This window comes from Zeaxanthinibacter enoshimensis (assembly GCF_004362865.1).
GTDB lineage: Bacteria > Bacteroidota > Bacteroidia > Flavobacteriales > Flavobacteriaceae > Zeaxanthinibacter > Zeaxanthinibacter enoshimensis.
Genome location: NZ_SNYI01000003.1, coordinates 1 through 57,671, shown reverse-complemented (window position 1 = coordinate 57,671; position 57,671 = coordinate 1). Strand labels below are relative to the sequence as shown.

At 46.0% G+C, this 57,671-nt stretch carries 47 protein-coding genes and 2 tRNA genes (1 of these 49 running past the window's edge); 21 read left to right on the top strand and 28 right to left on the bottom strand.

Translation table 11 applies throughout. The features are described from left to right. From CLV82_RS11910 to CLV82_RS11900, 3 genes are all read right to left on the bottom strand, one after another. Positions 1-357: the start of a polysaccharide deacetylase family protein gene (locus CLV82_RS11910; RefSeq protein ID WP_317128289.1), read on the bottom strand. 891 nt of this gene lie to the left of the window's left edge; only the first 357 of its 1,248 coding nucleotides appear in the window; its start codon is at positions 355-357; its stop codon lies off the left edge, out of view. A gap of 50 nt (positions 358-407) precedes the next feature. Then, positions 408-1,106, bottom strand: coding sequence for a RadC family protein (gene radC / locus CLV82_RS11905; protein WP_133644580.1), 699 nt, complete (start codon positions 1,104-1,106; stop codon positions 408-410). A gap of 89 nt (positions 1,107-1,195) precedes the next feature. Next, positions 1,196-2,557: a UDP-N-acetylmuramate--L-alanine ligase gene (locus CLV82_RS11900; RefSeq protein WP_133644579.1), complete on the bottom strand. Its 1,362-nt coding sequence runs from the start codon at positions 2,555-2,557 to the stop codon at positions 1,196-1,198. A gap of 96 nt (positions 2,558-2,653) precedes the next feature. On the opposite strand from CLV82_RS11900, the gene CLV82_RS11895 reads away from it, so the two are divergent. Together CLV82_RS11895 and CLV82_RS11890 are read left to right on the top strand one after the other, a co-directional pair. After that, positions 2,654-2,971 carry a cupin domain-containing protein gene (locus CLV82_RS11895; protein ID WP_133645063.1) on the top strand — a complete coding sequence of 106 codons (318 nt, stop codon included), beginning with the start codon at positions 2,654-2,656 and terminating at the stop codon, positions 2,969-2,971. 25 nt (positions 2,972-2,996) lie between these two features. After that, complete coding sequence (locus CLV82_RS11890; protein WP_133644578.1) at positions 2,997-3,782, top strand: SDR family oxidoreductase; 786 nt, start codon at positions 2,997-2,999, stop codon at positions 3,780-3,782. Here CLV82_RS11890 and CLV82_RS11885 read toward each other — a convergent pair whose 3' ends face one another. The 3 genes from CLV82_RS11885 to CLV82_RS11875 form a co-directional block, all read right to left on the bottom strand. Then, complete coding sequence (locus CLV82_RS11885; protein ID WP_133644577.1) at positions 3,783-4,325, bottom strand: DUF4136 domain-containing protein; 543 nt, start codon at positions 4,323-4,325, stop codon at positions 3,783-3,785. 74 nt (positions 4,326-4,399) lie between these two features. Next, complete coding sequence (obgE, locus tag CLV82_RS11880) at positions 4,400-5,401, bottom strand: GTPase ObgE (RefSeq protein WP_133644576.1); 1,002 nt, start codon at positions 5,399-5,401, stop codon at positions 4,400-4,402. A gap of 56 nt (positions 5,402-5,457) precedes the next feature. After that, the gene (locus CLV82_RS11875) at positions 5,458-6,573 is read right to left on the bottom strand and encodes an adenylate kinase (protein ID WP_133644575.1); all 1,116 of its coding nucleotides are present in this window, start codon (positions 6,571-6,573) and stop codon (positions 5,458-5,460) included. A 97-nt stretch (positions 6,574-6,670) separates the two neighbouring features. On the opposite strand from CLV82_RS11875, the gene CLV82_RS11870 reads away from it, so the two are divergent. Genes CLV82_RS11870 through CLV82_RS11860 form a run of 3 tightly spaced genes read left to right on the top strand, consistent with a single transcriptional unit; the run spans position 6,671 to position 10,435 of the window. Beyond that, positions 6,671-7,870: a 5-(carboxyamino)imidazole ribonucleotide synthase gene (locus tag CLV82_RS11870; protein ID WP_243744211.1), complete on the top strand. Its 1,200-nt coding sequence runs from the start codon at positions 6,671-6,673 to the stop codon at positions 7,868-7,870. 2 nt (positions 7,871-7,872) lie between these two features. After that, positions 7,873-8,364 (top strand): 5-(carboxyamino)imidazole ribonucleotide mutase, encoded by a 492-nt coding sequence (purE, locus tag CLV82_RS11865; RefSeq protein ID WP_133644574.1) that lies wholly within the window; start codon positions 7,873-7,875, stop codon positions 8,362-8,364. 37 nt (positions 8,365-8,401) lie between these two features. Beyond that, positions 8,402-10,435, top strand: a complete 2,034-nt coding sequence (locus CLV82_RS11860; protein ID WP_133644573.1) for a M3 family metallopeptidase — start codon at positions 8,402-8,404, stop codon at positions 10,433-10,435. On the opposite strand, the gene CLV82_RS11855 is transcribed toward CLV82_RS11860, so the two are convergent. Further along, on the bottom strand, positions 10,436-10,783 hold the full coding sequence (locus CLV82_RS11855; protein WP_133644572.1) for a rhodanese-like domain-containing protein: 348 nt from the start codon (positions 10,781-10,783) through the stop codon (positions 10,436-10,438). Between the two features lie 75 nt (positions 10,784-10,858). On the opposite strand from CLV82_RS11855, the gene CLV82_RS11850 reads away from it, so the two are divergent. Together CLV82_RS11850 and CLV82_RS11845 are read left to right on the top strand one after the other, a co-directional pair. Next, the gene (locus CLV82_RS11850; protein ID WP_133644571.1) at positions 10,859-11,419 is read left to right on the top strand and encodes a sigma-70 family RNA polymerase sigma factor; all 561 of its coding nucleotides are present in this window, start codon (positions 10,859-10,861) and stop codon (positions 11,417-11,419) included. Further along, complete coding sequence (locus CLV82_RS11845; protein WP_133644570.1) at positions 11,416-11,643, top strand: hypothetical protein; 228 nt, start codon at positions 11,416-11,418, stop codon at positions 11,641-11,643. The genes CLV82_RS11850 and CLV82_RS11845 overlap by 4 nt, the downstream gene beginning before the upstream one ends. Here CLV82_RS11845 and CLV82_RS11840 read toward each other — a convergent pair. Further along, a complete protein-coding gene (locus CLV82_RS11840; RefSeq protein WP_133644569.1) occupies positions 11,640-12,464 on the bottom strand; it encodes a UbiA prenyltransferase family protein in 825 nt (274 codons plus the stop codon). The two genes, CLV82_RS11845 and CLV82_RS11840, sit on opposite strands and share 4 nt — an antisense overlap. Before the next feature lie 135 nt (positions 12,465-12,599). Here CLV82_RS11840 and gcvP point away from each other — a divergent pair, with 135 nt between their 5' ends. The 4 genes from gcvP to CLV82_RS11820 all read left to right on the top strand — a co-directional run bounded on the left by gcvP (position 12,600) and on the right by CLV82_RS11820 (position 18,079). Then, positions 12,600-15,449, top strand: a complete 2,850-nt coding sequence (gene gcvP / locus CLV82_RS11835) for an aminomethyl-transferring glycine dehydrogenase (protein ID WP_133644568.1) — start codon at positions 12,600-12,602, stop codon at positions 15,447-15,449. A 148-nt stretch (positions 15,450-15,597) separates the two neighbouring features. Further along, the gene (locus tag CLV82_RS11830; protein WP_133644567.1) at positions 15,598-16,656 is read left to right on the top strand and encodes a 3-oxoacyl-ACP synthase III family protein; all 1,059 of its coding nucleotides are present in this window, start codon (positions 15,598-15,600) and stop codon (positions 16,654-16,656) included. A 1-nt stretch (position 16,657) separates the two neighbouring features. Further along, positions 16,658-17,188: a methyltransferase domain-containing protein gene (locus CLV82_RS11825; protein WP_133644566.1), complete on the top strand. Its 531-nt coding sequence runs from the start codon at positions 16,658-16,660 to the stop codon at positions 17,186-17,188. Between the two features lie 39 nt (positions 17,189-17,227). Next, a complete protein-coding gene (locus CLV82_RS11820) occupies positions 17,228-18,079 on the top strand; it encodes a glycosyltransferase (protein WP_133644565.1) in 852 nt (283 codons plus the stop codon). On the opposite strand, the gene pafA is transcribed toward CLV82_RS11820, so the two are convergent. Beyond that, the gene (pafA, locus tag CLV82_RS11815; protein WP_133644564.1) at positions 18,071-19,735 is read right to left on the bottom strand and encodes an alkaline phosphatase PafA; all 1,665 of its coding nucleotides are present in this window, start codon (positions 19,733-19,735) and stop codon (positions 18,071-18,073) included. The genes CLV82_RS11820 and pafA overlap by 9 nt on opposite strands. Positions 19,736-19,845: 110 nt before the next feature. On the opposite strand from pafA, the gene CLV82_RS11810 reads away from it, so the two are divergent. Together CLV82_RS11810 and CLV82_RS11805 are read left to right on the top strand one after the other, a co-directional pair. Continuing rightward, positions 19,846-20,583: an MlaE family ABC transporter permease gene (locus tag CLV82_RS11810; protein WP_133644563.1), complete on the top strand. Its 738-nt coding sequence runs from the start codon at positions 19,846-19,848 to the stop codon at positions 20,581-20,583. Further along, positions 20,583-21,350 carry an ABC transporter ATP-binding protein gene (locus tag CLV82_RS11805; protein ID WP_133644562.1) on the top strand — a complete coding sequence of 256 codons (768 nt, stop codon included), beginning with the start codon at positions 20,583-20,585 and terminating at the stop codon, positions 21,348-21,350. Before CLV82_RS11810 ends, CLV82_RS11805 begins: the two co-directional genes overlap by 1 nt. Here the strand turns inward: CLV82_RS11805 and CLV82_RS11800 are convergent, their stop codons facing one another. The 9 genes from CLV82_RS11800 to porV all read right to left on the bottom strand — a co-directional run bounded on the left by CLV82_RS11800 (position 21,351) and on the right by porV (position 30,912). Beyond that, a complete protein-coding gene (locus CLV82_RS11800) occupies positions 21,351-22,820 on the bottom strand; it encodes a DUF389 domain-containing protein (protein ID WP_133644561.1) in 1,470 nt (489 codons plus the stop codon). A gap of 2 nt (positions 22,821-22,822) precedes the next feature. Next, on the bottom strand, positions 22,823-23,911 hold the full coding sequence (locus tag CLV82_RS11795) for a mannose-1-phosphate guanylyltransferase (RefSeq protein ID WP_133644560.1): 1,089 nt from the start codon (positions 23,909-23,911) through the stop codon (positions 22,823-22,825). 75 nt (positions 23,912-23,986) lie between these two features. Next, on the bottom strand, positions 23,987-24,589 hold the full coding sequence (locus CLV82_RS11790) for a SprT-like domain-containing protein (protein WP_133644559.1): 603 nt from the start codon (positions 24,587-24,589) through the stop codon (positions 23,987-23,989). 80 nt (positions 24,590-24,669) lie between these two features. Further along, the gene (locus CLV82_RS11785; RefSeq protein WP_133644558.1) at positions 24,670-25,350 is read right to left on the bottom strand and encodes an SDR family NAD(P)-dependent oxidoreductase; all 681 of its coding nucleotides are present in this window, start codon (positions 25,348-25,350) and stop codon (positions 24,670-24,672) included. Continuing rightward, positions 25,350-26,348, bottom strand: a complete 999-nt coding sequence (locus tag CLV82_RS11780; RefSeq protein WP_243744210.1) for a M28 family metallopeptidase — start codon at positions 26,346-26,348, stop codon at positions 25,350-25,352. The genes CLV82_RS11785 and CLV82_RS11780 overlap by 1 nt, the downstream gene beginning before the upstream one ends. 11 nt (positions 26,349-26,359) lie before the next feature. Continuing rightward, positions 26,360-28,006 (bottom strand): pyruvate dehydrogenase complex dihydrolipoamide acetyltransferase, encoded by a 1,647-nt coding sequence (locus tag CLV82_RS11775; RefSeq protein ID WP_133644557.1) that lies wholly within the window; start codon positions 28,004-28,006, stop codon positions 26,360-26,362. Between the two features lie 3 nt (positions 28,007-28,009). After that, positions 28,010-29,008 carry a pyruvate dehydrogenase (acetyl-transferring) E1 component subunit alpha gene (gene pdhA / locus CLV82_RS11770; protein WP_133644556.1) on the bottom strand — a complete coding sequence of 333 codons (999 nt, stop codon included), beginning with the start codon at positions 29,006-29,008 and terminating at the stop codon, positions 28,010-28,012. Between the two features lie 184 nt (positions 29,009-29,192). Continuing rightward, positions 29,193-29,678, bottom strand: coding sequence for a cytidine deaminase (gene cdd / locus CLV82_RS11765; protein ID WP_133644555.1), 486 nt, complete (start codon positions 29,676-29,678; stop codon positions 29,193-29,195). Between the two features lie 88 nt (positions 29,679-29,766). Next, entirely contained in the window at positions 29,767-30,912 is a 1,146-nt protein-coding gene (gene porV, locus CLV82_RS11760) for a type IX secretion system outer membrane channel protein PorV (RefSeq protein WP_133644554.1), read from the bottom strand. A 505-nt stretch (positions 30,913-31,417) separates the two neighbouring features. On the opposite strand from porV, the gene gldJ reads away from it, so the two are divergent. Both gldJ and CLV82_RS11750 read left to right on the top strand, forming a co-directional pair. Beyond that, complete coding sequence (gene gldJ / locus CLV82_RS11755; protein WP_133644553.1) at positions 31,418-33,088, top strand: gliding motility lipoprotein GldJ; 1,671 nt, start codon at positions 31,418-31,420, stop codon at positions 33,086-33,088. A gap of 67 nt (positions 33,089-33,155) precedes the next feature. After that, complete coding sequence (locus tag CLV82_RS11750) at positions 33,156-34,433, top strand: UDP-N-acetylmuramoyl-tripeptide--D-alanyl-D-alanine ligase (protein WP_133644552.1); 1,278 nt, start codon at positions 33,156-33,158, stop codon at positions 34,431-34,433. 372 nt (positions 34,434-34,805) lie between these two features. On the opposite strand, the gene CLV82_RS11745 is transcribed toward CLV82_RS11750, so the two are convergent. After that, a tRNA-Val gene (locus CLV82_RS11745) sits at positions 34,806-34,880 on the bottom strand. Positions 34,881-35,112: 232 nt separating this feature from the next. Between CLV82_RS11745 and CLV82_RS11740 the strand changes: the two genes are divergently transcribed. Both CLV82_RS11740 and CLV82_RS11735 read left to right on the top strand, forming a co-directional pair. Beyond that, complete coding sequence (locus tag CLV82_RS11740; RefSeq protein ID WP_133644551.1) at positions 35,113-35,571, top strand: hypothetical protein; 459 nt, start codon at positions 35,113-35,115, stop codon at positions 35,569-35,571. 12 nt (positions 35,572-35,583) lie between these two features. Next, positions 35,584-36,105, top strand: coding sequence for a DUF421 domain-containing protein (locus CLV82_RS11735; RefSeq protein WP_133644550.1), 522 nt, complete (start codon positions 35,584-35,586; stop codon positions 36,103-36,105). Positions 36,106-36,165: 60 nt separating this feature from the next. Here the strand turns inward: CLV82_RS11735 and CLV82_RS11730 are convergent, their stop codons facing one another. Further along, positions 36,166-37,014, bottom strand: coding sequence for an SDR family oxidoreductase (locus tag CLV82_RS11730; protein ID WP_133644549.1), 849 nt, complete (start codon positions 37,012-37,014; stop codon positions 36,166-36,168). 340 nt (positions 37,015-37,354) lie between these two features. On the opposite strand from CLV82_RS11730, the gene CLV82_RS11725 reads away from it, so the two are divergent. Then, positions 37,355-39,013, top strand: a complete 1,659-nt coding sequence (locus tag CLV82_RS11725) for a PAS domain-containing sensor histidine kinase (protein ID WP_243744209.1) — start codon at positions 37,355-37,357, stop codon at positions 39,011-39,013. Between the two features lie 212 nt (positions 39,014-39,225). Here the strand turns inward: CLV82_RS11725 and CLV82_RS11720 are convergent, their stop codons facing one another. From CLV82_RS11720 to CLV82_RS11685, 8 genes are all read right to left on the bottom strand, one after another. Further along, positions 39,226-41,454 carry a TonB-dependent receptor gene (locus tag CLV82_RS11720; RefSeq protein WP_133644548.1) on the bottom strand — a complete coding sequence of 743 codons (2,229 nt, stop codon included), beginning with the start codon at positions 41,452-41,454 and terminating at the stop codon, positions 39,226-39,228. A gap of 1,224 nt (positions 41,455-42,678) precedes the next feature. Beyond that, positions 42,679-42,753 (bottom strand) — tRNA-Val (locus CLV82_RS11715). 62 nt (positions 42,754-42,815) lie between these two features. Beyond that, positions 42,816-44,027, bottom strand: a complete 1,212-nt coding sequence (locus tag CLV82_RS11710) for a bifunctional folylpolyglutamate synthase/dihydrofolate synthase (RefSeq protein WP_133644547.1) — start codon at positions 44,025-44,027, stop codon at positions 42,816-42,818. A 66-nt stretch (positions 44,028-44,093) separates the two neighbouring features. Continuing rightward, entirely contained in the window at positions 44,094-44,981 is an 888-nt protein-coding gene (locus tag CLV82_RS11705; RefSeq protein ID WP_133644546.1) for an energy transducer TonB, read from the bottom strand. Further along, positions 44,981-45,367: an ExbD/TolR family protein gene (locus tag CLV82_RS11700; protein ID WP_133644545.1), complete on the bottom strand. Its 387-nt coding sequence runs from the start codon at positions 45,365-45,367 to the stop codon at positions 44,981-44,983. Before CLV82_RS11700 ends, CLV82_RS11705 begins: the two co-directional genes overlap by 1 nt. Before the next feature lie 9 nt (positions 45,368-45,376). Then, complete coding sequence (locus CLV82_RS11695) at positions 45,377-46,069, bottom strand: MotA/TolQ/ExbB proton channel family protein (protein WP_133644544.1); 693 nt, start codon at positions 46,067-46,069, stop codon at positions 45,377-45,379. Between the two features lie 47 nt (positions 46,070-46,116). Continuing rightward, positions 46,117-47,451 carry a sodium:proton antiporter NhaD gene (nhaD, locus tag CLV82_RS11690; protein WP_133644543.1) on the bottom strand — a complete coding sequence of 445 codons (1,335 nt, stop codon included), beginning with the start codon at positions 47,449-47,451 and terminating at the stop codon, positions 46,117-46,119. A gap of 11 nt (positions 47,452-47,462) precedes the next feature. After that, positions 47,463-48,695 (bottom strand): Glu/Leu/Phe/Val dehydrogenase dimerization domain-containing protein, encoded by a 1,233-nt coding sequence (locus CLV82_RS11685; RefSeq protein WP_133644542.1) that lies wholly within the window; start codon positions 48,693-48,695, stop codon positions 47,463-47,465. A gap of 271 nt (positions 48,696-48,966) precedes the next feature. On the opposite strand from CLV82_RS11685, the gene CLV82_RS11680 reads away from it, so the two are divergent. The 3 genes from CLV82_RS11680 (at position 48,967) to CLV82_RS11670 (ending at position 56,411) form a co-directional block, all read left to right on the top strand. Beyond that, entirely contained in the window at positions 48,967-50,109 is a 1,143-nt protein-coding gene (locus tag CLV82_RS11680; RefSeq protein ID WP_133644541.1) for an acyl-CoA dehydrogenase, read from the top strand. A 321-nt stretch (positions 50,110-50,430) separates the two neighbouring features. Further along, on the top strand, positions 50,431-54,936 hold the full coding sequence (gltB, locus tag CLV82_RS11675) for a glutamate synthase large subunit (RefSeq protein ID WP_133644540.1): 4,506 nt from the start codon (positions 50,431-50,433) through the stop codon (positions 54,934-54,936). A gap of 8 nt (positions 54,937-54,944) precedes the next feature. Further along, positions 54,945-56,411, top strand: coding sequence for a glutamate synthase subunit beta (locus CLV82_RS11670; protein ID WP_133644539.1), 1,467 nt, complete (start codon positions 54,945-54,947; stop codon positions 56,409-56,411). Positions 56,412-57,671 lie beyond the last annotated feature (1,260 nt).

Here is a 57,671-nt window from a genome sequence, read left to right as displayed (position 1 = left end):
ATTATGCTGGAAAGAGACGCTCTCACTCGGAGGGAAACGTCCGTGTATATCTTTAAGGTGAGGCAGGTATTCCTCATACCTGCTCAGCAGGAAGAAGCTTGCGGAAAAAACGTCGTAAGGGAGGTTGCTGCGTTCCCCTGCCTTAAAAAAGCAGGGTACCCCATCCCAGTCCTCGGGCTTTATCTGGAAATCATTTATACCCTGTTCAAACAGCAGGTCGTTACTGCGCACAAAGAATTCGTTCTGCAGCGGCTTTTTTGTATAGGTGATCTTGGGCCCTGCATGCTTGATAAAATCTTCTACCTTGGTAGTAAAGCTTACTTCTATACCCAGGATACGAGTGAATACCTGCTTCATCGTATAACTGAATCTCGGCGTGATTTTATGGGTGTAGATCAGCAACATACCTATAAGATGTTTTCATCTGCGAAACTAAAGAAATTCGTTTCAGTTATAATAAGGTGGTCCAGGACTTTTATATCCAGAGCCACTGCTGCTTTTTTTAATTTCTCTGTCAGTTGTTTATCCGCAGCACTTGGTTTTAATGTTCCTGAAGGATGATTATGTGCCAGTATCAGGGCCACCGCTCCCAGTTCCAGGGCCTTCTTCAAGACTAACCGCACATCGACAAGGGTCCCGGTAATACCTCCCCTGCTAAGCTGCGAATGAAAGATCACCTTGTTGGCATTGTTCAGGTATACGATCCAGAATTCCTCGTGCGGAAGCTCCCCGAGTACGGGTTGTAGCAATTCAAAGACATCCCTGCTGCATTTGACAGCACTTTTAATTCCGGTATCGGCCATTTGGCGGCGTCTTCCCATCTCCATTGCTGCCGAGACCAGAACGGCCTTTGCCTGCCCTACCCCCTTGTAAGACATTAACTGGTGTATGGATAAACGTCCCAGTTTTCCCAGGTTGTGATCATTATCCCCCAGGATTCTCCGGGCCAGGTCCAGGGCACTTTCATGCCTACTCCCCGAACCTAAAAGGATTGCGAGCAATTCCGTATCTGAAAGAACTGTTTTTCCATGCCTGACCAATTTCTCCCGGGGCCTGTCAGCCTCAGACCAGTTTTTTATAGACAAGGAAGCAGTTGGTTGTCTCATGAATTAAAGATAGTCAACAATCAAAATTAAAACCCTTTTATCGGTATTATTCAGTTACCTCTGAAACTACCCACTGGGATCGTATATTCTCAGTGGTTCTCAACTGCTGTCTTCACTTCCTCCAGCGACAGGCCACCGTAATTCCCGGAACTCATAAGCAACAGGGCAGAGCGGTGTAATTCTTGTGCCATCAGGAATTCCCTGAAAGCTGCGGGTTCCGTAAACACGTGCAGGTTATCCCTTCCAAAGGCTGCTGCTATATCCGCTTCGGATACAGCTTCCAGTCGTTTAATGGCTACTGATTCCGGCGCATAAAAAACAGCAGCGGTATCGGCACTATCCAGGGCACCGCGATACTGCTCCAGGAATTCTTTATTCAGGCTGCTGTAGGTATGCAGTTCAAGGCACGCGATCAAAGGTAAGTCCGGAAACTGCGATTTCACTGCAGTGACAGCAGCATTTACCTTACTGGGCGAATGTGCAAAATCCTTATAAGCAACCCCATTGCCGGTTTCAGCTATTTTCTCCAGTCTTTTGGAAGCGCCTTTAAAGGTGGCAATAGCTTCATAAAAGGCGTCTTCGTCTACACCCATATGCTGACAGATCCATTTTGCCCCGGCCAGGTTACTCAGGTTATGTCTTCCGAAAACCTCTATCGGCATCGGACCTTCCGGGGTCTCAAGCAAAGTGACCCCGTTTTCGACGGTATATTCCGGTGTGCTGTATCCCAGTTTACGGATAGGATTCTCTGAAGCCATGACAACTTTCTTTACTTCCTCGTCTTCTTCATTGTAGTTGATGCTGCCCCCTTCCACAATGCTATCGACAAATATCCTGAACTGTTCCACGTAAGATTCGTAGGTAGGAAATACATTGATGTGGTCCCATGCAATACCGCTGAGCAAGGCTATATTGGGTTTGTACAGATGGAACTTGGGTCTCCTGTCGATGGGAGAAGATAAGTATTCATCACCCTCCAGCACTATAAAATCGTTCTCCTCGCTCAGGTGTACCATCCGGTCAAAACCTTCCAGCTGGGCGCCTACCATGTAATCGACAGCCTGGTCGTGGTATTTTAATACGTGGAGGATCATGGACGTGATAGTGGTCTTCCCGTGACTCCCGCCGATAACCACCCGGGTCTTGTCTTTTGATTGTTCAAAGAGGAATTCCGGGTAAGAGTAGATTCGGATTCCCAGTTCCTGAGCCCTGGCCAGTTCGGGGTTATCCGGTTTGGCATGCATTCCAAGAATGACCGCATCCAGATCAGATTGAATTTTTTCAGGAAACCAGCCGAATTCTGCCGGCAACAGGCCTGCCTGTTCCAGCCTGGTCCTGGAAGGTTCAAAGATCACATCATCACTTCCACTGACCGTATAACCTTTGTGTTGTAACGCAAGGGCCAGATTGTGCATTGCACTCCCCCCTATCGCTATAAAATGTACTTGCATGCTCTTGTGGTATTAGCGCGTAAAGATAAGGATTGGCGGCAGGTCCGCAAACTGGTCTCCTGCCTGCTTTTCTATTATCTTAGCGGGAAAAATATTATGGATATAAAACTTTCAGAGGTTCCAAGTAAGGAGATCATGCCGGGCTTTCACGGGAAATTGATCCATACAGAGAAGATGACCCTGGCCTATTGGGAGGTAGAAGAGGGCGCGGAAGTACCCGAACATTCGCATATGCATGAGCAAATTATGCAGGTGCTCGAAGGAAGATTCGAATTCACCCTGGACGGCCAGACCAAAGTATATGAACCGGGGCAGATAGTACCCATCCCATCGCATATACCCCATAGCGGTAAAGCCCTGACCCGTTGCAGGCTGATGGATATTTTCAGCCCGGCCAGGGAGGAATATAAATAGAGCGAAACCAAATACTGGCAAAATTATGAAAATTGATCTGACAGGGAAGAATGCCCTTATAGGTGGCAGCAGTCGCGGAATAGGAAGGGCGATCGCCGTACAGATGGCCCTGAGTGGTGCCAATGTTACCGTTGTGGCCAGGAGTGAGGGTCTGTTACAGAACCTGGTTCATGAGCTGGATACCTCAAAAGGCCAGCATCACCAATATATAGTTACCGACTACAGCGACTTCGAAAAGTACAAGAAACAAGTAGATACATATTTCCAGAACAACCGGGTAGATATCCTTGTCAATAACACCCAGGGACCATCGGCAGGGTCCAGCCTTGAAAAGGCTACTGAAGATTACCAGCAGGCCTTTGATCTTTTATTCAAGACGGTGCAATATACTACACAGGCTGCGCTGGAGCAGATGATGAAAAAAAAATGGGGTCGTATTATCAACGTGGCTTCCATTTCGGTAAAGCAGCCTTTGTCTTACCTCGCCTTGTCTAATACCATCCGTGCCGCAGTCGTCACATGGGGCAAGACCCTTGCAACAGATGTTGGCCCTTCAGGGATAACAGTGAACAGTGTTTTGACCGGGTATTTTGATACCGAGCGGATAGAGCAGCTGAATCAGAAGAAAGCAGAACAACTCGGGATAGCAGAGAAAGAGGTTCGCCGCGATATGGAACAACAGGTTCCGGTGAAAAGGATAGGACTACCCGAGGAATACGGTTTCCTGGCAACCTTCCTTGCCTCTGACCAGGCAGCCTATATAACAGGCACTGCCATACCTATAGACGGCGGACTGTTAAAATCTATATGATCAGGATCCCGCAGCTCTTTTTGGAGGATATTTCGCAAATACTTTCTGAACCATGGCGTGGAAAGCTTCCTCCCGTTCCCGGGGGGTGGCTTTCTCCCTGAATTTATCAGTAGCCACAGCCTGCCAGAAGAGGGTATTATTATGAAAGTCTACAAAATCGAAGCTGATCTCCCGCTCTATAAAGTTACGACCAATGGGTAAGCCAACATTGACACCTCCCCCGACATTACGACCGGTTCCCCCGACGCCAACCCCTATTGTATTGCGCGGAGCGGGCTGGTAATCCCTGCTGTAAATATGCACCAGGAAATCAGGTTCTTCGGCAAACTGGAATCCTTTGGCCTGCATGGCCGAATCAACGGCTCTCAGCAACCGGTTTTCATCCAGTTCACTCAGGCCGGTGGTCATGACCTCCGGGTAATTATAAGTGGTATAATTAGAAAAATCGGCTGTCTTATCGTAATCGTGCCGCACCCTGATCACGGAACAGGAAGAAGATACAGACAACGCGATCCCTAATATCACAATGAACAGTAATCTCATGATGAAGCATCTAAAATGGTCCTTACATATTCTAATGTAACGAAAATTATGGGGCTGTTCCAGCCTCGGGGGTATTAATCGTTAAGTTGCTTCCAGAGGCGGTCTTTCAGTTCCTGAAGACCGGTCTGGGCCACGGAAGAGATAAAGAGGTAATCTGTCTCTTTAAAATAGGCATCCAGCTCCTCCTTCATTTCAGATCTTAATTCTTCATCCAGCAGGTCACTTTTGGAAATAGCCACGATGCGTTCTTTATCCAGTAGTTCAGGATTATATTTCCGAAGTTCGTTCAAAAGTATCTCGTATTCCTCCACGATATCCTTAGCATCTGCTGGGATCATGAATAAGAGCGAAGAATTCCGTTCTATATGGCGCAAAAAGTAATGCCCCAGTCCTTTGCCTTCTGCCGCTCCTTCTATTATCCCGGGAATATCGGCGATGACGAAACTTTTAAATTCCCTGTACTGGACGATCCCCAGATTCGGTTTCAACGTTGTAAATGGGTAATCGGCGATCTTTGGTTTAGCCGCTGTAACTGCAGACAGCAAGGTAGATTTTCCTGCATTGGGAAAACCGACCAGGCCTACATCAGCCAGCACCTTCAGCTCCAGCGTCACATCTTTTTCCTGTCCCGGGATCCCCGGTTGTGCATATCGCGGAGTCTGGTTGGTTGAAGTTTTAAAATGCCAGTTACCCCGGCCACCCAATCCTCCTTCAACAACGATCTTTTCCTCCCCGTCTTCAGTGATCTCGAAGAGGACTTCGTTTGTTTCGGAATCACGCACCACTGTTCCCAACGGTACGTCCAGGTAAATGTCTTCCCCATCGGCCCCGGTACTCCGCTGCTTGGCACCGTGTTCGCCGTGCCCGGCCTTAAAGTGACGTTTGAATTTGAAGCTCAGCAGGGTCCAGAGGTTCTTATTCCCCCTCAGGATGATATGACCACCCCGGCCTCCATCACCCCCGTCAGGACCTCCTTTAGCCACATACTTCTCCCGTCTCAGGTGAGTTGAGCCTTTCCCGCCGTTCCCGGAACTGAGATGTACTTTTACATAATCGACAAAATTTCCTTCGGTCATCTAGGGAATAAATTTATAGTGAATAGTAATACCGGTTAAACCGGGCTGTTTTCAGCTCAGGCTTCCTGCAGGCCTTTGACAACCTGGTGCAGTCTGTCGGTGATCTCCTCGATATCACCTATCCCGTTAACGACGTGCAGTTTTCCCTGGGCTTTGTAATAGTCTCGTAAGGGCGCTGTCTTCTTAGTGTATTCCGCAAAACGGTTCCTGATCTTTTCTTCGTCCTGGTCGTCAGGACGCCCACTGATCTCTCCTCGCTTTAACAAACGCTGAAGTAATTCCTGGTCATCTGCTTCCAGGGCAATGGTTGCATCGATCTGCATATCCTTCGATTCCAGGAAATGGTCCAGCGCTTCAGCCTGCATTGCCGTCCGCGGGAAACCATCAAAGATAAATCCATTGGCTTCCGGGTGCTTTTCCACTTCTTCCTGCAGCATTTTAATAGTCACCTCATCAGGTACGAGGTCTCCTTTATCCATATAGGATTGGGCCAGCTTACCTAATGCTGTTTCATTTTTAATATTATATCGGAAAACATCCCCGGTAGAGATATGGATCAGGTTATAGGCTTTTTTCAGGAATGCAGCCTGGGTCCCTTTACCGGCACCAGGTTTTCCAAATAATACAAGATTGATCATCTTAGGTTTTTTTAGTTCGTAAACTTCTCTCAAATTTCTCCCCAGCTCCAGGTAATCCAGACCATAACCCACTATGAACTTATTAGGAATTTCCATTCCAAAATAATCGATGGAATATTCCCCGTTATAGATCTCTGATTTATAGAAGAGGCTGGCGATCTTGAAATCCTTAACATTCGTTTCCGAGAAAAGGTGAACCAGTTCCTGTAACGTACGCCCGGTATCTATAATATCCTCCAGGATTATAACACTTCTGCCTTCGATATTATCAGGGAGGTCTAGCAGTGTTTCCACGATTCCTGTAGAGGTCAGGCCCTGGTAGGAACTCAATTTTACAAAGGAGACCTCGCAGGGGTGAGGATAACACTTTAAAAAATCTGACACGAACATGAATGACCCGTTCAGAACACCAACAAATATGGGCACTTGGTCCTTGTAATCACGGGCGATATCACCCGCGATCTTGGCTACTGCGTCCAGGATCTGCTGCTCCGTTAAAAAGGGCTTAAATTGTTTGTCGTGCAGTGTTATCAATGGTTGTGATATTGCTGAACGCCAAAGATAACATTTTGATTTTTCTTTTTTGAGCCGCCATCCTTTGAATCTGAGATTTAGCTGTATTTTTGTGGTCATGATGAACGGTTTACCAAAGAAAACAACAGGAACGAGCACAAACTTTTTTTCTTCAGACTTTAAACTGGGTATACTCGGAGGTGGTCAACTCGGCAAAATGCTGCTGCAGGAAACCAGGAAATTTGATATTCAAACCCGGGTGCTCGACCCCTCGGAAGAAGCACCATGTAAAGTAGGAAGCGACTATTTTGAAGTTGGAGACCTGATGGACTACCAGACGGTGATGGAATTCGGCCGAAAGGCAGATGTGCTTACCATAGAGATAGAAAATGTTAACCTGGATGCACTGGCAGCGTTGGAAGACGAAGGCATAAAGGTTTACCCCCCTACAAAGTCATTGGGGATCATACAGAACAAGGCTACCCAGAAATTATTTTATACCGATCATGAAATCCCAACGGCACCCTATTCCCGCTATGCCTACACCAGCGAGATAGCAGACAGTATTCGCAATGGCGGGCAGGAATTCCCTTTTGTCTGGAAGAGCGCCCGTTTTGGTTACGACGGGCAAGGCGTAAAGATCGTCCGGAACGAAGCTGACCTGAAAAGCCTCCCCAATGTAGAATGCATTGCCGAGGAATTAATCCCATTCAAGAATGAACTCGCGGTTATCGTTGCCCGTTCCGCATCGGGTGAAATATCCTCCTACCCTGTTGTTGAAATGGAATTTCATCCAGAGGCGAACCAGGTAGAATATGTTATTTGCCCGGCGCGGATAGCCCCGGAAGTAGAGAAAAAAGCACGGGAAGTTGCCTTAAGAGTTTCAGAGGCGATCGGGCAGGTCGGGCTGCTGGCCGTCGAGCTGTTCCAGACCGAAGAAGACGAGATCCTCGTTAATGAGGTGGCGCCAAGACCTCACAATAGTGGACACTTCTCCATAGAAGGCAGTTTCACCAACCAGTTTGAACAACACCTCAGGGCTGTTTTAGGATTTCCCCTGGGCAACACGGATAGTAAACTAGCAGGGGTAATGGTTAACCTCGTAGGTGAGGAAGGATACCAGGGGCCGGTGGTCTATGAAAATATCGAGAAGATCCTTGCCATGAAAGGTGTAACTCCCCATATTTACGGGAAGCGTCTCACCAGGCCATTTCGTAAAATGGGCCATGTTACCGTTGTAAACCACGACCTCAGCACGGCAAGGGAGATCGCAGAAGAAGTAAAACAGAAAATCAGAGTAATCAGTAAAGAGAAGTAAGAATGAAAAAAGTTGCCGTAGTAATGGGCAGTACCAGTGATCTGCCTGTAATGCAGGATGCTGTAGACATACTGAAGGAATTTGGCATAGAGGTGGATGTTGACATCGTTTCTGCACACCGTACCCCGGAAAAGATGTTCGATTTTGGACAGAATGCCCATTTACGAAATTATGCTGTGATCATCGCCGGTGCAGGCGGGGCCGCACATCTTCCAGGTATGCTCGCTTCCCTTACCCCTCTTCCCGTAATTGGTGTTCCCGTGAAGAGCAGTAATTCTATAGACGGCTGGGATTCGGTCCTTTCCATACTTCAGATGCCCGGAGGAGTCCCGGTAGCCACGGTTGCCCTGAACGGCGCAAAAAATGCCGGTATCCTGGCAGCCCAGATCCTTGGGAGTAGTGATGCCGGGGTCCTTGAAAAGATCAGCCAGTACAAACAAGGCCTTAAAAACAAAGTGATTGAAGGCGCAAAACAAGTGAGCAAGAAAGGTTAGACTTCAGCCATTCTTATCATCCCCAAAACACAACAGCATGAATCCATTATTATCTCCTTTTGATACCGCACCATTTTCCCAGATCAAAAACGAACACTTTATGCCGGCCATCGAAAAAGCGCTTGCAGAAGCTCGTGCAGAAATAGATGCGATCACCGGGAACAAGGAAGAACCAACATTCGAAAACACCATAGAAGCTCTTGAATTTGCAGGACAGCAACTGGACAGGATATCGAGTGTGTTCTTTAACCTGAATTCGGCAGAGACCAACGAAGAAATTCAGAAACTGGCCCAGGAGATCTCTCCCATGCTTACGGAGTTCGGAAACGACATCACCCTGAACCAACCTCTTTTTAAAAAGGTTAAAAAAGTCTACGAACAAATAGATTCATTAGAACTGACAGCAGAGCAACGCACCCTGCTAGACCGGAAGTATAAGAGTTTCACCCGCAACGGGGCTAACCTGCCGGAAGAGAAGAAGTCGCGCTTAAGAGAAATAGATGCTGAGCTGGCAAAACTAAAACTCACTTTCGGGGAACACGTACTCGCCGAAACCAAGAAATACGAATTACATCTCACTGATGAGAAAGACCTGGACGGTTTACCAGAAGATGAAAAAGATGCAGCCAAACAACTAGCCGAATCCAGGAATAAAGACGGCTGGCTGATCACCCTTGATTATCCCAGCTATATTCCCTTTATGAAATACGCTAACAACCGGGAACTTCGCAAGGAACTTGCCATAGCTTTCGGGAGCAAATGTTTTCACGGGGACGAACTGGATAACAGGGAAATTATCCTCAGGATCGTAAACCTTAGACAGGAAAGAGCAGAACTGCTCGGCTACGACAACCATGCCCATTTTGTCTTAGAAGAACGAATGGCAGAAACCCCTGACAAGGTTGCGGAATTCCTTGACGAACTCGCGGAGAAAGCTAAGCCCGCGGCCGAAAGAGAATTTAAAGAGCTGGCCGATTTTGCATACCAGAGAGATGGAATCGAAACCCTGCAAAAATGGGACGGGGCTTATTACTCTGAAAAACTCAGGCAGAAACTCTTTGACCTGGACGATGAAAAACTGAAACCTTATTTTAAGCTGGAACAAGTAATTTCAGGGGTTTTCAAAGTAGCTGAAAAACTCTTCGGTTTGCGATTCCGGGAAGTAACAGATATAGATACCTACCACGAGGAAGTAAAAACCTACCGGGTCTATGACCAGGAAGACCGGTTTATCTCTGTTTTTTACGCAGATTTCCACCCCAGGGAAGGCAAGCGCGGTGGGGCATGGATGACCTCTTATAAACCCCAGTATATCCGGAATGGAGAGAATGTAAGACCCCATATCTCTAACGTCTGTAATTTTACGCGTTCGACCAGCAAAAAACCATCGTTACTGACCTTTAACGAGGTAACAACCCTCTTCCACGAATTCGGGCATGGCCTTCACGGCATGTTAGCTGACACCACCTATCCCAGCCTTTCCGGGACCTCGGTTTACTGGGATTTCGTAGAACTGCCCAGCCAGATCATGGAAAACTGGTGTTATGAACCCGAAGCCCTTCAACTTTTTGCCATGCATTACGAAACCGGGGAAGTGATCCCATCGGAGCTCGTCGAAAGAATTAAAGAATCAGCGGCTTTCCAGGAGGGAATGGCTACACTGAGGCAACTTAGTTTTGCGAAACTGGATATGGCCTGGCATAGTGAGGATCCTAAAACCATTAGCGACGTAAAGGAATTTGAACTGAAAGCGTTTGAAGGCACCCAGTTGTATCCTGAAACACCGGAAACCTGTATGAGTACTTCGTTCTCACACATCTTCCAGGGAGGATATGCTTCCGGTTATTACAGCTATAAATGGGCTGAAGTACTGGATGCAGATGCTTTTGCTGTATTTAAGAAAGAAGGAATTTTCAGTGCTGCTACCGGGAGCAAGTTCAGGGAACATATACTCTCGAAAGGCGGAACCTTACACCCCATGGAGCTATATAAGAAATTCAGGGGAAGTGAGCCCAGCATTGAACCGCTGCTGGAACGAGCAGGACTGTTGCAGAAAACAGGATCGAACTGATCAGGGCTTTGCCGGCAGGGCACTGTACCCACCTAACAGGTCAACCGTTTTGTATCCCAGGGAATCGAGAAACTTGGAAGCCCGAGCGCTTCGGCCCCCTTTCTGGCAGTATACATAGACGGTCTTATCCTTATCCAGGGACTGGAATTGCGCGAGTACCCCTTCCTGGAGAATATCCATGTTCACGGCACCCGGCAGATGACCTGCCCTGAACTCCTGTGGCGTACGCACATCTATCAACTGATCGTCAGGACTGGCACCCTTTACATATTCTGTAATAGACATCGTATTCTTATCCTGGCAGGCCATGCAGATAAGTAGTATAAATAAATATTTGAGTTTTCCCATAGAAGTGTTAAGCTAAGCTTCAAAAGTAGCAATATTGCTGAATTTTCATTTACATTTGAGTATAAGATTAAGGATATGAGCGAATCGGTATTAAAACCGGAAAGCTGGGTAGACCTATACGCGGACTACCTCTACAATTACGCCCTGGTGCGGGTAAGTGAACCAGAGATTGCGAAAGATCTGGTACAAGAGACCTTTTTTGCCGGATTAAAATCGGCTGTGAATTTCAAAGGCAATGCAACGGAGCGCACCTGGCTCATCGCCATCCTGAAAAGAAAAGTGATTGATCACTATCGAAAGATCAACTCTAAAAAAGGTAAGGCCGAAGTTCGTATGCAGTACAAATCTTCTTATGACAACGAGGGGGAATGGCTGGAAGAACAGGTGGCAGACCCCGACAGCCTCCAAGAAAATGATGCTATCGAAAATGAAGAACTGGGACTTGCCATTCAGGAATGCATTTCTAAGCTCCCTAAAAAACAGTCCAGGGTTTTCACCATGAAAACGATTGAAGGACTTGAAACTGAAACCATTTGTAATGAATTGGGAATCAACCCGTCTAACCTTTGGGTCATGATCCACAGGGCACGCGCTGCTCTGATGGGTTGCCTTAATGAAAATTGGTTCAGATCATGAAAATAACTTGCCAGGAAGCTGCAATCATCAGCAACAAAAAAGAATACCGGGAAGCCAGTTTTAAAGAGAAACTGATGCTGCGTTTTCACCTGTTCAGGTGTGCGCTCTGTTCAGGTTTCGTGAAAAAGAATGCTCAGTTATCCGCCTTATTCAGCCGGGCCAGCCTCCGTTATCTTTCTGAAGAAGAGAAGGATGAAATGAAGAAGAAAATGTTTTCGCATTAAATTAGTTGCCCCAGGATCAACAGTATTGCCCACCACACCAGGGGTGTTAATTCCACCCAGAAAGATGCAAAATATTCAGATTGCTTTTCCCGGGTTAACCACATCACCAGGACCAGAAGTACAGCAAATATTATTTTAGAATAAAGTTCCGTTGCGGTATAAGCATCCTTGAAAAAGGTTGCTAATACAAAGATTACGGACAACAGTATACCAAGCCAACGGCTACCCCTGACACCAAGGCGCTGGGGTAAGGTTTTCAAAGCCGGCTGATCAATGAACATATCCCTGATCTCAAACGGTATCATCAGTACCAGGATCACGATCATCCGCTGACCTGCCTCCACCTGTATATCCCAACCCAATGGCAGCCCGGAAGAGACGACAGGTAATATAACCGTGACCCCGGCCCACACAAAAGCCACCATTAATACTTTAAGTATACCGAGATTCCTGAGATTTCGGGCATGTGGCAGTACAGGCAGGGCATAGAGCCCGATAAGGACTGTGAGCAAGACCAGGGTAATCCAAACTTCCCTCTCCAGGAAGTACGCATGGTATGCCCCAAAGATCCCCGCTATAAAACTGAAGACCTGTATATAGCGATGGTAGCTATTAGACACAAAAAAATACTTCCTCGCCTCTATCCCGTACTTGATAAAATTGTAACAGACAATTGTGGCAAAGAACATGAAATAGCTTAAATGTTCATCTTGCCCCAGGTTGAAGAAACGCGCCGTAATATCTATCAAAGCTACTACAGACAGGGCCACGTGAACACTGGCATCCAGGTAAAAATCCAAGCTCTGTTTAAGCGCCCTCATTGAACAAAAGTAGGCAAAGTGTTAATAAGCTGTTATTTTGGTTAAAAACTTTCAAAATGTTGGGGTTAGCTATATTATGATTACGAGATTTAATACCTAATTTTGCACAACATTTCGCAAAAAGCTATAGCAGTTATGAAGACAGACTTGTTCGCATCACGCCATATCGGTATCAGGGAAAATGACTTACCCCATATGTTCCAATACATTGGCGTAGAGAACCTGGAGCAATTAATGTATGAAACCATTCCGGATGACATCAGGTTAAAAGAACCTTTAGACCTGGATACCGCAATGAGTGAACACGAGTTCCTCAGCCACATACAGGAACTGGGTGAAAAGAACAAGGTTTTCAAAAGCTATATCGGTCTGGGGTACCACGAAAGCCTCCTCCCTTCTGTCATCAAAAGAAATATACTGGAGAACCCGGGTTGGTACACCGCCTACACTCCTTACCAGGCTGAAGTTGCCCAGGGCCGCCTTGAAGCGCTCTTGAACTTCCAGACCATGGTCTGCGACCTGACTGGGATGGAACTGGCCAATGCATCCCTGCTGGACGAAAGTACAGCAGCTGCCGAGGCAATGACCATGTTATTTGATCTGAGAAGCCGGGACCAGAAGAAGCAGGAAGTTTTAAAATTCTTTGTTTCCGAGGATGTACTTCCGCAAACCCTGGCAGTATTGAAAACCAGGTCTAAACCATTGAACATTGAGTTGGTTGTAGGATCCTATGAAGATTTCACTTTCGGAGATGATTTTTACGGGGCACTGCTGCAGTACCCGGGAAAATACGGACAGATCCATGACCTTAGTACATTCATTGCCAAAGCCAATGAAAAAGACATAAAAGTGGCCGTAGCTGCTGACCTGATGAGCCTTGTAATGCTCACTCCTCCCGGCGAATTCGGGGCAGACGTGGTAGTAGGTACAACACAGCGCTTCGGGATACCCCTGGGGTATGGAGGTCCGCACGCAGCATACTTTGCCACCAGGGATGCATTTAAAAGGAGTATTCCGGGCAGGATCATAGGCCGCACCAAAGACCTGGATGGCAAGCCTGCTTTGAGGATGGCTTTACAGACCAGGGAACAACATATAAAAAGAGATAAGGCTACTTCTAATATCTGTACGGCCCAGGTACTGCTTGCAGTAATGGCCGGAATGTATGCAGTGTACCATGGTCCGAAAGGGTTACAGTATATCGCCGGTAAGATTCACCGCTCAGCGCACACCCTTTCTGAGTCATTAAAAGCTATGGGTGTGGAGCAGCTGAACGACCAGTATTTTGACACCCTGCTGATCAAAGCAGATACTTCTTTAATAAAACCTGTCGCAGAAAAAGCGGGGGTAAATTTCCTTTACATTGATGGGGAAACCCTGTCTGTGGCTGTCAACGAAGCCACATCACTGAAAGATGTTCAGCATATTATCGGGATTTTCAGCGAAGCTCTTGGAAAAGACGGGGTAGAAGTAAATGAATTGTCCGCGGGCCTTTCTTTCTCAGAGGCTATCAAAAGAAAATCTGCTTTCCTTGAGAACGAGATCTTCAACACCTACCATTCAGAGACAGAACTGATGCGTTACATGAAGAAACTGGAACGCAAGGATCTCGCCCTGAACCACTCTATGATCTCCCTGGGATCCTGTACCATGAAACTGAATGCAGCTTCAGAGATGCTGCCCTTGAGTATGGCCAGGTGGGCGAACATACATCCTTTTGCTCCTGTAGAGCAGGCAGAGGGCTACCAGTACATCCTGAAAAAACTGGCGGATGATCTATCCGTTATCACCGGGTTTGCAGGCACTTCCCTCCAGCCAAATTCTGGCGCGCAGGGAGAATACGCCGGTCTGATGACCATTCGTGCCTACCACGAGTCAAGAGGTGAAGCGCATCGGGACGTTTGCCTGATCCCGGCTTCAGCTCACGGTACTAACCCTGCTTCGGCTGTAATGGCCGGGATGAAGGTTGTGGTAACCAAGACGGACCAAAACGGGAACATAGACCTGAAGGACCTGGAAGAGAAAGTTGAAAAACATTCGGAAAATCTTGCGGCACTCATGGTCACTTATCCTTCTACCCACGGGGTATTTGAATCCTCTATCCGCAAGATTACACAGATGATCCATGACCATGGCGGGCAGGTTTATATGGACGGGGCAAATATGAACGCACAGGTGGGGCTTACCAACCCTGCTACAATCGGTGCAGACGTTTGCCACCTGAACCTGCATAAAACATTTGCCATTCCCCACGGAGGAGGCGGACCCGGGGTCGGCCCGATCTGTGTTGCCGAACAACTGGTTCCTTTCTTACCGGGTAACCCTGTGATAAGTACCGGCGGAGAAAAGGCAATAGAAGCGATATCCGCAGCTCCATGGGGCAGCTCACTGGTATGCCTGATCTCGTATGGATATATTAAAATGCTTGGGGTGAATGGCCTGACGAATGCCACGAAGATGGCAATCCTTAACGCCAATTATATCAAAGGTCGCCTTGCCAATAAATTTGATGTGCTCTATACAGGAGAACGAGGCCGAGCGGCACACGAAATGATCATCGACTGCAGGCCATTCAAACAAAAAGGCATAGAAGTAACTGATATTGCCAAGCGACTTATGGATTACGGTTTCCACGCGCCTACGGTTTCATTCCCGGTAGCCGGAACCCTGATGATAGAACCTACTGAAAGTGAAAGCCTGGACGAACTGGATCGATTCTGCGATGCCATGCTGGCCATCCGTTCGGAAATTGATGCCGGGAGCGAAGATGCCCCGAATCCTGTTTTGAAAAATGCGCCCCATACTCTCGATATGCTTACCAGCAATGATTGGGATTTCCCATACAGCAGGGAAGAAGCAGCATACCCATTACCATATGTCCAGGAAAATAAATTCTGGCCTACGGTGAGAAGAGTGGATGAAGCGTATGGAGATCGTAATCTTATATGCACCTGCGCACCCATCGAGGCCTACGCAGAAGCATAAATTTCTTTAAATATTTATTCAGACCCGTTCCAAGAACGGGTCTTTTTTTATCTTACCGTCATGTTGGGCGTCGTATTGTCTTAAAGAAGTACGTTGCGATAATTATTTATTTTAATAGCTTGATAAGGTTTTACTTCAATTTTCAAATATGAATATCGGAATTACAGGAACAGGCAGTTATATCCCTTCAGTGATCACCCCAAACCAGGCATTTGACCAAAACGTTTTTTTGAACGCTGATGGCACCCCTTTCTCATATCCCAACGCGGTGATCATAGAAAAATTCCAGGCCATCACTGGTATTGGAGAAAGACGGTATGCAAAAAACGAGTATAACACTTCTGACCTCGGCTTCTTTGCAGCTCAGAAAGCGATCGATGATGCGGGAATCGATAAGGAGACCCTGGATTATATCATCTTTGCCCATAATTTTGGTAATGTCCCTCATGGAAAAGCACAGGCCGATACCGTACCCAGTCTCGCCACCCGTGTAAAACATCTCTTACAGATAAAGAATCCCCGCTGTGTTGCGTATGATATGCTGTTTGGATGTCCAGGTTGGATAGAGGGAGTGATACAGGCTCATGCTTATATTAAGAGCGGGATGGCCAGGAAATGCATGGTGATAGGTGGTGAAACCCTGTCAAGGGTGATAGACCAGAACGATCGTGATTCCATGATCTATTCTGACGGGGCCGGGGCCTGCATATTGGAAGCTACCTCGGATGGTGGTAATATTCTTGCCCACGAATCTGCTACCTACTCCCAGGATGAGGCCTATTATCTGTTCTACGGAGAATCTTATGATAAGAAAGCTACTGATACCCGGCAGTATATCAAGATGTATGGCCGAAAAATTTACGAATTTGCCGTATCTCACGTGCCCAAAGCGCTGTACGACTGCCTCGAAAGCAGCGGTATCGGTATAGAGGAAGTAAAAAAGATCTTTATTCACCAGGCCAATGAGAAGATGGATGAAGCTATTATAAAGCGCTTTTATAAGCTCTACAATATGGATGTACCGGAGGGAATCATGCCGATGAATATCCACGAGATGGGGAACAGCTCGGTAGCAACGGTCCCCACTTTATTCGACATGGTTCGGAAAGGCGAAATGAAACCGCATAGTGTACAGAAAGGAGATGTTGTTATCTTTGCCAGCGTTGGCGCCGGCATGAACATCAACGCCATTGTATACAAGATCTGAAATGTACGAGAAAACCTTTCCCCACAAACGATATCAGAAAACCATACAATTCCTCGAAAGTCATATCCCGAAAGAAGACCGGATACTTGACCTTGGGGTAAAGAATCCATTATCCGGGATTCTTAAAGACCGGGGATACCAGGTTGAAAACACCGGGGGCGAAGACCTGGACATCGATTTCTCGGCAGTACAGCAAACAGATGCCGAAGTGGTTACGGCTTTCGAGATCTTTGAGCACCTGCTCGCTCCGTTCAATGTACTCCGCAATATCAGGTCAGAGAAACTCGTAGCCAGCGTTCCGCTGAAGTTATGGTTCTCACCGGCCTATAAAAGTGATTCAGATCCCTGGGACCGGCATTACCATGAATTCGAGGACTGGCAATTTGACTGGCTGCTGGAAAAGTCGGGCTGGAAGATAGAGTCCCGTACCAAATGGTGCCACCCTGTGAACCGAATTGGGATCCGTCCATTCCTTCGACTTTTTACACCCCGCTATTATATGGTGTACGCCACCCGGTCCAAAACTGGGTAATTCTGTTTATCATCCTCCCAGAATACGTATTTTTATTTTATGCATTATTATGTTGTAATTCCCGCCCATAATGAAGAAGCTCATCTTAGAGCTACGCTCACTTCGCTATGCGTTCAGAAACTCATGCCTAAAAAAATAGTGGTGGTCAATGATAACTCGACCGACGATACTGAAAGAATCATCGATCACTTTATCACCAAACATCCCGCTATAGAAAAGGTGAACACCAGCTCCTCTGACCTGCATTTACCTGGCAGCAAAGTGATCAATGCCTTTAATGCAGGGCTGGAACTGCTGGATGAGGAATATGATTTCATAGTAAAGCTGGATGCAGACGTTATTCTTCCCGAAAATTATTTCGAAGAAATTGCACTCACTTTCAGGACCGATGAGAATGTAGGTATAGCGGGTGGCTTCATCTACGAAGAAGACAGTAATGGACAATGGAAGCTTAACCACCCGATGAATCACGACCATGTCCGTGGGGCCATCAAATCGTACAGCAAGAAATGTTTCCAGGCCATAGGCGGACTAAAAAATGCCATGGGTTGGGACACCATAGATGAATTACTGGCACAGTACCACGGCTTTCGCATCGTTACCATAGATGAATTGCATGTAAAACACCTCCGCCCTCTTGGGAAAGCTTATAACAGGAAAGCCAGGTTATTACAGGGAATGGCTATGTACCAGATGCGGTATGGTTTTATGATCACGGTGATAGCATCGTTAAAGATGGCGTGGAAACTGAAGAACCCGCTCGTATTTCTTCACAATATGCAGGGATTTTTCAAGGCAGCAGATATCGGATCCCCATACCTGGTAAGCCCTGATGAAGGAGCATTCACCAGAGCACTCAGATGGCGAAATATCCGGAAGAAATTATTCTAAGACTTCACCGATAGGTTCACCGGTGGTACCATTAGGGTATGCAATTCCCAGCAGGACAGAGATCGTAGGTGCTATATCGGGAATTTCAGTCCTTTCAGTGGTTGAACCCTGCCGGATCCCTGCACCATAGAATAACAAAGGCACATGGGTGTCATAGATCTGAGCAGAGCCATGTGTCGACCCGGTTTTTCCGTAAGAAATATAACCTGCCTTGGGAACATAGAGAATATCCCCGGACCGCTTCTGGTTATACCCATTTTGCAGGATGTAAGGAATTCCACTGGTGAAATTGTTATGCTGCATCTGGTAAGCCGTATATACCTGGCTGATATCCTCGTAACCCAGCAATTCCCTCGCCAATTCTTCCTGAATCTCCCTGGGGTTCAGGTCAAGACTTTTAACCACTTCCTGGTCCAGGAATACCTGGTCATTGGAGATGTTCTTGATCAGTTCGGTACCACCATACTTGTATTGCAGGAAATCCTGGAATTGTTGTTTCCCCATGAGCGAGCCGGTATAACCCGCAGGCATCTTATTGGACGAAAGATAGGAAGGCACGGGGATAGCCCCGTGATCAGCAGTTAAAAACACAGTATATTCCCCTTCCCCTACTTCCTTATCCAGCTTCTCAAATAATTTCTCCAATTCTATATCTAACCGTACGTAGGTATCCTGGACCTCCTTGGAATCTACCCCGAACTTATGTCCGGCGTAATCCGTGCTGGAATAACTGATAGCAAGAAAATCCGTGATATCGTCCCGGCCCAGCTCTTCTCCTTTCAGCGCCTCCAGGGCAAAATCTGTGGTCATGCTATTGCCATATGGTGTAAATCTCAGGATATCATATCCCCCGTTAGCCTCCCAAAGGGCAGGCAGGTCATAAGGGAACACAGGTCTTTCCATACCCTCAAAAAGTCCTTCATACGCGTTGTCGTCAACGGTACTTTCCCGGTAAGATGTTATTTTCTTTATGGTATTCCATGGCTTTTTATACTGGTCTACGGCCTTGGATTCGTTGTAATGCTGCACCCAGGCCGGAAGCGCATTCATGTAATAGGAGCTGCTTACCCATTTGCCTTCATCCCCGCCTACGAACCAATACGCCGCGTTGGCCATATGACCTCCCGGTAAAACTGCCCCCCTGTCTTTCAGAGCAACAGCCACTACTTTGCCTCGCATCTGTGTATGCAGCCTCAATTGGTCTGTAATGGTACTTACTAATAAACGATGTGGAGAAGCCTGTCCGGCAGATCCTTGGGTTCCTACGGAATTATAAGAAGGATCGTCTACGCAGTAAACACTTATATCGTTTTCCTTATCGTACCAGTTATTCCCGATAATCCCGTGCATGGAAGGGGTTGCACCCGTATAGACCGAAGCATGTCCAGGACCGGTACTGGTTGGTGCATAATTAAAGTGGTGATCCTTGCAAAGGAAGCCGTCGCCAACCATACGTTTAAACCCACCATCCCCGTAATGAGACCAGAACCGGGTTAGGTAATCGTATCGCATCTGATCGACCACTATGCCTACTACCAGCTTCGGGGATTTGAAAGGTGTGGCATCACGGTTATCTTTTTTTTGCGCCCATATGTTATTTATACAAAAGACGGTGATCATCACCAGCCCTAATACCTGCCTCTTAGGAAAAACCATAGTTCATTATTAAAGGCCCAAAAATAATTAATTAAACCCTTAATCAATAATAGAAGGTTATTTGAAGTTGAATATTATTATTTTTACGAACACACGATTATACCAACTGCATGAATTATTTATCAGCGATTGGCAGTTATGCCATTATGATACGGGAAGTATTTAAAAAGCCGACCAAGTGGCGGATCATGAGATCCCTGATCCTGAAGGAGATCGATGAGCTGATATTTAACTCCCTGGGCATTATCATTTTTATCGCCATTTTCATCGGGGGTGTTGTCGCCATCCAGACCGCTCTCAACTTAACTAACCCGCTGATCCCTAAGAATCTTATCGGGTTTGCCACAAGGCAGTCGGTCATCCTGGAATTTGCCCCCACCTTTACTTCCATCATTATGGCCGGGAAAGTAGGTTCATATATCACCTCGAGCATCGGGACCATGCGGGTTACAGAACAGATCGACGCCCTCGAAGTAATGGGGGTAAACGCATTGAACTACCTGGTCTTCCCCAAGATCATCGCCATGTTATTTTATCCTTTTGCCGTAGCGATCGCCATGTATGTGGGAGTTTTTGGAGGTTATCTTGCCAATATTGCAGGGGGCTACAGTTCCAGTGGAGATTTTATTGAAGGTCTGCAAATGGATTTCATTCCTTACCACGTCACCTATTCCTTTATCAAGACCTTTGTTTTTGCATTTATCATTGCCACCATCCCATCCTTTCATGGGTTTTACATGACCGGTGGTGCATTAGATGTTGGTAAGGCCAGTACAACCGCTTTTGTCTGGACCAGTGTTGTGATCATCATTACTAATTTTATTCTCACCCAACTCCTTTTAGGCTAATGATAGAAGTAGATAACTTACACAAATCTTTCGGAGACACTCACGTACTCAAGGGTATTACCACCAGCTTTGAAAAAGGTAAGACCAACCTTATCATTGGCCAGAGCGGATCCGGTAAAACGGTTTTTCTCAAATGCCTTTTAGGTCTATTGACCCCGGAAGAGGGGACCATATCATATGAGGGACGGATCTATTCCAAATTGTCGGGTGATGAAAGACGGGACCTGAGGCAGGAAATGGGAATGGTATTCCAGGGAAGTGCATTATTTGATTCCCTGACGGTGGAAGGCAACGTGATGTTCCCCCTGGAAATGTTTACGAGGCAATCCTATGCCGAGATGAAAGAACGGGTTGATTTTGTTCTTAACAGGGTCAACCTGGTAGACGCGCATGACCGATACCCGGCAGAGATATCAGGCGGAATGCAGAAACGGGTGGCAATTGCACGGGCGATCGTCATGAATCCTAAGTACCTTTTCTGTGATGAGCCAAACTCCGGCCTTGATCCTAAGACCGCGATCCTGATCGATAACCTGATCCAGGAGATCACACAGGAATACGAAATCACGACTGTGGTCAATACCCACGATATGAACTCCGTTATGGAAATAGGCGAAAAGATCGTATTCCTTAAAAATGGCAAGAAGGAGTGGGAAGGATCAAACAAGGAAATATTTAAAACAGATAACGAGGCCGTTACCAATTTCGTTTACTCATCGGATCTGTTTAAAAAAGTCAGGCAGATGTATATCGAAGAGAGGAACTGATCATTCTGACGACATTTGTTTTACCTGTATCCTGTTGTCATTTAAACGCAATTTCAACCATTCATTTAGTTTCTTGCTCTCCTCCTCTATTCTTGACGGGGGAGTCGATTCTTTCCATTTCACTTCGAAGACTGGGATAGTATCCATTTTTTCAAAGTTGGTCATAATGGTATAGGCAAAGCCCAGGCCAGCCAGGTTATCGTAATTGGTCCTTGCTTCCGCACTGATCTGGTTAAAAGGAATCTGACCCATGGTCAATTCGCTTAAACTGGCCACCTCGGCCTCCAGGATACGGATACGTTCGTCCTTGGTCAGCAGTTCAGCCTTTTTAGATTCGTACAGTTCGTTCACGTAATTGAATTTCTCCTCAGAGTCATCCCGACCGCCTTGTACGATTTTCAGATCGGTATTCTTTAACCTGGAATACTGATTCTTCTGTACCCTCCAGGTATCGATCACGTTATCCGGGATCACTTCATTCCCCATGGTCACTAATTCGATCGTGGATTCCCCATCATCGTTATAGTTAATATCGGTGAGGTTATCCATATAACGGCCCGGTCCTTTAAACTGGTACACCGCGATAGTCTCACTGATGAGTTGATTTGCCTGGATCATATACCTGGATTCTTCAAAGACCTTATAGAAGGTATACCCGGCCGGGATCATAACAAGGATGGCAACCACCGAAGCCACCCGGGCTATAAACCTGCGCCTTTTGGAATTTGCATAGCGCACCATTGGGAACTGTAATAGTTTCAGCACCAGGAAAGTGGCCAAGGCAATAAAAATAGTATTGATTATAAAGAGGTACATGGCGCCGCCGGCGTAGGAAATATTGCCTATAGCGAGCCCAAACCCCACCGTACAGAGCGGCGGCATAAGTGCTGTAGCAATCGCCACCCCGAAGATCACACTGGCGATGGTTCCTTTTTTTGCCCGCGCAATAACCAGGGCGAGACCACCAAAAAATGCGATCAGTACATCCCTGATATCCGGTGCTGTCCTGGCCAGGAGTTCAGAGGATTCATCTCTTAAAGGGAAAAGGACAAAGAAAAAGTAGGCCGTAAGCACACTGAGAAAGACCATGACTGCAAAATTCTTCAACGACCGGCGTAAGGTATCAATATCGTTGATCGCAATAGACATGCCTATTCCGAGGATTGGTCCCATCAGTGGCGAAATTAACATCGCCCCGATCACCACCGCTGTGGAATTCGCATTGAGCCCTACTGACGCGATGAAAATAGAACAGACTAAAATCCAGGACGTGTGTCCCTTAAAAGGAATATCTGCGATTATAGCCTCCATGGTAGCTTCCCTGTCCGTATTCTGCCGGATATCCAGAAGCTCCTCCAGGAAGTGTTTAATACTCCCAAGCAGCCCTTTAAAATCCTTTTTTACTTCTTCTGCACTACCCTCATCCTTACTGGTCGGGGTCAGCTGATCCTGGTCTAATTTCTGGCTCATACTTAGATGTATTGATCTCCGAAAGCGTCCTTAACCTTGCTGACCACTTCCTTGATATGTTGTTCTTTCTGTTTGGGATAGATCAGGAGGACATCCTTCTTATCTACAATAATATAATCATTTATACTGTCTATAACTACGAGTTTTCCTTCCTCGGTCCTGATCATATTTCCTGATGAATCCTCGGAAAGCAGGGTGCCGTTAACTATCGCATTATCCCCGGCTTTATCATGCATCTTTTCGTAAAGGGATCCCCAGGTTCCCAGGTCATTCCAGTCAAAAGAAGCGGGCAACACATAGATCCTGTCCGACTTCTCGAGTATTGCGTAATCGATAGAAATATTTTCTGCCTTTGGGTAATTCTCCTTAATAAACCGGGCTTCTTCATCGGTATTATAGACCTCCAGACCGCTTTCAAACAGGGAATAGGTGCCGGGTTGGTAATTTTTAAAAGCGTTGATAATGGTTTCTACTCCCCACATAAAGATACCTGCGTTCCATAAGAAATTACCCTGCTCCAGGAAAGATTTCGCTGTTTGGTAATCCGGTTTTTCCCGAAATTGCACCACTTTTTTAAGCCCAGGTTCTCCCTGTTGATCGGTTTTATCGAACTCGATATATCCAAACCCGGTATTGGGAAAGGTAGGGGTTATACCCAGGGTACAAAGGGCATTTTCTTCTTCACACCTGGCAAAACATTCCTTTACATCTTGTTCAAAAGCTTTTTCGTCTTCGATCCAGTGATCACTGGGAGCCACGATCATAGTTGCATCAGGATTCTTTTTCTGGATCTTTAATGCAGCGTACAAGATACAAGGTGCTGTATTCCTCATCGCCGGCTCTAACACCACCTGTTCTTCGCTGAGCATAGGTAATTGTTCCAGGACCAGGGACAGATATCTCTGGTTCGTAAGGATAAGGATATTCTCAGTGGGTATAAATTTGGTAAGCCGATGTACGGTCTTCTGGATGAGTGTCTGCCCGGATCCCAGCATATCGTGGAATTGTTTCGGGTTCTCGGTCGTACTCAATGGCCAGAACCGGGATCCGACACCTCCTGCCATTACAACGGCATAATAATTCTTATTCATGGTTTGTTGTTTAATTATAAAATGGTGATCCTGCGTCAGGACTTTACTATTAAAACTGAAGACAGAAAGATGTCATTATTCAGCCTTCAGCAATTCTACCTCTGCGTTGGGTTGAAAAAGGTAGACTTTGCCTGTAGCCATTTCCACACATTCATAGCGCTTTACTCTCCTGTTCCCTTTTTTAAAGATCTTACCGTTATAAATGCTGAAAACACTTCCAACCGGTAATTCAAATATAAAGCTCTTATCGTTTGGTTCATCATAGGCCATCAGGGCAATCGAGAGATCGGCATCCGTACCGCTACTCGCCTTAGGATTCCTGAAGTGCCGGGCCAGCAGTGGAAGCAGCTTGGCCGGGAATACTTCGGGCCGAATGAAGGGAACCATCAGCAACTGGAATGTTCTTTTCCATTCCGATCCATGAGGTTTGATCTGTCTCCCATACTTTTCAAATGCGACTAAATGAGCGATCTCGTGAATTAGGGTGATCAGAAACCGGTACTTATTGACTCCGGCATTGACTGTGATGAGATGTTGCCCGCCTGGTAATCGACGGTAATCGCCATGACGCGTAACCCGCTGGTCAACGACCTTTAGGTGGACTTCATATTTCCTGATCAAATCGAAACAAGGAACTACAGCGGCCGGCGGAAGATAGCGTTGCAAAGTATTGTTCATCAGGTCAAAAATAGTATAATTCTCATTTTGCACAAGCCATCCCGACTCCATAGGCCAGCGGAGACTTATAGAGGATCAGATCAGGGCGTAGAATTACTTACCTGCAATACTTTCCCATTATAGAATTTATGCCCGTTCAGCGCAAAATCGGCGATATAGGAGGCCATTTCAGCCGCTGAAGTTGGTGCCTGGTAACCCGGGAAGGCCGCTTCGAGCATTTCGGTCTGTACAGCCCCCAAAGCGAGTGCGTTGAAGGAAGGTCCGGAATCCTTGAATTCTTCGGCGAGCAGTTCCGTAAGCGTGATCACTGCACCCTTACTGCTACTGTAGGCGGCGAGCCCCGGAAACTTACTGCTTCCTTGAATTCCTCCCATAGAACTTATGGTAAGTACATGCCCGCCAGACCCCATAAACGGAATAACGAGTTGCGTTAAGGCCGCAAGTCCGAAGACGTTTACATCGTAAACCTTTTTAAAATCTTCCGGCGTAGTTTCAAGAAAAGGTTTATTTACAAGGGAGCCCGCATTATTGATCAATATATCTATAGCAGCGCCTTCTTTTTCCAGATACTCCCTGAATTCTTCCAGGTCTTCAGAACTGCAGATATCAAGAGACAAGGCTGTAATATTCGGATTGTTGAGTTCCTTTACAGGTTTATCATTCCTGGAGATCGCAAGGATCTTATGTCCGTCTTCCGCCAGTAATTTGGCCAATTGGAACCCAATACCCCGGCTGCTGCCGGTAACTATAATATTTGCCATCAGTTATATTTTATTTCACGCTCCTCCGCATTCGCGATACGCTCTACTACCGGGATCATTTTATTAATGACCTGGGCCATGAAAGCGGGGTTCATGGAAGAAGCCTCGTCTCCCACCTTGTGATAATGATCAAAATTGGTGAAGTCAAAACTGCTAAAGGTCTGAGAGGGAACCATGAAAGCCTCGTGGAAAGCTAAATTATCGGAACGCCGGAACAAGTTATAGGCTTCCGCCTGTGGAAGGAACCCCACAAGCTTGTCCCCTGAATACCGGTTCACTGTTTCGGCAAGGTTAGATCTATTGTAACCGGTCAGGTAAACCAGGTGATCCTTACCATTCATAGGAACTCCGATCATTTCGTAATTCAGCATAACGTACAAGTCCAGATTTTCTGCCTTTAGTTTTTGAGCGAGGTGTTCAGATCCCAGAAGTCCTTTCTCTTCCGCGGTAAAGAGGGCAAATATCAGGCTTCGTTTGTTGGTTCGTGACCGGCCAAAGTACCGGGCGAGTTCCATGACCGCAGTAGTGCCCGAGGCATTGTCATTAGCCCCGTTGGCAATCGAGTCACCTGCTACCTCCTTTTGCACCCCAATGTGATCGTAATGCGCCCCTATCACAATGTACTCATCCTTCAATTCAGGATCATTACCGGGCACAACCCCCACTACGTTATAGGCCGTTTCAGGGAAGTTCGAAAGGGTATCCCTGTAGCCCTCAAAATAAGGCAGGACGTCATATTTCCGGAATTCCTCTATGATAAAATCGGCTGCGGCTTCAATCCCCGGAGTACCTGTTTCTCTGCCCTGGAGATCATCCCCGGCGAGGTAAGCCATAATATTCCGGGTCCTGGTACTGTCTGTAACCAGTTTTTCTGCTGCAACCGGACTTGTCTGTATTGACCCGCAGGAGGCCAGAAACAATGATCCCCAGAACAGCAGGGTCAATACTGCTGTTCCGGGGATCTTTTTAGATGAGACATTGCTCATTGAATTATGCATATATTTCCAGATTAGGCTAACATGGTTACCGGGTTCTCAAGGTATGCCCGCAGTGTTTGCAGGAACTGTGCACCGGTTGCACCATCTACGGTACGATGGTCACAGGCCAGCGTTACTTTCATCGTACTGCCCACTACGATCTCGCCATTTCTCACTACCGGCTTTTCTACTATTGCTCCCACAGAGAGAATGGCGGAATTAGGCTGGTTAATGATCGAAGTGAATTCAAGTATTCCAAACATCCCGAGGTTAGACACGGTAAAAGTACTTCCCTCCATCTCTGCCGGGGTCAGCTTCTTGTTCCGGGCTTTACCTGCCAGGTCTTTAACGGACGCCCCTATCTGGCTTAACGTCATCTGGTCTGTAAATTTCAGAACGGGTACTACCAGTCCGTCTTCAACTGCAACTGCGACACCAACATGCACATGTTTATTGTAAAGGGTGGTATCTCCTTTCCAGGTTGTATTTACCTGTGGGTGCTTTTTCAGCGCCATGGCACATGCTTTCACAACCATATCATTGAAAGACACTTTAGTATCCGGAAGGTTGTTGATCTGTGCCCGGGAGGTTTTTGCATCATCCATATTTACCTCAATGGTGAGATAATAATGGGGAGCACTGAATTTGGATTCTCCAAGGCGTTTAGCGATCACCTTGCGCATTTGAGAGTTTTTAATCTCCTCAGTCTGCTCTTCCCCGGCTGGTAAGGCCATGGATACAGCAGGCGCTGCCGGTGCAGACGAAGCCGAAGGCTTAGCTGCCTGTTCTGGCTGAGCAGAGGGCTTAAAGTTCTCTATATCCCTTTTAACGATCCGTCCATTATCGCCGCTGCCTTTAACCTGGGAAAGGTCGATTCCTTTCTCCTCAGCAATTTTTCTTGCCAGGGGCGACACAAAAATTCGCTGCCCGTCCTGGGTCTCAGGAGCGGCAGTTTCCTGCCGGGTGTTATCTGCAGTAGATTTGGTTTCAGAAACCTCCTCTTTAGATGTACTTCCTGATTCCTGTTTTTTATCTCCTGAAGGTTTAGCATTAAGTATGGCATCAACATCGGTGCCTTCCGGGCCAATAATGGCCAGCACTTCATCCACAGGCGCAGACTCTCCTTCTTTGATCCCTATATACAACAAGGTACCCGAGTAGAAAGATTCGAATTCCATAGTTGCCTTATCGGTTTCGATCTCGGCCAGGATATCTCCTTCTTCCACACTATCTCCGACCTTCTTTAACCAACTTGCGACGGTACCTTCTTCCATGGTATCGCTTAGCCTTGGCATTTTCACGATCTCCACACCCTCGGGCACTTCGGAACTTGCAGCGTTATCTGCAGGGGAACTCTCTTCAGAAGCAGGTTTTGGCTCTTCTTTGGATTCCTCTTTAGCTTCGCCACCTTTGTTATCCAGCAGGGCTGAAATATCTTCTCCTTCTTCCCCGATGATGGCCAGTAGAGAATCTACGGGAGCCCCATCGCCTTCAGCTATCCCAATGTGCAACAAGGTCCCTTCATGGAAGGATTCAAATTCCATCGTTGCTTTATCGGTTTCAATCTCTGCAAGGATATCACCTTCTTCTACTTTATCTCCAACTTGCTTGAGCCATTTTGCCACGGTACCTTCTTCCATGGTATCACTCAACCTAGGCATATTAATTATCTCTGCCATTACTTATAATTTGTGTTGCAAAAACGGATAGTCTTCTTGTTCGTATACGGTATCGTAAAGCTGTTCGATCGGAGGATAATCTGAATTATCTGCAAATTCCTCGCATTCTTTTACCAGGTCTTTTACTCGCTTATCGATTGCTTTGATCTCTTCTTCGGTAGCGTATTTCTTATCAAGGATCACTTCTTTCACCTGGGTGATAGGATCGATCTTCTTGTACTCTTCCACCTCTTCCTTGGTCCTGTAGTGTTGAGCATCAGACATAGAGTGACCGCGGTAACGGTAAGTTTTCATCTCAAGGAAAGTAGGTCCACCTCCGCTTCGGGCACGCTCTATAGCTTTGCTCATTTCCTGTGCAACCGTGGCGGGATCCATCCCGTCAACAGGGCCACAAGGCATTTCGTAACCCAATCCCAGTTTCCAGATCTCTGTGCTGTGTGAGGTACGGGCAACAGAGGTTCCCATGGCATAACCGTTGTTTTCACAAACGAAGACCACAGGTAATTGCCACAACATAGCAAGATTAAATGCTTCGTGAAGGGATCCCTGCCTAACGGCACCGTCTCCCATGTAGCACAAGGTGACAGCATCTCTCTTAAAGTACTTATCTGCAAATGCGAGTCCGGCTCCCAGGGGGATCTGCCCTCCTACAATTCCATGCCCGCCGTAAAAGCGATGTTCTTTGGAGAAGATATGCATCGAGCCTCCCATTCCTTTAGAAGTACCGGTCACTTTCCCGTATAATTCGGCCATCACCTTCCTGGGATCAACTCCCATTCCAATCGGCTGAACGTGGTTCCTGTAGGCGGTGATCATCCGGTCCTTGGTCAGGTCCATGGCATGTAGCGCACCGGCCAGTACGGCCTCCTGCCCATTGTATAAATGAAGAAAGCCCCTCACCTTCTGTTGTATGTACACCGCTGCTAACTTGTCCTCGAATTTTCTCCAGAACAACATGTCTTCATACCATTTCAGGTAGACTTCCTTGGTAATTTTTTCCATTAATACCGATTGTTTTTAATATTCTTCTTCTAAATGAAACTGACCGGAACCCCCTAAAGGCCCCAGATTTTTGTAGGAGAACAAAAATACACATTAAATCAATAGTGAAAAAGAATTGATAAAAAAGCTTAAGACAGCTAAAGGAACCTTTATTAATCGGGGAATATTGTACAGATACAAGTAATCAATCCAGGTATGATTTACCGAAGGCCAGCGGAAGCAGGTCCGTAATTGATGCGCTTTTATAGACCTCACCCGTACTGCCCATCATCAGTATTTCTATACCCTCGGTTTGCCGTTGCTCATACTCGGCAATGGCCTGCCGGCAGTTTCCGCAGGGAGCCGCAGGGGTATCAACTACTCTTCGAACAGAGTTAACACTGATAGCAATGGTTTTCACAGCTATTCCTGGGAAGCGGGCCCCGGCCTGGAAAACAGCAACCCTTTCCGCACAAAGTCCCGAGGGATAAGAGGCATTTTCCTGGTTATTCCCGATCACGATCTCCCCATTGGCTAACAATACCGCAGCTCCCACCTTAAATCCGGAATAAGGAGCATATGCATTTTCCCTGGCAAGAACTGCCGCTTGCATTAATTCCCGATCCAGGACACTTAATTCCTCCTGGCTATTATAGATCTCGAGCTCAAAGGTTACTTTTTTTTTCTGCATGGCTATATTTACAATTACCCCGTAATAATACTAAAAAAACCTGCCGATGGCAGGTTTTCTTATATCATATAAACTTTGTACGGTACTGCTATTCGTTAAAGAACTCCTCCCCAAGATTGAAAGTAAGTGAGAACCTCAGCGTATTTTCCAAAGGGTTACGCACCTGGGAAGTTGAAAACAGGTACGAGAGGTCTATCTGGGCCGACTGGTACCTGAACCCGGCACCAAGGGTGAAAAACTGCCTTGACCCCTTAAGTTCACTCTCATTAAAATACCCGGTTCTGAACATGAATTTCTGTTGGAAAGCATACTCCGCTCCCAGGGCCCAGGTAAATTCCTTTAACTCCTCGCTGAATCCATCAGGAGCATCCCCGAAAGATTTGAAGACCCCGTCAAAAAAACTTATTTCCTGGTATTCTGCGTTATCTTCTGAATCAACGTCCCCGTCTCCATCAAAATCCTGGGGAGTCGGAACCAGGAGTTTATTGAATTCGGTGTAGAGCCCTACCACGTTATCCTGGTCCAGGATAAAATCGAATCCAGCACCAAACCCGAGATTGGTTGGAAGGAAATTCTCTTGTCCGCCTTCATCGTATTTGATCTTTCCACCCAGGTTAGAGATATTGAAACCTGCTCTCCATCTTCCGTCAAAATTATCGTAGGCAATTTCGCGCGACTGGTAATACCCGGCAACATCTACCGCAAAAGAGCTGGCAGCCTGGGAATCCACAGAACCGTTATCCGGTAACTTGAGGTTAGAACGGATGAACCTACCGGCCACAGCCATAGAGAACGTATTACTAAGTTTCAAGGAATAGGATCCGTCAATGGCCAATTCATTTGGTTTGGCCACTGTCCCGGGATCGTTCGCAAATTGTCGCAGTTCTATTTCTCCCAGGGTGAAATACCGCAGGCTCGCTGCAAAGGCGCTTCGATCATTTAGCTTATTAAAGTAACTACCGCTCAGCAGGGAAATATCCGTTGTGATACTTTCAAGGTATGGTGTATAACTTAAACCAATTCCCATCTTTCGTTCTGCAAAAGCAAACTTTGCGGGATTCCATTGTTGGGAAAAAGCATCCATGGAAGTTGCCACCCCCATATCACCCATCCCGGCTGACCTCGCATCCGCAGCGATGGTAAGGAATGGAACTGCTGTGGTTATTACTCTATCCTCTTGAGCCGCAACTTTACCGATCACTACCAGCAAAGTAAGCATCCATAATTTTTTCATGTTTGGTATTTGGTATATTAAGCGAGTAAAGTTGCCAATAATAAAGGTTTTACTCAAATTAATTAGATGTATGACACGCTAACGGCGTTTTTAACAAAATCTTATGTGCAATCCCTATTTTTCTACAAACCACTATGATCATTGAAGATACGAAGGTTTGACTACCAATAATACGCGTTTAATTTCTTTTTCGATTCTACCACTGAAAACATCTGAAAAAATACCCCGTCAACCATACTAGAATAGCATTTAGCCCGTTATGACTTTGGATGGCGAACAAATTTTTCCTTTCTGTGACAGCGAGGGAATTAAATTGCGAAAAGCAAAATATTCTATTGAAATTGTCGTTTTACTAGCCAAATGCGACTACAAGTTGGATTGAGAAGACATTCCCGGTCCTCTTTTAAATTGATAATTAAGGGAATACCCTAATTGGGCATAACCGAAGGAAGTCTCGTATGGCTGCCGGAAATTATCACAACATATTAAAATTGACTAATAACAGATGAAAAGACAGTTAATCAAAGTTACACTCTCTTGTGTGGTGATTGCAGGAACCCTTACAGCCACCAGTTGTAAGAAATCTTCCTCCTCCAAAAACGTTTCAAGAGCTACCGGCTGGAAAGTCAATGCCAAGGAAGGTGGCTTTCAGTACAACTCGGATTTTAAGGAGCAGGAAACCGCTCCCGGGCTTGTATTTATAGAAGGCGGTACATTCACCAAGGGAAAAGTACAGGATGATGTGATGCACGAATGGAACAATACTCCTACCCAGCAGCATGTTCAATCCTTCTATATGGATGAAACTGAGGTGACCAACGTAATGTACCTGGAATACCTTGATTACCTGAAAAGTGTCTATCCACCGGAAGATCCGAAATATGCAAACATCTATAAGGGAGCATTACCGGATACATTGGTGTGGAGAAACAGGTTGGGCTTTAATGAGACCATGACCAATAATTACCTGCGTCACCCTGCCTACGCAGAATATCCTGTAGTCGGAGTCAATTGGGTGCAGGCAGTTCAGTTCGCAGAATGGCGTACCGATCGTGTAAATGAAGCTTTGTTAGAAAGAGAAGGATACCTGGCGAGCGATGCTAAATACGCTCCGGTAAATGGCGAAGTTGCAGGTACGTTCAGTACAGAAGCCTATTTAAATCGCCCTGAAACTACCTATGGTGGCCAGATCGATTCACTGCAAGGAAAAAAACAAAAAGATTCGGTTGCTGTTTACGCTAATCGAAACAGCGGAATAATAATGCCGGAGTACAGACTGCCTACTGAAACAGAATGGGAATATGCAGCCCTGGCACTGATCGGGAAAAGAGAATATAACTCTTACCGCGGTCGTAAAAAATACCCTTGGGATGGCGAGTACACCAGGAATGGTCAGCGTGTAGGTCGAGGAGACCAGTTGGCAAACTTTAAACAAGGGGATGGTGACTACGGTGGTATCGCAGGTTGGTCTGATGACGGGGCCGATATAACTGCCCAGGTAAAATCATATAAGCCAAACGATCACGGGTTATACGACATGGCCGGAAACGTTGCCGAGTGGGTTGCAGATGTCTACCGACCTATTGTTGATGACGAGATCAGTGATTTCAACTATTACCGTGGAAATGTCTATATGAAGGCAGCTATCGGTGAGGACGGGAAGGCAGAAGTTCTATCAGAGAATATCGTTTATGATACACTTCCAAATGGTAAACTGGTTGCAGTAAACCTTCCGGGAGAAGTAAAAATGGTCCCGGTTGATGAGAACGAAACTTACCTTAGGACTAATTTCTCGGACAGCGATAACCGCTCCTACAGGGACGGAGATCCGGGATCTTCAAGATTCTACGATAAGTTCGATGACGAGGATGAGGAAGGAAACGATAAGTTAAGCATGTATAACGCTCCTAAACATAAGGTAGAGCGAGATGAAGACGGTAACCTTGTACGGCAGTACGACACCTCTAACAGCAGAACTTCTTTGATCAACGATGAAGTAAGGGTATATAAAGGTGGGTCCTGGAAAGACCGCGCCTATTGGTTAGACCCCGCACAGCGAAGGTATCTGCCACAATACATGGCTACAGATTATATCGGCTTCCGATGCGCCATGTCCAGGGTTGGATCTAAATCTACCGGGAAGAATAAAACGGCACGAGGCAAGAAAGCCAGATAGTACCACTGTTTATAAAAGCAGGGAAAGCCTCGATCGATCGATCGGGGCTTTTTTATATATTTATCCCATGACCACAGAGCAACTGCACCAGTACTTCCTGAAATCTTCGGGAGCATGTACAGACACCCGGAAAATATCTGAAAACTGCCTGTTCTTCGCCCTAAAGGGTGATAATTTCAACGGCAACAAGTTTGCTGCTGAAGCTATTGAAAAAGGCGCCGGGTTAGCCGTGATAGATGAAGAAGAATATCATACAGAAGGTAAGACCATCCTTGTAGATAACGTACTTGAAAGCTTACAGGATCTGGGACGCTTTCACCGGAATTACTGTAAGGCCAAAGTTATTGCACTAACCGGAAGTAATGGAAAGACCACCACCAAGGAACTTATGCACTCGGTTTTGTCCCAATCTTACCGGGTAATTGCAACCCATGGCAACCTGAATAATCATATTGGCGTCCCCCTAACATTACTCAGGATCAAAGAAGATACTGAAATTGCCATTATTGAAATGGGCGCCAACCACCAGAAGGAGATCGCATTCCTCTGCAGTCTCGCAGAGCCGGATTTCGGGTATATTACAAATTTCGGGAAGGCACACCTGGAAGGTTTTGGCGGTGTAAAAGGGGTGATTGCCGGGAAGAGCGAACTGTACGATTACCTGAAAGATAAGAATTCACCCATTTTTATGAATGCTGATGACCCGGTGCAGCGGGAAAAACTGGAAAATTACATCAAGAAAATAGGGTACAGTACAGAGGACAAGAATTACTACCGCATAAATTTCCTGGGAGCGTCACCTTTTGTCTCCCTGGAAGCAGAGGGTACAGTAATCAAAACCCAGTTGGTCGGTCAGTATAATTTCAATAATTGTTGTGCGGCTTTACTGCTGGGCAAATATTTTAATGTCCCGATGGTGCTGATACAGGATGCATTATCGGAATACATCCCGGAAAATAACCGTTCCCAGTTAATTGAAAAGTCGGGCTACCACATCTTACTGGATGCCTATAATGCCAATCCTACCAGTATGAAAGCTGCCCTTGAAAATTTTCACCAGCTACAATCTCCTGCCAAAAGTGTCATCCTGGGGGATATGTTCGAGCTTGGTGATGATGCAGAACTGGAACACCAGGAGATTGCAGACCTTGCCGCCGCCAGTAATTTTTCTGAAGCGCTGCTGGTCGGTGAGAATTTCAGCAAATGCAAAACGGGGTTAATGCAATTCAAAAGTTTTGAACAGTTGGCAGAATACCTGCAAAAGACAAGGCTGCCTGAAGGAGATTTACTGATCAAAGGTTCCAGGGGAATGGCCCTGGAGCGGGTACTGCCCCTACTCTCCTGATACCATAAAAATTTAATAATAACACTTTGAAGACATATCGCATTGGCGACCTTGCTACGCCCGGTGATCCAGAGAATCCCGCTCCTGCAAGTACAAAACCCAAACCCTGCCAAGGCAGGGTTCGATTCTTTTATTCCCTCCCAACGCTAAAGCAAGCTTGGCGTTGTCCGGATTACCGAGCTACGCCCGGTGATCCAGAGAAACCCGCTCCTGCAAGCCTGCCTACCTGCCGGTTATGGCAGGCAGGTACAAAACCCAAACCCCGCCAAGGCAGGGTTTGATTCTTTTATTCCCTCCCAACGCTAAGGCGAGCTTGGCGTTGTCCGGGAATAAAAAAACCCACGCATGTCTGCGTGGGTTTTGTGAGTGATGTGGGATATACTGGATTCGAACCAGTGACCTCTGCCCTGTCAAGGCAGCGCTCTAAACCAACTGAGCTAATATCCCGGGAAATCGTTTTTGAAACGGGCTGCAATATCGGAAATTTATCGGTTCCAGGAAAAACAACATCGTATTTATTTACTCTTCCTTTTACGCAGTGAGCGCTATATACTGCTTAAAGGTAAACTCTCCTGCCACGGGAAATCTTTCGGGCTAAAATACTATGGTTCACAATTAAGATAGTTAATGATTTAGTCTTTTCTTTCCTGAGTATTGTGGCAAAGAATATAAAACGAATATGGAGTGGATCCAGATAATAATTGCAGGTCTTTCGGGCACCATCTTGATGACCTTGTTCAGCCATATTTGCGGCGCGGTATTTAACGAGGAATTCTCGGAACCCACATTACTGAACCGTATGATGCGCAATTCCCGGATGTTTTCTTCAGAAATTACAGACAATGACAGCAGAGGCTGGATCATTCACTTCGGGATCGGGCAGCTTATGGGCTTTTGGTTGTGGTTTATGTTTTGCTACAGCGGGTTAGGACAAGCCCCGGTAATAGGAAGTCTTTTAGGCTTCCTTGCCGGGATGGCCGGAGTACTGGGCTGGCTTTTTCTATTTAATACGCATTCGAATCCGCCAGAAACAGACTTAAAAGGATATATTGTACAACTGGTCATCGCCCACACTATATTTGGATGGTCTGTCTACCTGCTATTTCAACACTGGAATCCATGTTGGGTCCAACTATAAAATTCTATAAAAATGAAAGATTGGTTTAATTTCTCCTGGGGCGACTCCCTGGCTATATTGATCACTGCTACCGTTATTTACCTGGCAGTTATTCTTCTTACCCGGATATGCGGAAAAAGGAGCTTTTCAAAGATGTCTAGTTTTGATTTTGCCATGACCGTTGCTATCGGTTCCATAATCGCCACAACGGTCTTGTCTAAAAGTGTAAGTATGTCTAACGGTTTAGTCGGGTTGATAGGCGTATACCTTCTGCAGATCAGCGTGAGTTATGCCAGAAGGATGAGTTGGGTAGCAAAAATGGTAGATAATCCTCCCTTACTGCTGATGGATGGTCATGTGATTCTCCATGACAACCTAAGGAAAGCCAGGGTCACTGAAGACGATCTGCGCTCCAAGCTGAGAGAAGCAAATGTCATTGCCCTTAGCGAAATTAAGGCCGTAGTCTTCGAGGCAACAGGTGATGTCTCCGTTCTGCACAGTTCAGACGACACCCCACTGGACGACTGGTTATTAAAAGAAGTAAATCGAAATTGATATTATATTATCAAATCCATCCTCTCCTTTACCGGACAGATAAAAAGACACTATCCACGACTACGAGCCTATGATCTCTCCTCCATTCACATGGATAAACTGTCCTGTAATATAGCTCGCATCCTCACATGCCAGGAAAACATACGCAGGACCTACTTCACTTGGCTGCCCCGCTCGGCCAAGGGGAGTATCCTGTCCAAAATCCGACACATCGTCAAAAGTAGCAGGAATTAACGGGGTCCAGATCGGTCCCGGTGCCACCCCGTTCACACGGATATTCTTTGATGCCAGCATTTTGGCCAGTGACCGTGTAAAACTTACTATGGCACCTTTGGTACTGGAATAATCGAGCAGGTGTTCGCTACCCCTGTAGGCGGTAACCGAACTTGTATTGATGATTGTGTCCCCCTCTGCGAGGTATTTCAGTGCACATTTACTAAGGTAGAAATAGGGGAAAATGTTGGTGTCAAACGTCTTCCTGAACTGGCTTTCACTTATCTCTTCTGCTGAATCTTTTGGAAACTGTATTGCAGCGTTGTTTACCAGGATGTTGAGCTGGCCTAACTCGGAAACACATTTTTCCACCGCGGATTTGCAGAAATCATAGGAACTGACGTCCCCTTGGAGAAGAAGGCATTTTCTCCCTTCCTTCTCAACTAATTCGCGTGTTTTTGAAGCATCTTCGCTTTCTTCAAGGTATATGATACCTACATCAGCTCCTTCTCTTGCAAAATGAATTGCTACACTTCTTCCTATCCCACTATCTCCGCCGGAAATTAGTGCAACTTTACCATTCAGTTTATCACTGCCCCGGTAAGAGTCCCTGATGATCTCCGGGCGTGGATTCATTTTATGCTCGTCACCGGGCTGTGATTGTTCCTGTTCCGGAAATGTACTTGGCTTGCTCATAGCTTTGATAGATTTAATAGGGTTGAACAATTGATCATTTAAAATTAATTTCCGGTAATGGTTTAAATGGATTCAATCAATAAGTTCATTGACTTTAATCCAACTGGCTTCACGGAATTTTTTAATTCTCATTTAAAACTTATACCAGAAGATGTTTAACCTCAAAGCTCTAGGGATAAGGGGAGTCGGAACACGATTTGCATCTCTACCCGATAAGATTAATTTGGATCATTAAAAACCCAAATAAGGCGCAGAAAATGCTTAATTTTATAGGAGCATATCTATTATAGATACGAATTGACCTTGACACAATTAATACTTTTATCTTAAAAGAAGGAAAGTGCGAAGTAATATAACCACAGGTGCGGGATACAGTGACAGCCCGGAAAAGGCACAGGCTATAGCCACCAGCTATGGCACGGATATTCTCGATAATGTACCTGCAGCCATATACACTTGTGATACCCAGGGCCGGGTTACCTATTTTAACAAGGCTGCGGCTGAACTTTGGGGCAGAGAACCCGAGCTGCACAAGGATCTCTGGTGTGGTTCCTGGAAGATATTTACCACGGAAGGAGAAAATCTTCCGCTGGATGACTGCCCTATGGCCATTGTATTAAAGAACGAGGCCACCATCCCACCCCAGGAAATAGTGGTGGAGCGTCCTGATGGAAAACGACGTAACGTGATGGTACATCCCAAAATGTTATACGATGCGAATGGTACTGCCATTGGGGCGATTAATATGCTTCAGGATATCACCGAAAAGAAAAAACAGGAAGTAGCACTAAAACTGAGTGAGAGTAATTACCGGAAGCTCGCAGAATACCTTGAAAAAAAGGTCGAGGAAAGGACCACTAATTTAAAGCAGAGTGAGCAGCGATATCACCGTATGGTGGAAGAGGTGCAGGATTATGCCATAATCCTCCTCGATCCCGAAGGGAATATCCTGAATTGGAACAAGGGAGCAGAACAGATCAAAGGCTACAAGGAATCCGAAATAATTGGCAAAAATTACAGGTTGTTTTACCGGGAAGAAGACCGGAAAGCATTGCTGCCTGAAAAACTGGTTTCTACCGCTATATTGGATGGAAGGTCCACGCATGAAGGCTGGCGTGTAAAAAAAGATGGCAGTCAATTCTGGGGCAGTGTGGTAATTACAGCCCTGCACGATGACGAGGGACAAATCCTTGGATTTTCCAAAGTCACCAGGGACCTGACCGAACGTAAGCTGGCAGAGGATCAGAAAGAAAAATATGCGCGTGATATCGAGGTTCGTAATACACAACTGGAAGAATACGCCCATATCGCATCTCACGATCTGCAGGAACCCCTGAGAAAAGTGCAGGTTTTTAGTGATCTCGTGAAAAGTAACCTGGATAATAAGGAGAAAGCGATCCTCTACCTGGACCGGATGCGAAATTCTGCCCAGCGAATGGCCACCCTTATCAAAGATGTCTTAAAGTACTCCAAGGTATCGGATTTTGATGAATTCTTCGATTCCGTGGACCTGAATGAAGTGCTTACCAACGTAAAGGAGGATTTTAACCTGCTCCTGGAAGAAAAGCAGGTTAAACTTACCGCTTCCAACCTCCCAACAATTGAGGGAATTCCTGTTCAAATACACCAATTGCTTTCCAACCTTTTGGGGAATGCCATTAAATTTTCAATTGACTGCCCGGAAATCAATATTTCCTCCACTGAAGCATCAAAGGCGGAGTTAGAAGAATTTCCCGAGCTCGATCCCACCAAATCCCATATTAAGTTGCGGGTATCCGACAACGGCGTAGGTTTTGAGCCCCAATATTCAGAGGCTATTTTCACCATGTTTAAAAGGTTACGCAGCGATGCGCAGGGAAATGGTATCGGCCTTACGCTTTGTAAAAAGATCGTGGAAAATCACAAAGGAAAAATACTCGTAGAAAGTTCTCCCGGAGCCGGTACAACTTTTACCATTTACCTGCCTAAGAAATATGCAGGTAAACATGCGAAAAAATAAAAACTCCCATCTCCTCTTCTAATTAACTTTTAGCTCAAATTATCGGGGATAATAGGATATGCCATTCCACAACTTATTTCATCCCCTGTATCGAATCCACGCAAGAGCTTTGCCAGGTCCTACCATCGAAGTTCACTGCTTCAACGTGCACCATAAAAGTGGAAGCTCTACAGCGCTCCCTTTAAAGAAATGACACAAATAATATCTCAAGATTAAAAAGTTACTGATATTTTACCCCTGATATAAAAAGGCGTGCCGGGTGTAAAATGTATTTCCTCAGCAGGAACAGATTCATCTAACAGACGACTTTCAGTAGCGAACTGGGTTTCGTTCCACTCGGTTCCGAAAAGATTCTCCACTATAATTCCATACGTCCAGTTCTTCCAGTTGTAATTCAGATTAAAATCGGCAATGAAATACCCTTCTGCGGTTATGGAATTATCTTCGTTTGCAGGCCTGTCATCCAAATATCTGTAGGTTAAGGCCCCGGAAAACCTGTCCAGACCTTCTATGATAATACCCCCGGAGGAAGTCAGGTCAGGCGCAAGCGGGATAAAATTTTCCCCATGAGGTTCCTCGGTGCTTCTCCCATAAGTAAAATTAATATCTCCATACAGGTACAACCAATCCAGAGGTTGGTAGCGTGCTCCTAACTCAGCGCCTAAACGCCTTGTCTTTCCGCTAGGCTCCACAATACCTGCATCACCTACGTAAACAAATTCCTGTTCCAGAAACAATCCCCATACCGTAGCGTTCAGGGCCAATTTAGGGGTCGGTTTAACTATTGTCCCAAAATCTATCCCATAGGCTGCAGGGAGGATATCCTCACCCTTGTTGGCAACTACAACACGCGTATCATTGGAATGAAAACCGATACCTGATTTAAGGAAAAGCTGCCAATTCTTAGTCGGGGAATAGATGGTATTCAGTTTTGGGCTGAAAGCTACTTTAGACTCGCTTTGGTTATCATAGGTCTCCGAAGTCCTGTTCACATAGTCGAACTTGAAATAATCCAGGCGTAATGCAGGGTTGAACGTCCATTTACCGGTTTTGAATTCAGTATTTAAAAAAACATATGTATTTATTTCGTCCACATCGCCCAAGGCAATCCGTTCAAGGGTAGTTTGCCGGTTCAGGGTACTGGAGAGTTCAACATCATCGGAGTTGTCATACCGAAAACCTATCCCCGTCTCCATCTCAAACTGCGTATCATTACCAAAAGCCATATTTTTCTTTTGGAAGATGCTTTCCGCACCTGCCATGACACGATCTTCCTTTTGGCGAATCTGGTCGCCATTAACCGGGTCTTCCAGGAAAAAGGTAAAGTTAGAGTACAATTCAAAATCATAATCGACCAGGTAGGCCTTCATCTTGAAAGATTCGTCATTATCGATTACTTTGGTGTAATTGGCCGAAAGGTTAGTTCTACTGGTCTGTCCACCCTCGGTATCGTCTATCGCTCCAAACCTGCCGATCAAGCCCTGGTCGACCGCTCTTTGAGGAATTTGCCCTGACGCATCCCATTTACTCTGGAAATGGGAAGCCGTGAGGTTCAGTACCTGACTGCCGGGCAAATTAAGGTTATACCTGGCCATTATATTGATACGGTTAAAATCCTGTGGGGAATCAAAATAGCCATCAGTCAGGTACAGTTCTGATGCAATATAGGCATTGCTGTTTATCGATTCCAGAACCTTGAACATTCCCACCAATCTAGAGGTTCCAAACTGGCCTGCCTCCAGCGATACCAGGCTTTTGTCCAATGCTTTTCGCAAGCGCAGGTCAACGTAGCCTGCAGTATTAAAGTTTCCTTTTTCAGCATAATATGGCCCTTTACCAAAATCTACATTTTCTATGGTCTCCGGTATCACAAAATGGAGGTCTGCATAGCCTTGTCCATGGGCGTGACTAACCATATTCACGGGCATGCCATCCACACTTATAGCTACATCCGTGCCGTGATCAACATCAAATCCACGCAGGAATATCTGTTCGGCCTTTCCACCTCCCGCGTGTTGGCCAATTATTAGCCCTGGGACTTTCCGCAGGATTTCCTGTGACGATTTAACCGGGTTCGTTCGTACATCAACATCCACGATCCGGGTAAGCGTTTTAATTTCTGAAGTTACAATTACCTGGTTCAGTGAAATGCTGGATTCTTTCATAACTATGGTCATAGGGGATTCCAGGTTTTCAGGAACAATTTGAATTACCTCTGTGCTGTAGCCCAGGCTGGTAAAATAGACCGAATCTCTTATCGATGTATTGGTCAAGGCAAAAGTTCCGGTTGCATCCGTATGGCTATGATGACTGGTATTTTGATTAAAGACACCGACATCTGCCAGAGGTTGGTTCTTTTCATTCACTACTCTACCCTTTAAATTCTGGGCATAAGTAATACTGGTTAAAAGCAATACTATTGCTGATAATATATATTTCATCTTCTTGATATTATGAGTTGTTACGTAGGCTTTCAAAAAAGGAAGCACGGTTTATGATGTAGTTGAGACGATAAGGCGTGAAGTTCTCCAGTTAGCTATCAGATTCAATTTAATATGGCAATAGAAGTTGCACCCCATTACTATATGAAGGGGTAAATGAATACCTGGCTCATTTATATGATATACCTGAAGAGATAAAAAGGGCGAATGCCTTATGAGGATAATACCCTGGGTGGAGGGACCGTAATTTCCGGTCGAAGGTTTTCTGTTAAAGTGTTATGGAACCAAGTACTGGTTCTATCAAACGTTATAAATCCCCCCTGAATTTCGTGTTGAATTGGAACGAGATGTTTCTCTACTTTAACCTCGAATAAATTATCCTTCTCGTTCGGGGAATCATGGGTATCAATAACTGTATTAATAAAGGAAAGCAGCTCGTGTGAGTGTTCTTTTATATGATCATCAAATATATTGGCGCCTCTTTGATAAGACAGGAAAGCGTGGTCGTGATGATGATGTTCATTGTTATGATTTGATTCCGCAGCAAGATGGTGCGATATTTTATGGAGAAAATTATAGGCCTGAGTCTGCATGGGCCTCAGTACATAAAGGAGAGATAGTCCCACAAAAATGGTGACTAAACACATTGACCCTATCCTTCTCAGTTTTTCCAATTTGAACGCTTCTATAATAGTTACGGAATTCCAGGTACCAGGGTTTTATTTTCCAACATGTATTTTTTGTATTATAATAAGTAGGGCAGGAGGTATGAAGTCGGGATAAATGAGATATCTATGGTAGTGCCAGCTTATATGGGCCTTTGCCCTACACATCTGGATCCGTAATTTACGATACTCCTCCAAATCCAGATTTAGTTGATTAAGACCTTGGCATGGATTATCCCGCTACGCCCGGTGGGTAGGGAGGAAGAGCGTGACGGCAGTTCTGCCTACCTGGCGGTGATGGCAGGTACGAAACCCAAACCCTGCTAAGGCAGGGTTGGATTCTTTTATTCACTCCCAACGCTAAAGCAAGCTTGGCGTTGTCCGGATTACCGGGCTATCACCCGGTGATCCAGATGGGAAACCCCGGTTGCAGTTACAAAACCCAAACCCCGCCAAGGCAGGGTTTGATTCTTTTATTCCCTTCCAACGCTAAAGCAAGCTTGGCGTTGGAAGGGAATAAAAAAACCCACGCATTACTGCGTGGGTTTTGTGAATGATGTGGGCCCTACTGGATTCGAACCAGTGACCCCCTGCTTGTAAGGCAGGTGCTCTGAACCAACTGAGCTAAGAGCCCCAAATCGGAGTGCAAATATAGAATAGATTTTCGTTACCCAAAACAAAAAATGAAAAAAAATATCATAGAACATCGGCAACGGTGAAAGTGCTGCCCCCTACGTAAATCATATCTCTGACATTTGCTCTTATCAATGCCTGATCAAGTGCTTCGGGTACAGATGCATACACATCTCCCATTAGTCCGTAGGCCGCTGCCTTTTCCTTTAACACTTCAACATCCAGTCCCCTGGGGATATCAGGTCGTGAAAAGTAGTAAATAGCATCTTTGGGAAATAAAGGCAGGATCAGGTCCAGATTTTTCTCTTTTACAAAACCTAACACCAGATGCAGATCCTCGAAGTCTTCGGACTGGAGTTGCTGCATAGTCAGGGATAGCCCCTCCATGTTATGGGCCGTATCATATACCAGTTTGGGTGCTTGCTGCACAACTTGCCAGCGGCCCATAAGACCTGTATTCTCTATAACCTTTAAGAACCCTGCTTCTATATGTTGAGATGAGACCCGGAAATTCTTTAACTTATCCAGAACTCCTATGACCCCTTTCATGTTCTTATCCTGGTAAGTTCCCAGTAAGGCGGTCTTATAAGAATGCTTTACTGTTTTATCGGCATAGATCAGGGGGGAACCCATGGCCTCTGCAATTTCTTCATAAACCGGTACTGCTTCCTCCTGCCACTCGCTTACTACCACAGGAACACCTGGTTTAATGATCCCGGCTTTTTCCCTGGTGATCTTGCTTATGGAATCCCCGAGCATTTCTGTATGATCTAGCCCGATGTTGGTTATCAGGGAAACTTCCGGGATAATGATATTGGTAGAATCGAGGCGTCCCCCCAGGCCCACTTCTATGACCGCAACATCTACCCTCTCCCGGGCGAAATGATCAAATGCCATCCCTACAGTCATTTCAAAAAAAGAAAGTCGGTGTGCGTCCAGGAATTGCCTGTTCTCTCTAATAAAATTGACCACCTGTTCCTCGGTGATCATTTGTCCGTTGATACGGATCCTTTCCCGGAAATCCTTTAGATGTGGTGAAGTGTAGAGACCTACTTTATACCCGGCTTCCTGCAGTACTGAAGCGAGCAGGTGACTACTGGATCCTTTTCCATTGGTTCCTGCCACGTGGATACTGCGAAACTTACGTTCCGGGTTATCGAGATGATCAGCAAAGGCGCGGATATTATCGAGCTTGCCATTATAGGCAGATGCACCTTTCTGCTGGTACATCGGAAGTTGGGAAAACATCCAGTCTAATGTTTCCTGGTACGTCATAGGAGAACCTTGAAGGCCCAAATGTACATAATTAGACATTTAGTTTAAAGCAGGTCTTAGCGATGCTTATTCCCCAAGTTTGAAATTGACAACAACAAAGCCGATCTGTTGTCCCGGAGCTTTGGAATCGAGGTTCCATTTATGAAGGAATGCCGTTTTTGTAGCCGGCTCTAACAGGCATGGGTGATTATTCGTGGTGCCTTTTACCCCGGGGGTAGCATCTATCACTTTTCCGCTGCGGTCCACAACGATCCGGACCACTACCCTGCCTTCCTGGTTACATTCTTGCTGCACTTTTCCCTTGCTGACAAGCGATCTGCCGCTGAGACCGTAACCGCCTGTTCCGGTGCCGCTGCCCGGACTGCCGTAATACGTAGAGGAGTAAGGATCCCCATCCGGCTGGCCTTTGTCCCCGGGTTGCCGGTCATCACCTTCACTACCACTGGCTTGTCCCTCAGAATTATTGATCCCACCGATCATAGCATCAATCTTCCTTTTTTTGGCCTCTTGTTCCTGCCTGGCTTTCTCTTCTGCAGCTGCCTTTTCCCGGGCGAGTTGCTCTGCTTTAGCTTTCTTAGCTGCCTCTGCCTTTTGTTTTTCAGCCTTTTCCTGGTTGATACGGATCGTCTCGGCCTCTTCTCTTGTGAGCAGTTTTTCCGCAGGTTCATCGGCCGCAACTTCTTCACTTGCTTCTACAGCAGGTTCAGCTTTCTCTTCTTTGACCGGTTCTGGTTTTTCTACAGGAGTTTCAGTAGCCTGGGAGGCCACTTTTTCCCGGGGCTGTTCTTTCCCCATACCGAATTCCATGGTGCCAAAATTCACGGTGATACCATTCTCTATTGGGGGGTCCATATAGGTGAGGCCTATATAGAACATCAATAGCAGCAGCACACTTAACAAAACTGTAGTAAGTGTAAAGGACTTCTTTTTGTGTCTCGTATCTAGCAGCGACATTAATTAGGGCGCACAGCGAGGATCACTTTGTAATTATTCCTATTGGCAATATCCATAACGCTTACTGCCTCTTTAATAGCAACGCTCTCTTCTGCCCTAAGAATAATTGTAGGGTTCTCCTTATCTGCCAGTGCTTTTTTTAATTCAATTTCAACGTATTCTCCGTTAATTCGCTCATTGTTCACAAAATATTCCAGGTTGCGATTAATAGTCACTGAAACATTCTGGGTATTGGTCGATTTACCTTTAGCCTTAGGAAGCAGCAGGTCTAATGCGTTTGGCGAATTTGCCGTGAGCATGAAAAAGATAAGCAACAGGAATACGATGTCTGTCATGGACGACATACTGAATTCCGGGCTGATCTTATTTCTTCCTTTTAATTTCATAGCGGTGGATTATACCGGTTCGTTCAAGAGATCCAGGAACTCTACAGCGTTAGCTTCCATCTTGTGGACTACCTTGTCTGTCCTTATCACCAGGTGGTTGTACCCCATGTAAGCTATGATACCCACTACCAGACCTGCTACCGTGGTGGTCATGGCCGTATAGATACCGGATGCAAGGGCTCCCATTTCTGCCTGGCCGCCACTACTGGCCATCTGGTGAAACGCAAGGATCATACCAATAACTGTTCCCAGGAACCCGATCATCGGGGCTGCCCCGGCTATAGTTGCCAGTATATTTACGTTCTTTTCTAACTTATATACTTCCAGGGTTCCGGCATTTTCAATCGCCGTATTAATATCATCCAGGGGCTTCCCGATCCGGGAAATACCTTTCTCGGTTAAACGAGCCACGGGCGAATCGGTCTGGGCACAAAGGATCTTAGCAGCCTCCAGTTTCCCGGTCATTACATGGTCCCTGATCTGGTTCATAAAATTCTTATCGATCTGGGATGCAGCCTTTACCGCCAGCAGGCGCTCAAAATAGATATACAATGCCACTGCCAGCATTGCAAATAACACAGAAATGATGACGATACTTCCTGTACCCCCATTGAATATCAGATCGATGACAGAGAGGGTCTTCTCCTCCGAAACCAGTTCCCCAACTTGAGCTTCGTCAACGAGTTCTTGAAACAAAACCATATATGCAAAATTAAGTTCGCCCTATTAACGGCAAATAACGGAATAAATTATGCGTGAATTACAAAATCACGTAATAACATGAATACCACCGCTCCTGCAGCAAATCCAACAAACGCCAGCCATGCTATTTTTTTCAGGTACCAGAAAAAATCAATTTTTTCCATCCCCATAGCTACAACTCCTGCCGCAGAACCAATTATAAGCATACTACCACCTGTTCCTGCTGAATAAGCGATGAAATGCCACAGCGGGCTGTCCATACTTTGTGAGAACATTCCCATACTGGCAGCTACCAGAGGTACGTTATCAATTATGGCAGATCCAATACCCAGTAACATGACCACAATATCCGTATTCGGAATGGCCGCATTCATGCTTTCAGCATAATTAAAGAGGTAACCCAGGGATTCCAGCGCCGCCACTGCCAAAAGTATACCCAGGAAGAAGAGAATACTGGGTAACTCAATTTTAGATAATGCCTTATGGACCGGGCTGTGATGAGCAGCTGCTTCACTTTCCTCGTCCACGTTGGATATACTGAATTTTGAACTACTGTATATTTCAGCAAATGTTGCCACGAGGGCAAGAGACAGCATCATTCCCACGTAAGGAGGCAGATGGGTGATTGTTTTAAAGAAAGGCACAAATACGATCGAACCCAAACCAAGGTATAACATGGTTGCCCCATGCGGAGAAGCAGGCGCCTCTATCTCTGATACATTATTCTCAATATGACCCTGGAAAACCTTCATTTTACTCACGATAAAGGTCGGCACCAGCATACATACAATAGAAGGCAATAACACGTGAATCACCAATTGTCCGGCAGATACTTTGTTGGCAATCCACAGCATAGTAGTGGTTACGTCCCCAATAGGAGACCATGCACCCCCTGCATTCGCATTTACAATGATCAGACCCGCAAACCACAGCCGGGTCTCGCGGTCCTTGATCACCTTCTGCAGTATGGTCACCAGCACAATGGTTGCCGTAAGGTTATCAATTATGGCAGAAAGTATGAATGCCAGGATAGAGAACAGCCATAAGAGCTTAGTTTTCTTGGTGGTCTTTATGTAGCCTTTAATGGTAGCAAACCCGTCAAAATAATCTATGATCTCTACGATGGTCATCGCACCCAACAAGAACACCAGTATCTCGGCCGTTTTCCCCAGGTGATGCAATAACATTTCATCCAGGTGAGATGGCTCAAGCTGTTTCAGCTCCGCATTGACCTCGAAAACAGGGAGGTGCGCCAGCGCAATAATAGCCCATAAGATAGCCATCATTGCTAATGCGGGGATCAGTTTATCGATTTTTAGATTATGTTCCAGCGTAATGGCGAGGTATCCCGCCAGGAAGACGATAATAATAATGGTTTCCATAAAGTTGGTTTTTAGATGAGCTGTTTCAGGGCTATTTCAAAAGCCGTGGCGCTCAAATCAGTTTTTGACGCATTTTGTTTAAATATATTCAAAATTGCTTTTCTAATGGTATCTGAAGTATCATTAAATATGGATTCATCTTCCATAGATACTCTTTTCTCCATAAAATAAGCAAATACCCGTGCCATACCGCAGTTAGAAATAAAATCCGGAATCAGGCTTACCCGCTTATCCGTGAATTCCATAATAGGTCCGAAAAAGATCTCCTTATCTGCAAAAGGGACATTCGCACCACAGGAAATAACTTCTAAACCGGAGTCTATCATCGTTGATATCTGGTCCTTGGTGATTAACCTGGAGGCCGCACAAGGCGCGAAAATCTCGGTCTGGATTTCCCATATCCTTTTGTTCATCTCGTCAAAGGGAATCATCTGATCAGGATCGGCTACCAAGGTGTTTCCTTTTTTCTTCAGGAAGAAATCTTTGATCTCATCAAAAGAATATCCCTCCTCTTTAATTACTCCCCCGTCACGGTCAATAATCCCCACTACCTTAGCTCCCATTTGAGCCAGGTAATAAGCAGCCGCAGCGCCAACATTTCCAAAGCCCTGAACCACGGCCCGTTTCCCGACCACGGTACCGCCGTAGATATCGTAGTAGTGTTTTACTGCCTCTGCCACTCCGAATCCTGTGATCATGTCGGCTACAGTGTACTTTCGCCTGATGTCTGGGGTGTACTTATTATTTTCGAGCACCTTGATCACTCCCAGCCGCAATTGGCCAATCCTGTTGATCTTATCAGCTTCATTTGGTTTAAAATGCCCATTAAAAACTCCTTCCTGCGGGTGCCACACTCCTGCTTCTTCAGTGATCGGGATTACCTCGTGGATTTCGTCCACGTTCAGGTCTCCCCCGGTACCATAATAACTTTTCAGTATAGGAGCCACCGCGTTATACCAACGCTCCAGCACCCCCCTCTTTCGGGGGTCATTGGGATTGAAATTTATTCCTGATTTCGCTCCTCCGATTGCCGGACCTGAAACCGTGAATTTCACTTCCATGGTCTTCGCTAAAGACAGGACCTCGTTCATATCCAGGCCCTCCCGCATACGGGTTCCGCCTCCTGCAGCACCACCCCTGAGAGAATTAATGACCGTCCAACCTTCAGCTTCGGTTTCGGGGTCTTTCCAGTTGAAAACTATTTCCGGTGGTTTATTCTCATATTTCTGCAGTAAATCTTTCATGATATCGTGTTATCGGATTTGATAATTATTCCAGTAAAACGGGCCTGTAAACCCATTTTTTATTTTGTTGCCAGGTCTATCCGGGCAATACAGGCAAATATAAAAATAATGAGGTGCTATTAAAGAATTTCAGAGGGGATAAAGACAGGCTTGATGACATACTGGTCCAGGCCAATTAGAATTTCGTAAAAGATTGGACCAGTGATTGAATATCTTATAACATAGCTTTATATTTGTCAGGCTTTTTTATCAATATCTTAATTGAACATACATGAACTTTGAATTGACGGAAGAACAGCAGATGATCAGGCAGGCTGCCAGGGATTTTGCGAACACCGAATTATTACCCGGGGTAATTGAACGAGATGAAAAACAGGAGTTCCCAAAAGAACTGCTGAACAAGATGGGGCAGGCAGGCTTTATGGGCATGATGGTCTCCCCGGAATACGGTGGAAGCGGGCTGGACACCCTGTCCTATGTTTTAACCATGGAGGAACTCTCCAAGATTGATGCCTCTGCATCTGTAATAGTTTCCGTGAATAATTCTTTGGTCTGCTGGGGGCTGGAAACCTATGGTACTGAAGAACAGAAAAAGAAATATTTGACCCGACTTGCAAGCGGCGAGATCATTGGGGCTTTTTGCCTTTCCGAGCCGGAAGCTGGTAGCGACGCAACATCCCAGAAGACTACGGCAATTGATAAAGGCGATCATTACGTGCTGAACGGAACCAAGAACTGGATCACCAACGGTGCCTCCGCAGATGTTTACCTGGTCATTGCACAGACAGACAGGGAAAAGGGTCATAAAGGTATTAATGCCCTTATCGTTGAGAAAGGCATGGAAGGCTTTGAACTGGGTCCTAAAGAAAATAAGTTGGGGATCAGGGGTAGTGATACGCATTCTCTACTGTTTAATGATGTTAAAGTTCCAAAAGAAAACAGGATAGGGGAAGACGGCTTTGGTTTCAAGTTTGCCATGAAGACGCTTTCCGGGGGACGAATTGGAATTGCCGCCCAGGCACTCGGAATTGCTGCCGGCGCTTACGAACTGGCTAAAAAATATTCGCAGGAGCGCAAGGCCTTCGGAACGGAGATCTGTAACCACCAGGCCATTGCCTTTAAACTTGCCGATATGCACACCGAGATACAGGCCGCCAGGTTACTGGTATACCAGGCAGCATGTGACAAGGACGCTAATCGCAATTACGATATGTCTGGCGCTATGGCTAAGCTATACGCTTCTAAGGTAGCGATGGAAACCACTGTAGAAGCCGTACAGGTTTTTGGCGGAAATGGTTTCGTCAAAGAATACCACGTGGAAAGGCTGATGAGAGATGCCAAGATCACCCAGATCTACGAGGGGACTTCAGAGATACAGAAAATTGTGATCTCCAGGGGTATACTCGATCGCTAATTTTACACCTTCACATAACGAAACACCTCCTTTTTAAGGGGGTGTTTTTGATTTAATAGCATTTTTCACAGTCTAATTCAGTTTTTCAGAGGGGTTAACGTACAAAATATTACATTTTAAGGCCAATAAACCAGAATAACATCTCCAACAGCAGTTCTGGGTACTCAAAATTACTGATCTGCTAATTTGACCAGTTACAAAATTCGGGATTGAGAAATATTTAACATCTCATTAAAATACCTGCATTTCTTTCATACTTCTAATCAATAATCGATTTTTTCTTTATCCATATAGGTATTTTAGTAGAAATATCTCAACAAAATGGCTTTAAAGAAACAAGGATTATACCTGCCGGAATTTGAACATGACAACTGTGGTGCCGGGTTCATCTGTAGTTTAAAGGGAAAGAAATCGAATACAATTATCCACAAGGCCCTGGAGATCCTGGTCAAGTTAGAGCACAGGGGCGCGGTAAGTGCAGACGGAAGAACAGGAGATGGCGCCGGAATACTCATCGACATACCCCACGAATATTTCACAGATGTATGTGATTTCAGCCTGCCTGAACCGGGGCAGTACGCCGTTGCTAACATCTTCCTACCTCAGAAAGAGAACCAGCGAAATTATTGTATGAATGTTTTCGAAGAAGAAATTCTTAGACAGGGCTTACAATTGCTGGGTTGGAGAAATGCCCCGGTGAACCGGAGTATCCCGGGCGCAATGGCGATGAAAACAGAACCATTTGTAAAACAGGTTTTTGTTGGCAAACAGAAGGAACAATCCGAATTTGACTTCAACCTTAAACTATTTACCGCCAGGAAGATAAGCGAGCATAAGATCCTGGGGTCAAGGCTGTCTGAGGCAGGATATTTTTACCTGCCCAGTCTTTCAACCCGCATCATAATATACAAAGGACTCCTTATGCCGGAGGATATTAAGCTCTATTATGAAGACCTGGTTGACCCGAGGGTGGTTACCCGGCTTGCCCTCGTTCATCAGCGTTTCTCAACCAATACCTTCCCCACCTGGGATCTCGCGCAGCCCTTCCGGTATATGTGCCATAACGGGGAGATCAATACGCTGAGAGGAAATGTTTCCAGGATGCGATCGCGTGAAGAATTGCTGGAAAGTGATCTTTTCGGGGAAGACATCAAAAAGATCATTCCGGTTGTGCTGCCCGGAAAATCGGATTCGGCCAGTCTTGATATGGTCGTGGAACTATTACTGATGACCGGCCGATCCCTCCCGGAAGTGATGATGATGCTGGTGCCGGAAGCATGGGAAAAGAACCCGGACATGTCTGAAGCCAAACGCGCGTTCTATGAATACAACTCCTGCCTGATGGAGCCCTGGGACGGGCCTGCTTCTATCCCCTTTACGGATGGTAATTATATCGGGGCCGTATTGGACAGGAACGGCCTGAGACCCTCGAGATATTCGGTCACCAAGGATGGTTATGTGGTCATGTCCTCTGAAACTGGGGTTCTTGACTTAGCTCCTGAAAACATCGAGATGCATGGACGCCTGGAGCCCGGAAAAATGTTCCTGGTAAACATGGAAGAAGGAAGGATTATTAACGATGAAGAGATCAAGGAAAAAATTGCCCAACGTTTCCCATATAAGAAATGGCTGGACAAAAACCTTATCCACCTCAGAGATATCCCTTACACTGATTGCCCGTTATTCCTGAACGAAGCACCTCTTGAACAGCGGAAGGCAGCCTTTGGTTATACCTTAGAAGATATCAATACCATCATTTTACCGATGGCTAAAACTGCGAAAGAACCAATTGGTTCCATGGGATCCGATACACCTATAGCGGTACTCTCTGAGAGGCCTCAACTCTTGTATAATTATTTCAAACAACTTTTTGCCCAGGTAACCAACCCTCCATTGGATGGAATCCGTGAAGAATTGATCACAGACATCAGCCTTACCCTGGGCAGCGATCATAATATTTTTGAATTCTCAGAAAAACATTGCCAGAAACTCAAGATCCAGAACCCGGTGATCTCGAAAGAAGACCAGGATAAGATCAAGAACTATGATTCCAGCCCGTTCTATAAAGTAGTTTCTATCCCTATGCTCTACGATGTAGCCAAGGGCCACAACGGTTTGGAAGAAGGGCTGAATGCCATGCTTTCCGAAGCGGAAAAGGCAATTGATAATGGAGCAAATATCCTAATCCTCTCTGACAGGAATATAAATAAGGACAATGCCCCCATCCCTGCTCTCCTCGGTTGTTCGTTTGTTAGTAACGGGCTTCAGAAGTTGCGCAAGCGCTCTAAGGTTAGCCTGATCATAGAATCAGCAGAACCGAGGGAAGTTCACCATTTTGCCCTCCTTTTCGGATTTGGTGCCAGTGCAATTAACCCATACCTGGTAAACGAAATAATCGGCGAGCAGATCAAAGAACAGGATATTACTGAGTTCGAGTTTGACCAGGCTATAAAGAATTACAATAAGGCAATTGGAAAAGGAATTCTCAAGGTGATGAATAAGATCGGGATCTCCACCTTGAATTCCTATCGTGGATCCCAGCTGTTCGAATGTATCGGGTTAAACACCAAGGTAGTCGATCAATATTTCCCGAATACTCCAACCCGAATCCAGGGAATAGGGCTGTACGAGATCGAAAAAGAAATTGCCAAACGGCATCATAAAGCATTTACGAAGTCGAAGATCGCCTCAGAGCTCGACCTCGAGATTGGGGGAGAGTACCGCTGGAGACGAGATGGTGAAAAGCATATGTTCAACCCTATCTCTATTGCCAAGCTTCAGAAAGCGGTCCGTAACAATGAGCCGGACACCTATAAAGAGTTTGCCGAAATGGTCAACGAACAGTCTAAAAACCTGATGACCATACGAGGGTTATTCGAATTCTCGAATTATGACCCTATTCCCCTTGAGGAAGTGGAGCCTTGGACAGAGATCGTCAAGCGTTTTAAGACAGGAGCGATGTCTTATGGTTCCATCAGCAAGGAAGCCCATGAGAACCTGGCTATAGCCATGAACAGGATAGGCGGCAAAAGTAATTCGGGTGAAGGAGGAGAAGATGCTGAACGATTTTACAAGAACCAGACCGGTGATTGGAGGAACAGTGCGATCAAACAGGTAGCCTCGGGGCGTTTTGGCGTTACCTCGGATTACCTTACCAACGCCAGTGAAATTCAGATCAAGATGGCACAGGGAGCTAAACCCGGAGAAGGCGGACAGCTCCCCGGTCCTAAAGTAAATCCATCTATTGCAAAAACAAGGAATTCGACGCCATACGTCGGACTTATCTCTCCTCCACCCCATCACGATATTTACTCTATTGAAGATCTTTCACAATTGATCTATGATCTAAAATCGGCTAATCGAGAAGCGAGGATCAACGTAAAACTAGTTTCCGAAGTAGGAGTAGGAACTGTGGCCGCAGGTGTTTCCAAGGCTAAGGCCGATGTCATCCTGATATCAGGTTTCGATGGGGGAACCGGGGCTTCACCCCTCACCTCCCTTAAGCATGCTGGTTTACCCTGGGAATTGGGAATTGCTGAAGCCCAGCAAACCTTAGTTCTTAATGATTTAAGAAACCGTGTCAGGTTAGAGTGTGACGGACAGCTAAAAACGGGGAGGGATGTAGCGATTGCCTGCTTGCTCGGTGCCGAAGAGTTTGGTTTTGCCACAGCTCCCCTGGTTGCTTCGGGCTGTATTATGATGAGGGTTTGCCACCTGAACACTTGTCCTGTTGGGATCGCAACACAGAACCCGGAACTCAGGAAGAAATTTGAAGGTAAACCGGAGCATGTTGTAAATTATATGTATTTCATCGCAGAGGAATTAAGAGAGATCATGGCATCCCTCGGATTCCGTACCGTAGATGAAATGGTAGGCCAGGTTCAGAAGCTGGACAGGAATAAAGCCATCGAACACTATAAAGCTAACGGGATAGACTTAAGTCCGATCCTGTATCAACCCCCGGTCCCGGCGGGTACAAAGTTGTATAATACCGAAACGCAGAATCATCATATAGAGGAATCAATCGAGTTCAAGATCATAGAACAGGCACATCCTGCGCTCTTCCGGAAGGAGAAAACCCAGCTTCATTTTCCAATTTACAACACTGACAGGGCTGTAGGAGCCATTATCAGCAACGAAATATCCAAGATCTATGGTGCAGAGGGTCTTCCTGAAAACACGCTTAAAATCCAGTTTAACGGGTCTGCCGGTCAAAGTTTCGGGGCTTTTGCCACTAAAGGCTTGACAATGGTGGTAAGTGGGAGCACCAATGATTATATGGGGAAAGGACTTTCCGGTGCTAAACTTATCATCCGGGTTCCCGATAAATCCACTCTTAAACCAGAGGAGAATGTGATCATAGGAAATGTGGCATTGTATGGCGCAACCTCCGGGGAGGCTTACATTAATGGTAAAGCCGGGGAACGATTCTGTGTTCGTAATTCAGGCGCCAGGGCTGTCGTTGAAGGCATCGGGGATCACGGGTGTGAATATATGACCGGCGGTGTAGCAGTAATCCTGGGGAAAGTCGGTCGGAATTTCGGTGCGGGAATGAGTGGCGGAATAGCATTTGTACTGGATGAAGATTCCACTTTTGAAAAGATGTGCAACAAGGAAGCACTAAACCTACTGAAGGTGGAGGAAAAGGAAGATATTGATACCCTGCGCGAAATGATAGAGAACCATTACAATGCAACGCTGAGTCCAAAAGCCCAGCATATTCTTGAGCGTTGGGATGAATACCTTCCAAAATTCACAAAAGTATTCCCCGAAGAATACAGGCAGGCATTGATACGACTGGAAAAGGAAAAATTAGCATTGACATAATCGGAGTTATGGGAAAGATTACAGGATTTTTGGAATTCGACAGACAAGAAGAGAAATATGCTCCTGTAGAGGAGCGGGTAAAACATTTTAAGGAATTCACTATCCCTTTAAAGGAATCCGAGCTTAAAAAACAAGGGGCCCGATGTATGGATTGTGGCATACCATTTTGTCACAGTGGTTGCCCCCTGGGCAACCTGATCCCGGATTTTAACGATGCGGTGTACAGGGGTAAATGGGAGAAGGCTTCTGAAATTTTGCATTCGACCAATAACTTTCCTGAATTCACGGGCAGATTATGTCCTGCTCCTTGTGAAGAGGCCTGTGTGTTAGGCATCAATGAAGATCCTGTCTCTATTGAGAATATAGAAAAGCAGATTGCCGAAACTGCTTTTAAAAAAGGATGGATAGAAGCCAGGCCGCCGGAGGTAAGAACCGGAAAAAAAATTGCCGTGGTAGGATCCGGCCCGTCAGGTTTGGCTGCTGCACAGCAATTAAATCGCGCAGGGCATTTGGTAACTGTTTTTGAAAGAGACGAAAAACCAGGGGGGCTGCTCCGATACGGGATCCCTGATTTTAAAATGGAAAAAAATGTAATCGACAGGAGATTGCAACAGCTCAAAGACGAAGGCATTGAATTTAAATGCAACAGTCATATAGGAAAGGACATCTCCGCAAAAGATCTGAAAGATGATTTTGATGCCATTGTTCTCTGTGGTGGGGCAACTGTCCGTCGGAATTTATCTATAGAAGGGGCCGATTTAAAAGGGGTGGTACAGGCAATGGATTTTCTATCTCAGAACAACCGCCGGGTAGACGGCGCCAAGGAACCGGCAGAACCCATTATCGCAGAGGGCAAGAATGTAATTGTTATCGGGGGAGGTGATACAGGCTCTGATTGTATAGGCACTTCTTTCAGGCAAGGCGCTAAGTCGGTCAGCAATTTCGAGATCCTCAGCAAGGGAACCCCGGAACGGCCTGCAGACCAGCCATGGCCATTCTGGCCAATGAGACTGAGAACAAGTTCTTCTCACAAAGAGGGCGCTCAACGATTTTTCAGCATTGCCACGAAGAAGTTCGTGGGAGATGAAGATGGGAATCTTAAATCCCTTATCACTGCTGACGTGGTCTGGGAAAAGGAAGAAGGCAAGAGACCGGTATTAAAAGAGGTACCAGGAACTGAAAAAGAATGGCCATGTGAACTTGCGCTACTTGCCCTCGGTTTCACAGGATCTGAAATGACTATAGCAGAACAACTTGGTCTTGAGGCGGATCCCAGGACCAATATCAAAGCTTCCGCCAGGGATTACCAGACGAACGTGCCTGGTGTATTCGTCGCCGGGGACCAGCGCCGGGGGCAATCCCTGATCGTCTGGGCAATCTCGGAAGGCCGGCAGGCAGCGCACCATGTAGATCGTTTTCTGATGGGGTCCTCAGAACTACCTCTTAAGGGCGAAGGCGACTTACCAAGGATTTGAATTAGCTATATATTACTAAAAGTAAAAGCCCCGGTTGATCCGGGGCTCTTCATTTTTCCGGCATTGGGGACTACCGGGGTTTAGTCAAAAACCGATTGAAGTTTACAAAAGTGATGCCAAAACGGTTTTTTCGGTCTCCAGGGAGTTAATAAACAGTTAAGGACTTTGAAGGTTGAATTCCGGCACGGGTTCTCCCGCCCTTTAGCTGGTGAATAATATTAATAAGCAATTGTAGTGTTCCAATATTTTACAATGTGGGTAAAAATGTATCATTTTGTTTACTGTTCCTGTCTTTTCTTGTGAATAAATCTTGAGTAGACTAATAAGAGATAAGCGCCAACATGCTCTTCCTGACAGTTCTGGGATGTAACAATGAACTGCAAGGAAAACATCGGGTGAGATCTGGGGATCACAGATCCCACCCCGGTAATAAGTTAGTTTTGTCTGCTGCAGTTTTAAAGCAGTATATAGATTATTAATCTCTCCGGCACTGCTGTTTTCCTGCAGGGAAGGCGGTTATCTTAACTCTGGGGAGGGATTAGTACAATCCCACACCTATCCCCTGACCCCTGATCACAATGCAAGTTTCCTGCAGGGAAGAAAGATATCTTTAACCTTAGGGAGGGACTGATAGGTCCCCGGCCTGTTAACCCAGTGTATGCTTCTTGCAGTCTAATTCTATAACTTGACACTGGGGAGGGATTAGCACAATCCCCCACCTATCCCCTGGCCCCTGTCCACCATGCAAGTTTCCTGCAGGGAAGAAAGATATCTTTAACCTTGGGGAGGGATCGGTAGATCCCCGACTCATTAAATACTGTGCATGTTTTCTGCTGGGAGAACGATTATCTTGTTCTTGGGGAGGGACTGATAGGTCCCCGGCCTGTTAACCCCATGCATGTTTCTTGCAGCGTAATCTTATAACTTGACCCTGGGGAGGGACTAAGTAGTCCCCGGTTCTTCTTTTACTGGATGAATACTGTGCAAGTTTCCTGCAGGGAGTACAATTATCTTATTCCTGGGGAGGGACCAATGGGTCCCCGGCCTGTGTATTCCTCTGTGCATGTTTCCTGCAGGGAGAAGCACTATCTTGACTCTGGGGAGGGATCAGGATGATCCCCGGTTCCTTTGGGAGCGACAGAAGGATTAAGCTCCGCTGTCATAGGTTGAGTATAGGGCAAAAAAAAAGACCCCTACATTGCTGTAGAGGTCTTCAAAGAAGGCGGCGGCCTACTCTCCCACCTAGTGGCAGTACCATCG

What these genes read in the sequence shown, in the direction of transcription:
- radC (WP_133644580.1), bottom strand. Translation starts at nt 1,106, where the DNA reads ATGAGACAACCAACTGCTTCCTTGTCTATAAAAAACTGGTCTGAGGCT.
- CLV82_RS11900 (WP_133644579.1), bottom strand. Translation starts at nt 2,557, where the DNA reads ATGCAAGTACATTTTATAGCGATAGGGGGGAGTGCAATGCACAATCTG.
- CLV82_RS11895 (WP_133645063.1), top strand. Translation starts at nt 2,654, where the DNA reads ATGGATATAAAACTTTCAGAGGTTCCAAGTAAGGAGATCATGCCGGGC.
- CLV82_RS11890 (WP_133644578.1), top strand. Translation starts at nt 2,997, where the DNA reads ATGAAAATTGATCTGACAGGGAAGAATGCCCTTATAGGTGGCAGCAGT.
- CLV82_RS11885 (WP_133644577.1), bottom strand. Translation starts at nt 4,325, where the DNA reads ATGAGATTACTGTTCATTGTGATATTAGGGATCGCGTTGTCTGTATCT.
- obgE (WP_133644576.1), bottom strand. Translation starts at nt 5,401, where the DNA reads ATGACCGAAGGAAATTTTGTCGATTATGTAAAAGTACATCTCAGTTCC.
- CLV82_RS11870 (WP_243744211.1), top strand. Translation starts at nt 6,671, where the DNA reads ATGATGAACGGTTTACCAAAGAAAACAACAGGAACGAGCACAAACTTT.
- purE (WP_133644574.1), top strand. Translation starts at nt 7,873, where the DNA reads ATGAAAAAAGTTGCCGTAGTAATGGGCAGTACCAGTGATCTGCCTGTA.
- CLV82_RS11860 (WP_133644573.1), top strand. Translation starts at nt 8,402, where the DNA reads ATGAATCCATTATTATCTCCTTTTGATACCGCACCATTTTCCCAGATC.
- CLV82_RS11855 (WP_133644572.1), bottom strand. Translation starts at nt 10,783, where the DNA reads ATGGGAAAACTCAAATATTTATTTATACTACTTATCTGCATGGCCTGC.
- CLV82_RS11850 (WP_133644571.1), top strand. Translation starts at nt 10,859, where the DNA reads ATGAGCGAATCGGTATTAAAACCGGAAAGCTGGGTAGACCTATACGCG.
- CLV82_RS11845 (WP_133644570.1), top strand. Translation starts at nt 11,416, where the DNA reads ATGAAAATAACTTGCCAGGAAGCTGCAATCATCAGCAACAAAAAAGAA.
- CLV82_RS11840 (WP_133644569.1), bottom strand. Translation starts at nt 12,464, where the DNA reads ATGAGGGCGCTTAAACAGAGCTTGGATTTTTACCTGGATGCCAGTGTT.
- gcvP (WP_133644568.1), top strand. Translation starts at nt 12,600, where the DNA reads ATGAAGACAGACTTGTTCGCATCACGCCATATCGGTATCAGGGAAAAT.
- CLV82_RS11830 (WP_133644567.1), top strand. Translation starts at nt 15,598, where the DNA reads ATGAATATCGGAATTACAGGAACAGGCAGTTATATCCCTTCAGTGATC.
- CLV82_RS11825 (WP_133644566.1), top strand. Translation starts at nt 16,658, where the DNA reads ATGTACGAGAAAACCTTTCCCCACAAACGATATCAGAAAACCATACAA.
- CLV82_RS11820 (WP_133644565.1), top strand. Translation starts at nt 17,228, where the DNA reads ATGCATTATTATGTTGTAATTCCCGCCCATAATGAAGAAGCTCATCTT.
- pafA (WP_133644564.1), bottom strand. Translation starts at nt 19,735, where the DNA reads ATGGTTTTTCCTAAGAGGCAGGTATTAGGGCTGGTGATGATCACCGTC.
- CLV82_RS11810 (WP_133644563.1), top strand. Translation starts at nt 19,846, where the DNA reads ATGAATTATTTATCAGCGATTGGCAGTTATGCCATTATGATACGGGAA.
- CLV82_RS11805 (WP_133644562.1), top strand. Translation starts at nt 20,583, where the DNA reads ATGATAGAAGTAGATAACTTACACAAATCTTTCGGAGACACTCACGTA.
- CLV82_RS11800 (WP_133644561.1), bottom strand. Translation starts at nt 22,820, where the DNA reads ATGAGCCAGAAATTAGACCAGGATCAGCTGACCCCGACCAGTAAGGAT.
- CLV82_RS11795 (WP_133644560.1), bottom strand. Translation starts at nt 23,911, where the DNA reads ATGAATAAGAATTATTATGCCGTTGTAATGGCAGGAGGTGTCGGATCC.
- CLV82_RS11790 (WP_133644559.1), bottom strand. Translation starts at nt 24,589, where the DNA reads ATGAACAATACTTTGCAACGCTATCTTCCGCCGGCCGCTGTAGTTCCT.
- CLV82_RS11785 (WP_133644558.1), bottom strand. Translation starts at nt 25,350, where the DNA reads ATGGCAAATATTATAGTTACCGGCAGCAGCCGGGGTATTGGGTTCCAA.
- CLV82_RS11780 (WP_243744210.1), bottom strand. Translation starts at nt 26,348, where the DNA reads ATGCATAATTCAATGAGCAATGTCTCATCTAAAAAGATCCCCGGAACA.
- CLV82_RS11775 (WP_133644557.1), bottom strand. Translation starts at nt 28,006, where the DNA reads ATGGCAGAGATAATTAATATGCCTAGGTTGAGTGATACCATGGAAGAA.
- pdhA (WP_133644556.1), bottom strand. Translation starts at nt 29,008, where the DNA reads ATGGAAAAAATTACCAAGGAAGTCTACCTGAAATGGTATGAAGACATG.
- cdd (WP_133644555.1), bottom strand. Translation starts at nt 29,678, where the DNA reads ATGCAGAAAAAAAAAGTAACCTTTGAGCTCGAGATCTATAATAGCCAG.
- porV (WP_133644554.1), bottom strand. Translation starts at nt 30,912, where the DNA reads ATGAAAAAATTATGGATGCTTACTTTGCTGGTAGTGATCGGTAAAGTT.
- gldJ (WP_133644553.1), top strand. Translation starts at nt 31,418, where the DNA reads ATGAAAAGACAGTTAATCAAAGTTACACTCTCTTGTGTGGTGATTGCA.
- CLV82_RS11750 (WP_133644552.1), top strand. Translation starts at nt 33,156, where the DNA reads ATGACCACAGAGCAACTGCACCAGTACTTCCTGAAATCTTCGGGAGCA.
- CLV82_RS11740 (WP_133644551.1), top strand. Translation starts at nt 35,113, where the DNA reads ATGGAGTGGATCCAGATAATAATTGCAGGTCTTTCGGGCACCATCTTG.
- CLV82_RS11735 (WP_133644550.1), top strand. Translation starts at nt 35,584, where the DNA reads ATGAAAGATTGGTTTAATTTCTCCTGGGGCGACTCCCTGGCTATATTG.
- CLV82_RS11730 (WP_133644549.1), bottom strand. Translation starts at nt 37,014, where the DNA reads ATGAGCAAGCCAAGTACATTTCCGGAACAGGAACAATCACAGCCCGGT.
- CLV82_RS11720 (WP_133644548.1), bottom strand. Translation starts at nt 41,454, where the DNA reads ATGAAATATATATTATCAGCAATAGTATTGCTTTTAACCAGTATTACT.
- CLV82_RS11710 (WP_133644547.1), bottom strand. Translation starts at nt 44,027, where the DNA reads ATGACGTACCAGGAAACATTAGACTGGATGTTTTCCCAACTTCCGATG.
- CLV82_RS11705 (WP_133644546.1), bottom strand. Translation starts at nt 44,981, where the DNA reads ATGTCGCTGCTAGATACGAGACACAAAAAGAAGTCCTTTACACTTACT.
- CLV82_RS11700 (WP_133644545.1), bottom strand. Translation starts at nt 45,367, where the DNA reads ATGAAATTAAAAGGAAGAAATAAGATCAGCCCGGAATTCAGTATGTCG.
- CLV82_RS11695 (WP_133644544.1), bottom strand. Translation starts at nt 46,069, where the DNA reads ATGGTTTTGTTTCAAGAACTCGTTGACGAAGCTCAAGTTGGGGAACTG.
- nhaD (WP_133644543.1), bottom strand. Translation starts at nt 47,451, where the DNA reads ATGGAAACCATTATTATTATCGTCTTCCTGGCGGGATACCTCGCCATT.
- CLV82_RS11685 (WP_133644542.1), bottom strand. Translation starts at nt 48,695, where the DNA reads ATGAAAGATTTACTGCAGAAATATGAGAATAAACCACCGGAAATAGTT.
- CLV82_RS11680 (WP_133644541.1), top strand. Translation starts at nt 48,967, where the DNA reads ATGAACTTTGAATTGACGGAAGAACAGCAGATGATCAGGCAGGCTGCC.
- gltB (WP_133644540.1), top strand. Translation starts at nt 50,431, where the DNA reads ATGGCTTTAAAGAAACAAGGATTATACCTGCCGGAATTTGAACATGAC.
- CLV82_RS11670 (WP_133644539.1), top strand. Translation starts at nt 54,945, where the DNA reads ATGGGAAAGATTACAGGATTTTTGGAATTCGACAGACAAGAAGAGAAA.